The organism is Streptomyces sp. NPDC059850, from assembly GCF_042731515.1.
Lineage (GTDB): Bacteria > Actinomycetota > Actinomycetes > Streptomycetales > Streptomycetaceae > Streptomyces.
In genome coordinates this window covers 1-40952 of record NZ_JBHWJI010000076.1, presented here as the reverse complement: position 1 = coordinate 40952, position 40952 = coordinate 1, and the positions used below count along the sequence as shown (strand labels likewise).

Sequence of the window (40952 nt, the reverse complement as noted above, 5' to 3'; positions counted from 1 at the left end):
TGGACAACGGCTGATCCCACCCCGCGGGGAGCCGGTCCGCACACGGGGGCGGACCGGCTCCCGGCGTACGCGGCGCGCGCCGAGACCGCCGTCGGCCCCATGCTCCCGCGCGTCGGTCATCGATTCGCGGGGAATGCCACACGCCTACCGCAACCGATCGTGACAAGCGCCGCGAGTGCGAGGACGATCATGCCCGCAGGCAGAGCGGGCGCGCCCACACCACCGACGACTACGGCCCCCAAGGCGCCGCCAGCGAAGATCGCCAAGTTGAATGACGTCGTCAGCATCGCGTTCGCCACGTCGGCGTTCTCGCCCCCGGCCACGCCCATGGCCGTCTGCAGCTGCGTCGCCGCGCCACCGAACGCGATGCCCCACAGGACGATCGCGAGGAGCCCGAGCACCGTGGACTGCTGCGGAGCGATGAAGATCGCCCCGGCGACGACGAACAGCGTCACGCTCGCCAGCGTGAGTGTGCGAAGTGCGCGGTCGATGAATACGCCGGTGATCCAGATACCCCCGAGCGCGGCGACGCCGAAGACGAGGAGCGCGGCGTCGGGCCGGAGCGCCAGGTGCATCTGCCGCAGGTAGGGGGCGATGTAGGTGTAGAGCAGGTTGTGCGCGAGCATCCAGGTGAACACGGTGCCGAGGATGGCCGCGACACCGGGAAGGCCGAGCACTCGGGCGAGCGGTATGCGTGTCTGCGTCGACTGCCCCGCGGCGTCGGGTACGAGGAACTTCGCGCAGATCATGACGATGACACTGAGCAGTGACATCGCGGCGAAGGACCAGCGCCAGCCGACCGTCGAGCCGAGCCAGGAGCCGAGGGGCGTGCCGATGGAGAGCGCGACCGGTGTCCCGGTCATGGCGATGGCGAGGGCGCGCCCCGCGTGCTCCGGTGCGGCGATCCGCCGGGCATATCCGGCGAGCATGCCCCACAGCAGGCCGGAGAAGGCACCCCCGACGAACCGGGCGACAAGGGCGATGGCGAGCGATGGCGATACGGCGGTGACGGCGTTCGCCAGGAGGAATCCGAGCAGGCCGATGAGGAGAAGCGGCTTCCGCCGTGTCCCGCGCGTCAGCATGATCGCCGGTATCGCCGCGAGGACCGTTCCGATCGCGTAGGCACTCACGAGCTGACCGGCCCCGCCCTCGGAGACCCCGAGCCCGGTGGCGAGTTGCGGGAGCAGTCCCGCAGGCAGGGTCTCGGTCATGATCACGATGAATCCGGTGCACGCCATCACCAGCAGCGCGGGCACGGGAAGGGGTTGATGCGCTTGCGCGTGGGTCGGCGCAGGGCACGTTGTGGTCATCGGGGCGCACTCCTTCGCGAATTTCGGATTGATCGATCCGATATTGACGACGGGCTGCGGCGGCTGTCAAACTGGATCAGTCAATCCGGATTGAAGGAGGTTCCTTGTGCCCCCCGTCGGCCGCCCCCGCACCTTCGACCTGGAGGCCGTCCTGGAGGCCGCGATGTTGCTGTTCTGGGAACAGGGCTACGAAGCGACGTCGCTGGCGCAGCTCCGCGAGGCCACAGGGCTGTCCTCCGCGAGCCTGTACGGCGCATTCGGGTCGAAGGAGGGCCTGTTCGAGCAGGCCGTCCAGCACTACATCGCCGGGCCGGGCAGTGTCACCGATGTCGTCGCCGACGAGGCGGTCGGCCCCCGTGAGGCGATCGCCCGGCTCCTGCACGGCTCGATCGACATGCAGACCGACACCTCCCACCCTCGCGGATGCCTCGTCGCTCTCTCGGGGACGGTCCAAGCGCCGGGGGCGGGGGAGGCGGGGGCGCGAAAGGTCGTAGCGGCGCGCCGTGCGGCGGACCGGGCGCGCATCAGGGAGTGCGTGGTGCGCGGCGTCGGCTCGGGGGAACTGCCCGAGGACACCCAGGTGGACGGTGTTACGTCAATGATCCACGGGTTCCTGCTCGGCATCTCGACGCAGGTGTGCGACGGCGTACCGGCCCGGGACCTCCACGACGCGGCCGATGCGGTGCTCGCGGGCTGGGGTTGACGCCTCAGGTGGTGGTCAGTCGGTCGAAGTGGCCTGCCTTGGCGGCGCGTATGAAGGCGCCGAAGGTGGTGGAGCGGGTGGCGAGGATGGTGTTGGGCGCGTCGCTCTCGCGGAGTTGGAGGGTGCCGGTGCGGTCGTTGCGGACGTAGACGCAGTTGGCCGCGTTGCCGCTGTACGACGACTTCCGCCAGGTGTTGGGGGACACGGAGGTTCCTTCGCTAGAGGCCCTGTGCGATCCGGTAAATCATGTCGCGCGACTCCGTCGGGGTGAGCGCGAGGGTCGCCATGCGGTCCAGTGTGCTGCGGTACCTGGCGAGTTGGGGCTGGGTGTCCAGGAACTCGGAGCCATGGTCCGTGTCGAGTTCGACGGTGTCCATATGCGGGACCTCTCCGCTGAGGTGCACGATCGCCTGGCCGGAACTGGGGAAGGCGCCTGAGCCGAAGGGGATCACCCGTACTGTGATGTGTTCCTGCTCGCTCAAGGAGAGCAGGTGTTCAAGCTGTGCGCGGGCGACATCGGTTCCGCCGAAATCCATGCGCAGAGCGGCCTCGTGGATGATCGCGTCCAGTGGGGTCGGTTGCTCACCGTAGAGAATCGCCTGCCGTTTGATCCGGTAGGACACCCGGTGCTCGACCTCGGGTGGGGAAAGCGGCGGTTCGACGGCGTTGATGATGACGCGAGCGTGATCCCTGGTCTGTAGGAGGCCCGGCAGGTGGATGACGCAGGCGATCCGCATCGCCTGGGCATGGTGCTCCAGCTCGGCCATGTCGAGCATGCTCGGCGGCAGGATGTCGCGGTACTCGTCCCACCAGCCCCGCGTCCGGCCGCCCGTCATCGCCGCGAGGGCTTCGATCAGGGCCGGGTCCGTGCAGCCGTACGCGCGGGCCGTCGCCCGTACGCGGTCCGCGCTGACGGCGTAGGCGCCGGACTCGATGCTGCTGACGCGTGACTGCGACGAACCGAGGAGCGCGCCCGCCTGCGTGGCGTTGAGGTCGGCCCGTTCGCGCAGCCGACGCAGCTCGGCGCCGAGTCGTCGTTGCCGGATGGTCGGCGGAAGCTTGATCCGGGCCATCGCGCGTTCCCCTCGCTCACATGGCTGCGCCGTCACCCACACGAGGGGTGTTATGACGTATCCCATCGATTCTATCGGCCGCATCATAGCGGGGACCTATGGTGTAACTCATGCGCCAGGTCAGGGCGTTGTTCCGTTCAACTCCTCCTCGTGACAGGAGATATCGATGGCCACCGTATCCCCACAGAATCACTCTCCGAGCCGTTCGATTTCGACGGTGAAGTGCGCTCCCTCGTCCTCGACACCGCACCCCGACTCTTCGCCGTCGTCCAGGAGTTCGCCCTGGAAGACGGCTGGCGGGACGCCGAGGTCGCGGCGTGGGGGCTCGCGTACGAGGACGGGCGGGTGGACGTGATCAGCGCCGACGGGACGCGGAGGTTCAGCCTGCCCTCGGCTGAGCGGGCCACCTGGCACTACGGGCGGATGGACGGCGTCACCGCGCGGCTGGTGTGGCTCACGCCGTCGCGCGCGGCCACGTTCGATCGGGCCGAGGCGGCCTGACCCGCTAGTCGCGGGGGAGCAGGGTGCCCAGCGGGCCGAGGTCCAGGTTGAGGTCTTCCATCGTCAGGCCGTGCTGGTCGCACAGCTCCGTCATCCGCTCGTCCAGGTGCATCAGCGTCGTGCCGATGCGGTCGATCTGGTCCTCGGTGAGGCCGCCGTCGTCGATGCGGCGCAGGGCCTGGCGTTCCATCAGCTGGCGGAGGAGTTCGACCACCGTCAGGACGAGGGCGACCAGGTCGCGGCCCATCGCCTCGGTGTCGAGGTCGACGCGGGTGTCGGTCACAGCGGGCCGCCGTCGGTCCAGGGGGCGGGGACGCGTTCGTTGACGGAGGAGAGCAGGGCGTGCAGGGAGAGCCGGATGAGGGGGACCTCGGCGATGGCGATGACGAGGTCGCCGCTGACGACGACCCCGGTGGCGAGCACCCGGTCGAGGAGATCGACGAGGGGGACGCCGATGGGGCCGTGGGCCTCGGCGGGGACGGTGCCCCAGGCGGCGGTGGTCATGGGGCGGTCCCGGTGTCGGTGAAGGAGTACGGAGCCCACGGGCCGGACAGTTCGATCTCGACGGCGGGCTCGTCACCGCGCAGCGACGTCAGGGCGGCGCGGAGTTCGCGGGCGCGGGCGGTGTCGAGGAGGTAGGCCGCGTTGAGGATGTGAGTGCGGTGGGGGCCGGTGACCTCGGGGCCGTGGGGGCGTAGGCGCCGGGCGGCCACGGCGAGGCTCTGGACGGCGGCGTCCACGCGCTCGGCGGCCTGGAGGGCGGCGCTCTGGCGCTGTTCGCGGCCCTGGTGGCGGTTGCGTACGCGGTCGAGGTAGGCGCGGCCGGTGCGTGGGGCGGGGTCCGGGGTGGGGGTTACGGGCGCGGTCGGCGCGTAGACCTTGACGCCCCATTCGGCGCGGCCCGCGAGCCGGTCGAGGGCGGCGAGGAACGCGGTCTGTTGCGACCGCAGCGCCTCGCGGACCCGGGCGTCGCCACGGTAGAGGGTGGCGAGGGGGAGGGGGACGGTCGCGGTGACGGACGCGACGGCCGTGATCACCTCGTGGTGGGCGCGGGCGCACCGTTCGAGTTCGGCGCGGTCGGACAGCCGCCGCCGCAGGGCCTCTTCGGCGTAGTCGGAGGCCGATACGTCCTGGACGACAGCGGTGAGCGGACCTGCGGGCAGCGTACGGACGGGGCTGCCCGGGTCGAGCCCGGCCAGCCCCGTCGGCGCGGGACCGCCGTGGGGGCGGCAGACGGCGTAGGTGTAGGTGAGGACGGTCATCGGCGGTTCCCCCGCTCGCCGGACGCAGGGGCGGTCAAGCGCCGTCGCTTCCCGGGGCGGGTGCCGGGGGCTGCCGTGTGGGTGCCCGCGCCCGGGCCCGCTGCGGTCAGGTCTCCCGCGACGGCAGGCGCCTCGTACGGGCGGCGTACGGCATACGCACGGGCGGTCATGCGCCGTCGCCTCCCGCCGGGGTCGCGGCGGTCAGTTCGCCGGACTCGACGGCCTCCAGCCGCTCCCGCAGCAGCGCGTTTTCTTCCGCGAGGGCGTCCCGTCTCGCTCGGGAGGACAGCGCCGGGTCGGTCTCCCACCAGTCGATACCGGCCTTGCGGGCGGTGTCCACGGACGCGACGAACAACCGCAGCCGGATGGTGAGGAGTTCGATGTCCAGGAGGTCGATCTTGATGTCCCCGGCGATGACGATGCCCTTGTCGAGGACGCGTTCCAGGATCTCGGCGAGGTCGGACGTCGGCGGGCCGGTGGTCGGGGGTGGGGTGCGGAGGAGGTCGTGGTCAGTCACGGCGGGCTCCCCGTTCCAGCAGGTCCAGCAGGCGGTCTTCTTCGCGGTCGAAGTCGTCGGGGGTGATCGCCCCGGACTCCAGGGCCTCGTTCAGGGCGGCGAGCCGGGCGCGGATGACGGACGGGTGGCACATCTCCCGCTCCGCCGCGTCCCGCAGGCAGTCCGCGACCCACACCACACCCCGCACCGGCGCCAGCGGGAGGAGCGCGATCTCGCTCAGCACGCCCATGCGGGCTCCACGAAGCTGTAGCAGGGCAGCGGGCCGGTCAGCCGCAGTTCGACGTGGCCGCCGTGTTCGGCGGCGAGGCGGTCGACGGTGCTGCGGAAGCGGCCCATCTCGGCGCGGGCGAGGAGGAAGGACGCGTTGAGCACGCACCCCGGCACCTCCGGCCCGGCCACCCGCTCGTCCGCCACCTCCGACAGCGCGGCCAGCACCGCGGCGGCGGTGGCCGTGGCGCGGCGGGTCAGCCCGCGGGCCACGGCCTCGCCGAGCCGGAGGCTGGTCTCGTAGCCCGGGTTGCGGCGGGCGGCCGTGCGCAGGCGGGCGACCTCGGGGTCTTCCTGTACGAGTGACCGCAGATCGCCCTGCGCGGGGACGGCCTTGAGGTTCATCTCGACGCGGCCGTCGACCCGTTGGAGGGCGGCGAGGCAGTCGCCGTGGGAGGACTCCAGCTGGCGCCGCACCACCTCCTCATCCGGCGCGACCATGCCGAAGCGCATGGGCAGGACCGGGCCGTCGGCCGCGAGGGCGAGCGCCAGTTCCTGGTGGGCGAGGAGGTCGCGCCGTTTGGCGCGCAGGCCCGCCGGGGCGTCGCTGACGACAGCGGCCAGCTCACCGGCGCGCAGCGTACGCAGCGGCGCGGGGTGGGCGCCGACGCCGGTGCGGTCGGGTGGCAGGACGCGGCGGGCGTGGACGACGCCGTAGACGTACACGCTGCGGGGCGCGGCGGCGGTCTCGGCCATGGTCAGTCCTCCTCGGCGCGGCGGCGCGTGCGGGCGGGCGCGGCGCCGCTGGTGCGGCGGGGGCGCGGGCGGGGCTCCGCTTCCGGTTCGTCGTCCTCATCGCCGCCGACCGCCCGCTTGACCTTGTCCTCCACGGCGCCGACCGCCTTCTTGACCTTCCGCTTGCCGAGGCCCTGCGCTACGGCGCCCGCCCCGCCCCCGCCGAACAGCTCGGGGACGGTGCGGCTGGTGCGGTCGTGTTCGAGGTCGACGCGATTGCAGGCCTCCGCGAAGCGCAGATACGTGTCCACGCTCGCGACCACGACCCGGGCGTCGATCTTCAGGATCTCGATGCCGACCAGGGAGACCCTGATGAACACGTCGATCACCATGCCGCGGTCGAGGATCAGCTCCATGACGTCGTACAGGGTGCCCGCCCGCGGAACGCAGACGACCTCTTCGGTGTAGGTGGTGGGAGCCATGGCGGAGAGGTCCTTTCAGCAGTCGTCGGCCGCACCGCGCCGGTAGCGGCGGACCCTCCGGTACTCGCGCAGCTCGCCCCGCTCGTCGAGATCCACCTCGTACGTGGCCAGCAGGCTCGTCGTATCGGGGATGCGGGCGACCTCCAGCACGTCCACGCTCACCCGCCAGCCGTCCTCGGTCCGGCGCACCGCCGAGACCCCCTCGGTGGGGTGGGTGATCAGCGCGGCGAGCCGTTCGCAGGCGTGCCCGGCCGCCTGCTCGGGGCCGGACCCGGGCTCGCGCTCCCGCTCCCGCGTCCTGCCACGGCTGGTCTCGGCGCCGGACGCGCGCCGCTCTCGCTCTGCCATGTGCATCAGTCTGTTCACAGCCCGTGCCCGCCCGCGCGCTGAGCTGGGCCGGACGTGGGCAGTGTGGTTCCCGTGCATCCGGGCCCTGCGGCACTCCCGCTTGTCGTACCGTGAGCTGGGCACCCTTGGAGGCAGAGGACACATGACCACGCAGCCGGTCCACGATGGCGGAGCGCTGATCCCCAGACCCGAGAAGACCTTCCCGGCACTGCGTGCCGCTCTGGCGCAGGTCGCGCCCTCCCGCTTGGCGGAGATGACCTCTGAGCGGGACACGGTGTTCACCATGGCCACGCAGTCCAACAGCTTCGGGCCGATCGCCATGTTCCAGGTCAAGTGGGCCACGGTGATCGAGGTCGAGCGGTTTCCCGACGTGGCCCGGCGTCTGCACGCCGCCGAGCACACCGCTCAGACGCTCGGCAAGGAAGATCCGAAGTGGCAGGCCGCCATGGATGAGATCCGGGAGATCATGCAGGCTGCGCGCGGATAGGTGGTTCGCGCCCCGCCCCCTTCGCGCGTACGCGGCGTGCCCGCCGTCTGCGGCGAATTCCGGACCATCGCCAGGTGCCCCGCCCTCGTGGTGTGCGGTGGACGCAGTGCCGCGGGCTCATAACCGTCCGACGGACCGCAACGGATCGGCTGCCGTCGGCCCGGCGCCCGCCGATCCGCACCCGGCGCCGTATGACCGTACGACCGGACAAACCGCGCCCGGCGGAGGATGTCGGCGCGGGGCCGTACTCTGGAAGACCCCCGGCCCGTGTGACGTGTCGGGTGGTTCGCGTTGTCCGCCTCCGGGATGGAATTGCCCTTTATGAGCCTCACCGGTCTGCTCGACGCCGTCGTACGGGACCCCGCGCTCGCCGAGGCGGTGCGCGGTGCCGCCGATGGAAACCGCCCTCATGTGGATCTGGTCGGCCCGCCCGCCGCCCGGCCCTTCGCCGTCGCCGCGCTGGCGCGCTCCGCCGGGCGGCCCGTGCTCGCGGTGACCGCCACCGGCCGGGAGGCGGAGGATCTGGCGGCCGCGCTGCGGTCGCTGCTGCCGCCGGACGGGGTGGTGGAGTATCCGTCGTGGGAGACGCTGCCGCATGAGCGGCTGTCGCCCCGGTCGGACACGGTGGGCCGCAGGCTCGCCGTGCTGCGCAGGCTCGCGCACCCGAGCCCGGACGATCCGGCCGCGGGGCCGGTGTCGGTCGTGGTGGCGCCGGTGCGTTCGGTGCTGCAGCCGCAGGTCAAGGGGCTCGGCGAGCTGGAGCCGGTGAGTCTGCGGGCTGGCGGGAGCGCCGATCTGGGGGAGGTCGTGGACGGGCTCGCGGCCGCCGCGTACTCCCGGGTGGAGCTGGTCGAGAAGCGCGGCGAGTTCGCCGTGCGCGGCGGCATCCTGGATGTCTTCCCGCCGACGGAGGAGCATCCGCTGCGGATCGAGTTCTGGGGCGACGATGTCGAGGAGATCCGTTACTTCAAGGTCGCGGACCAGCGGTCCCTGGAGGTCGCGGAGCACGGGCTGTGGGCCCCGCCCTGCCGTGAGCTGCTGCTGACCGACGACGTACGGGAGCGGGCCGCCGCCCTCGCGGAGGCGCACCCGGAGCTGGGCGAGCTGCTGGGCAAGATCGCCGAGGGGATCGCGGTCGAGGGCATGGAGTCCCTGGCCCCGGTGCTGGTCGACGACATGGAGCTGCTGCTGGACGTGATGCCCGGGGGCAGCATGGCGATGGTGTGCGACCCGGAGCGGGTGCGCACCCGGGCGGCGGACCTGGTGGCCACGTCGCAGGAGTTCCTGCAGGCTTCGTGGGCGGCCACGGCGGGCGGCGGGGAGGCGCCGATCGACGTGGGCGCGGCCTCGCTGTGGGGTCTTGCGGACGTCCGGGACCGGGCGCGCGAGCTGGGCATGATGTGGTGGTCGGTGAGCCCCTTCGCGGCCGACGAATCCCTTGACCAGGACACCCTGAAGCTCGGCATGCACGCCCCCGAGTCGTACCGGGGCGACACCGCCCGCGCGCTGGCCGACACCAAGGGCTGGCTCGCCGAGGGGTGGCGCGCGGTGTACGTCACCGAGGCGCACGGCCCGGCGACCCGGACCGTCGAGGTGCTGAGCGGTGAGGGGATCGCGGCGCGGCTCGACGCGGACCTCGCCGAGATCAAGCCGTCCGTGGTGCATGTGGCATGCGGCTCCATCGACTTCGGCTTCGTCGACCCGGGCCTCAAGCTGGCCGTCCTCACCGAGACCGATCTGTCCGGGCAGAAGGCGGCGGGCAAGGAGGGCGCGCGGATGCCCGCGCGCCGCCGTAAGACGATCGACCCGCTCACCCTGGAGGCGGGCGACTTCATCGTCCACGAGCAGCACGGCGTCGGCCGCTACATCGAGATGGTGCAGCGCACCGTGCAGGGCGCGACCCGCGAGTATCTGGTGGTCGAGTACGCCCCGGCCAAGCGCGGCCAGCCCGGCGACCGGCTCTACATCCCGACCGACCAGCTGGAGCAGATCACCAAGTACGTGGGCGGCGAGGCCCCCACGCTGCACCGGCTCGGCGGCGCCGACTGGACGAAGACCAAGGCGCGCGCCAAGAAGGCCGTCAAGGAGATCGCGGCCGACCTGATCAAGCTGTACTCGGCCCGGATGGCCGCCCCCGGCCACGCCTTCGGCGCCGATACGCCCTGGCAGCGCGAGCTGGAGGACGCGTTCCCGTACGCGGAGACGCCCGACCAGCTCACCACCATCGGCGAGGTCAAGGAGGACATGGAGAAGTCGGTCCCGATGGACCGGCTGATCTGCGGCGACGTCGGCTACGGCAAGACCGAGATCGCGGTGCGCGCCGCGTTCAAGGCGGTCCAGGACGGCAAGCAGGTCGCGGTCCTGGTGCCGACCACGCTCCTCGTCCAGCAGCACATGGGCACCTTCACCGAGCGGTACGGGCAGTTCCCGGTCGTGGTCAAGGCGCTGTCCCGGTTCCAGACCGACACCGAGGCGAAGGCCGTCCTGGAGGGGCTGCGGGAGGGCTCGGTCGACGTCGTCATCGGCACCCACCGGCTGTTCTCCTCCGAGACCAAGTTCAAGAACCTGGGCCTGGTCATCGTGGACGAGGAGCAGCGCTTCGGCGTGGAGCACAAGGAGCAGCTGAAGAAGCTCCGGGCCAACGTGGACGTGCTGACCATGTCCGCCACCCCCATCCCGCGCACCCTGGAGATGGCGGTCACCGGCATCCGCGAGATGTCCACGATCACCACCCCGCCGGAGGAGCGCCACCCGGTGCTGACCTTCGTCGGGCCGTACGAGCAGAAGCAGATCGGCGCGGCCATCCGCCGTGAGCTGCTGCGCGAGGGCCAGGTCTTCTACATCCACAACCGGGTCGAGTCCATCGACCGGGCCACCGCCCGGCTCCGCGAGATCGTCCCCGAGGCGCGCATCGCCACCGCCCACGGCCAGATGTCGGAGGGCGCGCTGGAACAGGTCGTGGTCGACTTCTGGGAGAAGAAGTTCGACGTCCTGGTCTCCACGACGATCGTGGAGTCGGGCATCGACATCTCCAACGCCAACACCCTCATCGTCGAGCGCGGCGACAACTTCGGCCTCTCCCAGCTGCACCAGCTGCGCGGCAGGGTCGGCCGGGGCCGCGAGCGCGGCTACGCGTACTTCCTCTACCCGCCGGAGAAGCCGCTCACCGAGACCGCCCACGAGCGGCTGGCCACCATCGCCCAGCACACCGAGATGGGCGCGGGCATGTACGTGGCGATGAAGGACCTGGAGATCCGCGGCGCGGGCAACCTGCTCGGCGGCGAGCAGTCCGGGCACATCGCGGGCGTCGGCTTCGACCTGTACGTACGGATGGTCGGCGAGGCCGTCGCCGACTACCGGGCCACGCTGGAGGCGGACGGCGGCGAGGTGGAGGAAGCGCCGCTGGAGGTCAAGATCGAGCTTCCGGTCGACGCGCACGTCCCGCACGACTACGCACCGGGCGAGCGGCTGCGGCTCCAGGCGTACCGGGCCATCGCCTCGGCCAACGGCGAGGACGACATCCGCGCCGTCCGCGAGGAGCTGACCGACCGCTACGGGCCGCTGCCCGAGCCGGTGGAAAACCTCCTCCTGGTCGCGGGCCTGCGGCTGCTGGCCCGCTCCTGCGGCGTCGCCGACATCACGCTCCAGGGCTCCAACATCCGCTTCGGTCCTGTGGAGCTGCGGGAGTCGCAGGAGCTGCGGCTGAAGCGGCTCCATCCGCGAGCGATCCTCAAGCCCGCCACCCAGCAGGTCCTGGTCCCCCGCCCCGCGACGGCCCGCATCGGCGGAAAGCCGGTGGTCGGGCGGGATCTGCTGGCGTGGACGGGCGAGTTCCTGACGACGATTCTGGGGTCGTGACGGGGGTGTTCCCAGGGGCGTGACGGGGTCGTCGGCTGTCCTCAGGCGATGCGGATCTGCTGGTCGTCGACTTCGAGGACGAGGGTCAGCCGGGCACCCAGCGCCTGTGCGTAGGCGCGCATGGCGGCGAGATCCACGGCCTTTCCCTGCTCCAGCTGGGAGACCCGGGCCTGGCTGATACCGAGCTGGGTGGCGGCCTGCTGCTGGGTGAGGCCGCGCTCCCTGCGGAGCTGCCGCAGGTGGTGCCCCAGGAGGTGCGCCTCCTGGGCCAGGCGCGCCGCCTCCTTGCGCGTTGCCCACTCCGCCTCGTCGACCTCGGGATGTGCCTCGCGGCGAGCCTGCTCGGCTCGCCGCTTGACCTCGCTCCATGAGGTGAAGCCAGTCATTCCGCCTCCTTCTCCTTGTGGTCGAGGTACTGCTGATACCGCTTCTCGGCGAGCGGTACGGCCTCGTCATACCAGCGGCGCCAGTGTCCGGCTTTGTCGCCCGCGACGAGAAGGATGCCTTCGCGCTCGGGGTCGAAGACGAAGAGGATGCGGATCTCGGTCCGCCCTGCCGAGCCGGGGCGTAACTCCTTGAGGTTGTGCAACCGGCTGCCGTGGATCACGTCGGCCATGGGACGACCGAGGCCGGGGCCTACCTCCGCGAGGAGTTCCACGGCCTGTTCCACCGCGTCGGCCGAATGCGGATCGTTCACGCAGAGGGCGAGGAACCATTCGGCCACCTCGTCATGGATGTTGATTGACCACGTCACGAGCGAGTATAAGCATTCGCTTGTAGAAGCGCAGGGGGCTCTTGGGCGGTATGTCACCCGAACGTGGCTCATGCGCGGAACAGGGCCGGACGCCACGCGACACCCCCGTGGTCGCGCGGCGTCCGTCCCCGGATCGGAGGAGGCCGAGGCGGCCGCGGCGTGGTGGGCCCGGCGGGCCGGGCCGGATCGCGGAGCCGTGTGCTGGAGGGGAATCCGCGGGTACGGCTCTGAGGGGAGGCGGGGTGGGTTCCGGAGCGGCCGCCGGGCTCAAGGAGGACAGTAGGCGCGGGCGGCCGGGGCGGCGAGGAACGAAGTGCACAGTGACACCCCTGTTCGGTTGTCGTTCGAACGGTGACCCGTGAGGCGACCCGTGAGCGGTCGGCTCAGAGGTCGCCCAACGCCCGCATCGCCAGCCACAGTTCATGCTTCGCGCTTGGCGCGCTCAGCAGCGACCGCCCGAGCGCGTCCTCGGCCCTGACCAGCCGCTTCCGGGTCCCGGGCAGGGAGATCCCGAGGGCGGAGGCGGTCGCGGGCAGCCGGGCGTCGGCGCGCAGCCAGGCCCGTACCGTCTCGGGACCGGCCGTCAGCTTCGCCTGCTCCAGCGGCCGCAGCTGGGCCCGCGCCCAGACCGCGGCGGTGGGCGCGGACAGCAGCCCGTCGAGGGTGGCCGGGTGCCCGGCCGGGGCCGTGCCGCGCGGCGCCTGGTGCAGCCGCAGCGCGAGCCAGGCGGCCGACTGGGCGGCCAGGCTGTGGCTGACGTCCACGCCGAGCAGCCCGTCGAGGTGGCGCATCCGCGCCGCCAGCGTATTGCGGTGGATCTTGAGATGGCGGCTGGCCGCGCTGCCGAAGCTGAGCCACGAGCCGAGGGTGCCGAGCAGCTCGGCCGGGCCGGGGTCGGCGCGGCGGGTCGGCGCGTACTCCAGGCATGGCCCCAGCAGCTCGCCCGCCCAGGCGTGCCCCTCCGGGCTGGCCAGCACCGTCACATCACTGTGCCCGCCGAAACCGGCGGACCGCTGCGGGGCGTTACGGGCCACCGCCAAGGCGTGGAACGCCTGTTCGTAGCCGACCGGGGTGTCCCGCAGCGGGATCTCCGCGCTCACCCCGACCCGGCACTCCGGCTCCTGCCGGATGATCAGCCGGTCCAGCGGCTCGCCGTCCGCCCCAACCACCCCATCTCGCTGGGACGGGACCAGCGCGATGAGGTGGTTGGGGCGCACCGGACACGGCACGACCCACGCCCGGCCGCGCCCCACATCATGGATCCGCTCCGCGATCTCGCCCCGCCGGTCGATCGGGCACTCGATCACATACACCTGGACCACGGCGGGCAGCGCCGGGCGCAGCGCGGCGGCGATGCGCTGCGCCGCGGGCAGGCTGCCGACCATGAGCAGATGCAGCACCGCCTCCCGGCTGTGCGCCTCGGCCGACTCGACGCGGCGCCGCGCCCGTTCGGCCTCCTCGACGCGCCAGCACAGGCCGAGGGTGCGCGACGCGTCGGCGAGCAGCACCTCGCAGCGCGGCGCGGTGGGCGCGACGATCGCCAGGTACGGCGCCGGGCCCCGGGACTCCGCCGACCCGAGCGACACCAGGTGCACCGGGCGCGCCTCGCCCCCGCCGAGCACCCCGGACGGCGCGCCTCGGCGGTGCAGCGCGATGGCCGCCTCGGCGGCCAGCCGCCGCAGCGACGCGGGCGGCGGCGGGTCGTCCGCGGTGGCCAGCACGGAGCCGTCGGCGCCGACGAGCAGGGCGGGGCCCCCGGTGCGCCGGGTCAGCCACCCGAGCATGGCCCGTACCGCCCCGCGCCGGGCGGAGAGCCGGGCGAGGGCGAGTACGTCGTCGGCGCGTTCGGCTCGCGCGTCGGAGGGCGAAGCTGGCATGAACCGCACCTTAGTGCCCCTGGTCCGCCCCCGGTGAGGCCCCTTTCGCCACCCCTTAGGGTCTTTGGCGTGACCGCCGTCATCGCTGCCATGATCACCGCCGTCGTCGGTGTCCTCGGCACGCTCTTCGCGCCCCTGCTGCACCAGCGGTTGACGGCGCGTCAGCGCGCGGAGGAGGTCCGTACGGAGGACCGCCGCCGCCGTTTCGAGGAGCGCCGGGCCGCCTACACCGCCATGAACCGCGCCTCCCGGCAGTTCCACACCCTCCTCAAGGACGCGCTGCACCGCATCCGGGACGGCGTCTACACGGACGACGACCGCGACCGGCTGGAGGAGGCCCGGCGCGACTACCGGGACCGCTACGCCGAGGCCCAGATGATCGTCCCCGAACGGGTCCTCACCGCGTCCCGCGACCTGAACACGGTCCTCGCCGGAATCGACGCGATGGCCAAGCGCATCGACCGGAGGCTGCCGAGGGAGGGGGAGACCCCCGGGGCCGCCCTGCTCCAACTGAAGGACGCCGAACCCCGGCTGTCGGCGATGCGGCGCGTCATGCGGGAGGACCTGGGACTCACGGACTGAGACCCGCGCCCGGCCGGACGTCATCACGTACCTGGAGCGCATCCAGCCTGGCGCGGGCCCGGGCGGCGCGGCTCAGCGGCCCACCGCGTAGCCCTGGGCGCCGCGTGGGTTGGCTCCGGCCAGCAGGACGCCCGTCTCCGGGTCGCGGGCCACCGCGCACAGCCGTCCCTCCGACCACGGCCCGCCCACCACCACGTCGTGGCCGCGCCGCCGCAGTTCCGCCACCGCGGGTTCGCCGATCCGCGACTCCACGACCACCCGGCCCGCCGTCATCGCGCGGGGGTGGAAGGAGCCGGGGAAGCTCTCCTGGTGCCAGTTGGGGGCGTCGATCGCGCCCTGGAGGTCGAGCCCGTTGCGTACGGCCGCGCCGCCGCGCAGCGCGACGTTCACGAAGAAGTGCAGCGCCCACTGGTCCTGCTGGTCGCCGCCCGGGGTGCCGAAGGCGAGGACCGGGGTGTCGCCGCGCAGCGCGAGCGACGGGCTGAGGGTGGTGCGGGGGCGGCGGCCGGGGGTCAGGGAGTTGGGCAGGCCGGGGTCCAGCCAGGCCATCTGGAGCCGGGTGCCGAGCGGGAAGCCGAGCGCGGGGACGACGGGGTTGGACTGCAGCCAGCCGCCGCTGGGGGTGGCGGCGACCATGTTGCCCCAGCGGTCGACGATGTCGAGGTGGCAGGTGTCGCCCCGGGTGATGCCATCGCCGCCGACCGTCGGCTCCCCGCTCCCGGGCGCGGCGACCGGCCCGGTGGTCCCGGACGCCGCGCGGGCGGCGGCTGCTAGGGCCTGCTGGCTCAGCCGGGGCGCGCGGCCGCCGAGGTGCCCAGGGCGCAGCTCGTACGAGGCGTGCTCGCGCACCAGCGCGCGCCGCGCGTCGTTGTACGGGCGGGAGAGCAGATCGGTGAGCGGTACGTCCGCGTCGGCGTCTCCGTACCAGGCCTCCCGGTCGGCCATGGCCAGCTTGCTGCCCTCGATGAGGGCGTGCAGCTGGTCGGGCCCACCCAGATCCTCCGCGTCCAGACCCTCCGGCAGCAGGGCGAGTTGCTGGAGGAAGACCGGCCCCTGGCTCCAGGGCCCAGCCTTGCAGACCGTCCAGCCGTTCCAGGTGTACCGGACGGGGTCCTCGTACGTGGCCTCGAACCCGGCCAGGTCGTCGCCGGTGAGCGTGCCCGCGTGGCGTTCCCCGGAGGAGTCCATGGCGGGGCGGGCCGCGGCGGCGGCCAGTTCCTCGGCGATGAAGCCCTCGCGCCACACCCGGCGGGCCGCCTCGATCTGTGCCTCCCGCCCCGGTCCTGCCGCCTCCGCCTCGGCGACGAGCCGCCACCAGGTGGCGGCGAGGGCGGGGTTGGTGAGCAGCCGCCCGGCGGCGGGCGACCGGCCGCCCGGCAGATACAGCTCGGCGGAGGCCGTCCACTCCGTCTCGAACAGCTCCCGTACGGTCTCGACCGTCTCGCCGACCCGCTCCACGGCGGGGTGGCCGTGCTCGGCGTACCCGATCGCGTACCGCAGCACGTCGGCGAGGCGCCGCGTCCCGTGGTCGCGCAGCAGCAGCATCCAGGCGTCGAACGCGCCGGGGACGGCCGCGGCCAGCGGGCCGGTGCCGGGCACCAGGTCGAGGCCGAGCCCGGTGTAGTGGTCGATGGTGGCCCCGGCGGGCGCCGGGCCCTGCCCGCACAGCACGGTGGGCGGGGAGCCCGCCGGGGCGAGGATGACCGGCACCTCACCGGCGGGCCCGTTCAGGTGCGGCTCGACGACGTGCAGGACGAACCCGGCGGCGACGGCCGCGTCGAAGGCGTTGCCGCCGTCCTCCAGGACGGCCATGGCGGACTGCGACGCCAGCCAGTGCGTGGACGACACCATGCCGTACGTGCCCTGGAGGGTGGGCCGGGTGGTGAACATGCAGCTCCCTGAGGGTGGGCGGCCGAGGTGCGGCCAGCATCGCCCACGACCCGCACACGGGTCCATGGCGCGATGACCCGCCGCGCGGATGTGCCCCAGGCCCGCGTAGGCCAGCGGGCCCGGCACCGCGCGGGGCACCCCGGCTGCGGCGAGCGCGGCAGTGCGCGCCAGCCTGGCCTGATCGGCGCGGTCGTGCGCGCCGGGCAGCCGCTCGATGGGGAGGCGGGTCCCGTGGGGGCGGTGCCGCACGCGGGGGTGCCGGGCAGCGTGGCGTACAGCGCCCGCTCCGGGGGATCGGCGCCCTCGGCCAGGTCGGCGATGCGGTGGGGCTCCCGGTCGTACGACCAGGTGGAGCGGCCGGTGTCGCGGTGGTGCGCGTCCATCAGCGGCTCGGGCCCCGGCCCGACCCGCAGCGGCGGGGCGGCCGCAGGTGCCCGCCCCCCGGGGCGGATTTCGCCGCAGGCAGAGCGGAGGTGGCTGACGGGCGGGCGGGGCGCTTCTACGCTGAGGGGATGAGCAGCCACGAGCCGAAGCCTGCGCGCGTCATCCCCCTGCGGCCCGTCCCCGCGGACCGGGAACCCCTCTGGCGCGACGTCGTCGGGGACGTGCTGCGGCGGGAGCGGCTGGCGCAGCGGCGCACGCTCAAGGACGTCGCCGAGGCGGCGCGGATCTCGATGCCGTACCTCTCCGAGCTGGAGCGGGGCCGCAAGGAGGCTTCGTCGGAAGTCCTCGCGGCCGCCGCCCGCGCCCTCGGTCTTGGGCTGGCCGATCTGCTCGCGCTGGCCCAGCGCGACATCATCCGGCTGACGGGGGCGCGGGCGGTCAGGAGCGCCGCTTCCGCCCCGCAGGCGCGGCTGACGTCACATCAGGGCGAAGCCCGGCTGCGGCTCGCCGCCTAGCCTGAGAAGAAGCTCAGGCCCAGCGCTTCACGAAGTCGATCGCCGCGGCGTCGACCTCCTTGGGGTGCGAGGCGCTCAGGAAGTGCTGGCCGCCGTCGATGATGTCGAGGCGCGCCTCGGGGGAGTGGGTGAACAGCCCGATCTCCTCCTGGGCGTTCGCCACGGAGTACACCTGGTCCGCGGTGCCGTGCAGCCACAGCACGGGGCAGCGGACCTCGTCGAGCCTGCCGTGGAGCCCGTCGCGGTCGCGCAGGTTCACCGTGCTGAGGCGCAGCCGGTGGCGCCCGGCGTCACCGGCGTAGTTCGCGCGGTAGGCGGCGATCCACAGCTCGCGCTCCTCGGCCGAGATGCCGCCGAGGGCCGCGTCGAACACGTCGTCCACGAACTGGTCCGGCACGACCCAGTCCTCGTCGACCGGCTCGGCGAAGGCGTCGACGATCGGCGTGTTGAAGGCGACGCCGTCCCAGCACCCCAGGTCGCGGCTGCGCTGGCTCTCGTAGTCCATCGATGTGCCCAGCGCCATGACGCCCTTCACGACGTCCGGGGCGAGCAGCGCCATGCGGACCGCCACCCAGCCGCCCTGCGAGGTCCCCAGCACGAAGGCCTCGCGGATCCCGAGGGCTTCGAGGACCTGGAGGTTCGCGATCGCGCTGTCCCAGAAGGTGAAGTGCGGGTACGTGGCCCTCGTGCGGCCGTGCCCGTACGGCTCCAGGGCGAGCAGGTTGACCGCGGACCCGAGCGCCGGGTCGGCGAACTGCGGCCGGTACAGGTCGGCCGAGGTGGTGTACGAGTTGATGAGGACCAGCGTCGGGAGCGCGGGGTCGTACGGCTTGGCGAAGGTGTATCCGACGGTCGATCCGCCCAGGTGGGGTATCTCGACGGTCTGCTCAATCTTGCTCATCAATAGCTCCTCGGAAAATGCTTTCAGCATCGATGAATCAGTTCATTACGCGGTGCCGGGGCGCTTTGACCCGCAATACGATCAACAACGCGGAGGCTAGCAACACGGCGCCGGAGACGGTGAATACGGTGATGATGCCGCCCATGCCGAACATCACCCCGCCTGCGGCAGCCCCGCCCGCGATAGCGGACTGCACGCCGACCACCACGAGCCCGCCCGCGCTTTCCGCCTGGTCGGGCACCATGCGTGTGGCCCAGTTCGACCATGCCACCGACACGCCGCCAAAGGCCAGGCCCCACAGGACCACCAGCGCCACGTACCCGGCGCGCCCGGCGGGAAGGAGAGCCACGCCCAGTGCCGCGACGCCCATCAGTGCCGGTGTCATGACCAACGTCAGGCGCAGGCTGATTTCCAGAAGCCATCCGGAAACCAGCGTGCCCACGAGGTTCGCCACTCCGAAGACGAACAACAGCAGCGCCAGCGCGTCGGCGTCGACTTTCACCATGTTTTCCAGAGCGGGCCGGATATAGGTGAACAGCGCGTAGTGGCCAATGTGTACGAGCAGCATCCCCACAATGCCCACCCCGAAGCCCGGGCGTCGCAGCACCTCCCACAACGTGCTCAGCCGTGCCGAGGCCTGGGGCGCCATCCGGGGCAGCGCGAAGAACTGGAACACCAGCGTCACCACCCCGAGCGCGGCCGCCGCCAGGAACGTGCTGCGCCAACCGGCCAGGTCGCCGAGGTAGCTGCCCAGCGGCACCGCCACGATGGTCGCCACCGCGATGCCGCTGAAGATGATCGACACCGCACGCGGCACCAGCGCCGCGGGCACCAGGCGCGTCAGGCTCGCCGTCAACAGCCCGGAAATCATCGCCGCCGCCGCGGTGACCGTCACCGCCTGCCCCGCCAGGGCTTTCGATACTCCGAGGTCGGCGGCCATCGGAGTCAGCAGGCTGGTCGGCAGATATTCCGCTGTCAGCAACCCGAACACACCGACCGCCAGCGAGAACACCGCCGCCCACGACGATGAGACCAGTTCGGGGGGTATCAGTTTCTCATCGGCCGCTTCGCCGGGGTCGGCATCGCGCACGGTGGCGCACGTATCGCTGCTCAACTGTTTACTGCTCCTGAGTCGCATGAGAGGTTCAAGTCAAGGCTGCACGCGAAATTCAGGATGAGCTATGACGGGAAGTCCGCGATATTTGACCGAGAGTCCGGGCGGAGGGGGTGCGGGGCAGTTCGCCCTGTCGTCCGACCTCATCAGCGAGCTGCTGACCAGCATGCGGCTGCGCGGTGTTCGGTATCGCCGCGTCCATGTCGGCCCGCGGTTCGGCCTCACCTTCGACGCCAAGCCCGGACGTGCCTCTTTCCACTTCCTCGCCGTCGGCTCCGCCGTCCTGCGCACCGGGGACGGGACGGTCCATGAACTCTCGGCCGGAAACGCCGTATTCATGCCCCACGGCCAGTCCCATCAGCTGCTCTCCGGCCCGGATGGACCGAATGGACCGGATATACCGGTCCGGGGCATCGACAGTTTCGATGGGGTTCCGCTGGGCGACGCGGTGTGTGACGTGGATACCTGCCCGAGTGCCGGCCCGGCTCCCAGCGCGGTTTTCTTCAGCGGCTCCATGGAGTTCGACCTCGGCGGAATGCAGGGCCTCGGTCAGCTGATGCCCGACGTCATGCTGGTCGATGCCGAGGGGAAGCGTTACCCCGGGCTCATGCCGATCCTCACGTCCATGAGGCGCGAAGTCTGCTCCGCGCGCGTGGGCTTCGCCGGGATCCTCGCCCGGCTGGCCGAAGTGGCGGCGGCCATGATCGTGCGGGGCTGGATCGAATGCGGCTGCGACAACAGCTCCGGACTCGTGGCCGCGTTGCGCGACCCCCGCCTGGCCTGCGCCATCCTGGCCCTGCACCGGCAGCCCGGGCATCACTGGACGGTGGCGGAGCTGGCGGCGGAATGCAATGTCTCCCGGTCCGTCTTCGCGGACCGGTTCCACACCACGATCGGCATGCCGCCGCTCCGTTACGCCACGGAGCTGCGGATGCTCCTGGCCAGCCAGTGGCTGGCCCAGGACACCTTGCCGGTCCAGTCCGTGGCGCAACGCCTCGGCTACACCTCCCAGGCCTCGTTCACCCGTGCCTTCAAACGCGTCACCGGCCAGCCGCCCGGCGCCAGCAGAGACGCCGCACGTTCGAAGGCCACGGCCGGCTGATACGTCAGGCGGCGCGGGTGAGCCGCCTCGACAGCACCTCGTCGGCCAGTCCGTACGCCACCGCCTCCCGCGCCGTGAACACCTTGTCGCGGTCCATGTCCGCGCGCAGCGTCGCCACGTCATGCGGGGTGTGGCGGGACAGCACCTCCTCGACCTGGGAGCGGATGCGCAGCATCTCCTTGGCCTGGAGGCTGAGGTCCGACACCGTGCCGCGCGTCCCGCCGGTCGCGGGCTGGCCGAGCAGCACCCGGGAGTGTTCGAGGACGAACCGCCGCCCGGGATCGCCCCCGGCCAGCAGCACCGCCGCGGTCGAGGCCGCCTGGCCGACGCAGAACGTCGAGATGGGCGCGGTCACGAAGGTCATCGTGTCGTAGATCGCCATGAGCGAGGTGTACGAGCCGCCCGGGGAGTTGAGGTAGATCGCGATCTCCTGCTCGGGGCTGGAGGACTCCAGGTGGAGCAGTTGCGCGATGACGACGTTGGCGACGCCGTCGTCGATCTCCGTGCCCAGGAAGATGATGCGCTCCGACAGCAGCCTGCTGTAGATGTCGTACGCGCGCTCGCCCTGCGTGGTGCGTTCGACCACGGTCGGAATCGTGTACTGGCTCATGTCTCAGATCCCCATCCGTCGTCGCGGGGCGCCCGGCCGCACGTCGCTCAGCGACTCCACGATGTGGTCGACCATCCCGTATTCCTTGGCCTGTTCGGGGGTGAAGAAGCGGTCCCGGTCGCCGTCGCGGGAGATCGTCTCCCGGGTCTGGCCGGTGTGCTCGGCGATGATGCGCTCGATGGCCTGCTTGGTGAACTCCAGGTTCTCGGCCTGGATCTCGATGTCGGCGGTCGTCCCGCCGATGCCCGCCGACGGCTGGTGCATCATGATCCGCGCGTTGGGCAGCGCGGACCGCTTGCCCGCCGTCCCGACCGTGAGCAGGAACTGCCCCATGCTCGCCGCGAAGCCCATGGCGAGGGTCGCGACGTCGTTGGGGATGAGCCGCATCGTGTCGTAGATCGCCAGTCCGGCCGTCACCGAGCCGCCGGGGCTGTTGATGTAGAGGCTGATGTCGGTCCGCGGGTCCTCCGCCGACAGCAGGAGCAGCTGGGCGCAGACCCGGTTCGCGGAGACCTCGTCGACCTGCGTGCCGAGGAAGACGATCCGCTGGGTGAGGAGCTGCGCGGCCAGGTGGTCGTCGAAGCGTGAGGGCGGCGTATCGCCGTCCTCGGCGCGCGGGCCGTCGAGGGACAGGGGTGCTCGCATCGGGCCTCCCAGGGGTGACCGTGGTGACCCGCGGCGGACTTCGCCGCGGTCACTTCACTGTCGGCCCCGGGGCGCCGCCGGGGGAGGTTTCTCTGCCCGCGGCAGATCCGCCGTCAGCAGACCGTCAGCAGACCGTCAGCAGACGTCGCGGACGTACGCGTCGTCGTCCGGGGTGGATACGTCCACGTCGCGGCGTACGACGGACAGTCGGTCGGCGAAGCCGTCGCAGGCCTTCGCCATCCCCTTGTCCTCGTACTCGACGACGACCACCCGGTCCCGGTACGGCTTCGCGAACGCCTCGCACTCGTCGTAGCGGCCGCACTCCTCCACGACCGCGAAGTCCAGCCCGGTCCGCGCGCGGCGCGGGGCGAGCGGACCGGTGTTCTTCTGCGCGATCGCGAGCCCCAGCTCGTGGGCGCGCCGCGAGAGCAGGGAGACGTACGCCGTGGCCTGGTCGGCGGTCAGCAGGCCGGGCCAGCGGGTGAAGGTGTCGAGGTTGTCGGGCTCGACGGCGTCGTACCCCTTGTCGGCGCACTCCTCGAACCACGCCCCGACCCTCTCGGCCGCCTCCTCGCGCTTCGCCGCCGTGGTGATGTCGAGCACCGACTCCCCGTCCCAGTCGGGGTCCTCCACGACCTCGCCCCTGGTGTCGTGCAGCAGCAGCCGGGACGGCCACTTCTCGCCCGGCTGGGTCTGGAAGGCGTTGACGTAACAGACGTTGTAGACGCCGGGCGCAGGTGTGTCCGCACGGTCGCGGGCCACGATCTCGACGCCCTGGGGTGGTTCGTAGGCGCCACCGATCTGGTAGTCCCAGTCGGCGCCCTTGGGCGGCAGCTTCACCTCGGGCGTCGCCCTTTCGGCGGAGGAACCGCATGCGGGAAGCGCCGCGATGGCGAGGACGGCGAGGGCTAACGCGACGGTGGTGCGGAGCATGGGCACGATTCTCTCAAGCCCGAACATTCCCGATACGCCGGGCCGTTCACCCCCGCTGGGCCACCACCCGCGCCTTGCCCCGGAAGACCTGCTCCGTATGCCAGTCGACGTTCTCCGCCGCGACCGGTTCGCTGCCGCCTTGCGGCCCGATGAGCGAACGGTCCACCAGGTCGAGCACCTGCGTCCGGGCCGCCTCACCGCGGCCGGTGAACTCCCGGGAGACGATGACGCGTCGGCCGCCGTCCAGGCCCAGCACCCCCCGGTCGAACAGCTTGTGGTGCAGGGAGCACAGGCACAGCGCGTTGGACAGGTCGTCCGCGCCCCGGAAGGCCCACCACCGTACGTGCGCGGCCTCCAGCCCCACCGGCACCCGCCCGACCGCCCCGTCGAACCCGCAGAACGCGCACCGGTACTCGTACGCCACCAGCACCTCCCGCCGCAGCTCGGCCGCGCGCCGCCGGTCGCGCACGGTCACGGTCGCCCGTACCGCGCCCTCCGCCTCCAGATCGAGCCCGACGGCGGTGGCGATGTCGGCGTGGAGCGAGGGCGGGAAGTGGGTGTCCAGGAGGACGTGCGCCAGCCGCCCCAGCAACTCCGGCTCCGCCGACAGCGCGGACCGCAACCCCGGCACCAGCCGCCCCTCCGCGCCGCTGGCCCGCAACACCCCTACTCCCGGGCCCGGGCTGGAGCCGCCGTCGTCCGTACGCACCTCCCACACCCCGTCATTGGTGAGGTGGTGGAACGGATACGACGGTGAGGTGTCGTTGGGCGGCCCGTAGTCCCGCAGCAGGTCCTTCAGGTCCCGCTCGACGTCCGAGTAGCGGAGCGCCTGGCCGGGGCCCTGCCGGAACCGCCCCAGGGCGTACAGCATCAGCAGCGGCTTGTGCGGTGCGCGCGCCCCCTTGCTGCTCCACTGCCGCAGATTGCCGACCCGTTCGATCCAGTCCATGCGACGGACGGTACTTCGGCTGCGCGAGGTGACCGCTCAGCGGCCCCAGATCTGCCGGTACGCCTGGCGGTAGCCCTCGGAGTCCCAGGACAGGGCGCCGCCGCTGTTGGCGGCGGTGGCGATGTGGACGGGGGCGACGTAGCCGCTGGCGGGCCGGTCCGCGAACGCGCGGTTGAACTCGTCGACGATCTGCCAGCCCTGCTCGGACAGCGGCTCGGGCACGGTGGCGGCCTGGTACTGCTTGGAGTTGATGCGCTCGAAGGCCGACGGGTCGCCGTCACCGGCGCCGATGGCGGACGGGGCGCCCGCGCCGTCCTTGCCCGCGGCGCGCAGGGCGGGGGCGGTGTGGCCGAAGTACAGGTCGTTGATGGCGGCGGAGTACGTCCACTTGTCGCCGAAGCGGGACAGCAGCGACCGGACCGCCCCGATGGCGCGGCGGTTGGCGTCGGGGATGGGGATGTTCTGGTAGCTCAGCAGCTTGACGTCGGAGCAGGTGGCCAGCTCCTTCTTGATCAGGTCCGACTTGCGCTTCGCGAAGGGCAGCGTGGCGTCGGTGAACAGCACGACCCCCGCGCGGCCGTCCGACCGGGCGATCATCCAGTCGGCGCTGATCTTCGCGACGTCCTCGACCCGGGAGGTGATGTTGCTGAAGAGTTCCGGCTGCTCGCTGGGGCCGGGGGCGTCCGTGGCGTGCCAGCCGATCAGCGGAATGCCCGCCGCCTTGGCCGCCTTGGCCTCGTTCGCGGCGATCTCGGGGTCGAAGCCGCCGATGACGATGCCGTCCGGCTTGAGGTCGAGGGCCCTCTTGAACGCGGACCGGATGCCGCTCGGCGTGCCCTGGCCGTTGATGGTGCGGGCCTTCCAGCCGAGGATCTTGGCGGACTCCTGGACGCCCTGGGCGACTCCGGCGACGCCGGGGTTGGTGAGGGTCTGCGCGATGAACACGACGCTCTTGCCGCGCCGGGCGGTCGGCCCGGTGGTGGGGCCCTTCCACGGGGCGTCGACGTCCTCCGCCTTCGCGACCGCCCGCTTGGCCTTGGCGAGGACGGCGGGGCAGCCGGGCTCGGCGGGGCGCGGGTGCGTGGCGGCGGTGCCGGATCCGGGTTCGCAGCCGGTGGTGGCCACGGCCAGGAACGCGGCGGCTGTCAGGACCGACTTGCGGGTGGCGTGCACGGGTCTCCTCGCGGGGCACAGGAAGGTTCGGGGCCGGGGGTGGGAGGAGACAGGTTACGGGTGGCGGCACCCCGCCGGGCAGCCCCCGGGAGCGAGCGGAAAGCGACGGCGCAATGGCCTAAACCTGACAACCGTGGATCTTCGGTAACCGTTGTCGGCGGATGTCTTGCAAGCGTGCGCACAGACGGTAGTGTTCACGGCCGGTCGGACGTGTGGCGCGATCTAGTCGCTCTGGTCGCTCGCTTACGAGGGCGCTGGACGTCACCGGCGCCACGCTCCCCGGTCGTCGGCGGTCGGCAACAACGACACCTCGGTCACCGCTCATGAGCACATCGGCACATCGAAGGAGGCCCGGGTGTCGGTGGACACAGAGGACCCGCCACGCGATCCGGACCCGTCCGGGCCGTCCGGGCCGTCCGGGCGCGCCCCACGGGTTCCCCGATTCCGTCGCGGCGCGTACGCGCTCCTGCGCGGGGACGCCCTCGACCGGTGGCCGTTCCGGCGCAAGCTCAACGTCCTGGTGATCGTGCCCGTCGTGGTCGTCGGCGTGCTGCTGGGCGTCGGCGCGTACGGGCAGGTGCGGCAGGCCCTGGACGCCGACCGGACCGCGCAACTCGTGCGCGACAGCGAGCAGGTCACGCGGCTGATCAACGACATCCAGGCCGAGCACCGGCAGGCGCTGCTGCTGGCCGTGGAGCAGGAGGCGGCCCGGCCCGGCGCGGAGCTGCCGTCCACCATCGACTACCGCCGCACGCAGCGGGTCACCGACGAGCAGGCCACCGCCGTGCGTTCCGCGTTCGGCGCGGGGCTCGCGCGGGATGAGGGGCGGGCCCTGGACTACATCCGCGGCCTCGGCGTACTGCGCGACAAGGTCGAGCGGGGCTCGGTCCCCGCCGCCGGTATCGACCCCGCGTACGCCAACGCGGTCGGCTACCTGATCGACGGCATCGGGCTCGACCGCTTCTCCGGCTCCTCCTCGTCCTCGGTGGTCGAGCTGCTCGACACGGTGCTGCGCGCCGACGCCGCCCACGCCGCCTTCGAGAGCGGCGTGTTCTCGGCCCAGACCCGGGACGCCAACGCGCTCACCGAGTACACCCGCGCGGCCGGTGCCCACCGCATCTTCCAGGAGCAGACGGAACGGTTCGGCAGGATCGCCGACCCGGACCAGGTCCTGCGCCTGGACGGCATCGAGCGCAGCGCCGAGGAGAACGGTTTCACCGCCAAGTTCGCGGAGCTGCAGATCGACCCGGGCTCCCTCCAGGGCCAGTCGCCGCAGCAGCTGCGTACGTCGATCGCCGCGGGCACCCGGCAGGCCGAGGACCGCCTCGACGTCACCCGCTCCCTGACCGGGCAGATCGCCGCCCACGCCGACAGCCTCTCCCGGGACGCCCTGCACAAGGCGGTGGCCCTGCTCGGCCTCGCCGTCCTCGGGTTCGCCGCCTGGCTCGGCTTCTCCTTCATGGTCCGCCGCTCGGTCGTACGCCCCCTCGCGGCCCTGACCGGCGCCGCGCACCAGGTCGTCTCGGTGGCGGGCGAGGAACTGGCCCGCGTGGAGGACGACGAGTCCCCCGACAGCGCGCCGCTGCGGCCGAGGCCCATCCCCGTACCTGTGCGCGACGAGATCGGCGACCTGGCCGAGGCGTTCAACCAGGTCCAGGTCACCGCCGCGGCGCTGCTGGAACGGCAGGTGCTCAGCCGCCGCAACGTCGGCGAGATGTTCGGCAACGTCGGCCGCCGCGTCAGCAACCTCACCACGCGCCAGCTCACCCTGATCGACGCCGTCGAACGCGAGGAGACCGCCCCGGACGTCCTGGAACGGCTCTACCGCATCGACCACATCGCCGTACGCCTCCAGCGCAACGCCGACAGCCTGATGCTGCTCGCCGGAATCCGGGAAGCCGAGCTGGACGCCCAGCCGACCGCCCTCGCCAACGTCATCCGGGCGAGCCTCGGACGTATCGAGGGCTTCCAGCGGGTGTCGCTGCGCTCCGAAACCGAGGTCACGGTCGCGCCCGACATCATCGGCGACCTGACGCTGATGGTCGCCGAACTGCTGGAGAACGCGGTCGCGTTCTCCCCGTCCGACACCCCCGTCGAGGTCGTCGTCCGGCCCGGCACCGACATCACGGCGGACGGCGGCGCGCTCATCGAGGTCATCGACCACGGGCTGGGCATGGGCGCGGAACGCCTCGAAGAGGAGAACGCCCGGCTCATCCGCCGCGAACGGCTCGACCTCGTCCCCACCAAGGTGCTCGGCCTGTTCGTCGTCGGCAGCCTCGCCCGGCGCTGGGGCGTCCGGGTCACCCTCGGCCGTACGCCGGGCGGCGGGGTCACCGCGACGGTGTGGATTCCGGACGCGCTGCTGATGGCGGCGAGCCCCGTGGACCCCTCCGGGCCGCCCCCGGTCACGGAGCTGGCCCGTACCCCGGCGGGATCCGCGCCGGTCGCGCCGGTCCGGGCCACGCCGCTGCCCGTACGGACGCCTGCTACGACGTCCCCGCTGGCGCCCGAACAGGGCTCGGCGGAGCCCGCGGAGCCCGGCGGACTGCCCCGGCGGATCCCGAACCGCAAGGGCGCGGAGCGAACGCCCCAGGAGACCCCGGCGGACGCTTCCGCCGCACAGGAATCACCCAGCACACCGGAACCGTCCACCGACCAGCGCTCGTCGTCCCCCACGTCCACGTCCACGTCCACTTCCACGTCCACATCCCGCCCGCTGCGACGGCGAGTACGGGGCGCGACGCTAGACAAGACGACCCCCTCGGGCTCGGCCGACCGGGGCAACGGGGAGGCCCGCGCCCCCGTCGACGCCGATGCCGTCCGGTCGGAACTCGACGAGTTCGAGGCCGCCGTACGCAGGGCACAGCAGGACAGTGCCACCGCCCCGACCGAACCCACGCCATTGCCGCATCAACAACCCCGGAAGGAGTCGGGCAGTGACCACGCCGACAGGTAAGAGCGGTCCCGCTGGGCAGGAACCCACCGATCTGCGAGCAGCCGCGGCCGACTTCACCTGGCTGCTCGACCGGTTCGCCACCCACACCGCCGGTGTCGTCGACGCCATCGCCGTGTCCTCCGACGGCCTGCTGATCGCCGTATCCGAGCTGCGCGAACAGGCCGACTCCGAGCGGCTCGCCGCGATCGTCTCCGGCGTCACGAGCCTGGCCGCCGGAGCCTCCGGCAACTACGGCCTGGGCGGCCTCAACAAGGTCATCATCGACCTGGAGGGCGGCCATGTGCTGGTCTCGGCCATCGGCTGCGGCGCGGTCCTCGGCGTGGTGACGTCGAAGGAGGCGAAGCTGGGCAACATCGCCTACGAGATGACCCTCTTCGCCAACCGGGCCGGGGCCGCGCTCACCCCCCAGCTCGTACTGGAGCTGAAGAAGAGCGCTGGCACCCCCTCCATCATCTGACGCGTTGCGGGCATGCAGAAGGGGGGCGTGTGATGGCCACAGATGAACCAGAGCCGCACGAGCCGGACGGCGCGGCCATGAACCCGAGCCCGGACCCGGATCCCGCCCCCCGCGCCTCCGCGATCCGGCCGTTCCTGCTGACCGCGGGCCGGGTCGCGGGCGGCGGCGGCACCGCGCCCCCGCTCCCGGTCGAGGCCCAGGTCGTGGCGACGTCGGACGGGCTCTCCGCCCTGCGCACGCTCACCTTCGAACACCACGACCTCGTCGCCGCCTGCCGGCGTCCGCAGTCGGTGGCGGAACTGTCCGCCCGCCTCCGGCTGCACCTCAACGTGGTCCGGGTCCTGGCGGAGGACCTGTGCACCGCCGGACACCTGGCGGTCCACGTGCCGGACGCCAGGACAGTCCAGGACATCTCCGTACTGCGAAGGGTTATCGATGGTCTCCGTGCCGTCCCCGACTCACGGGGCACACTCCGCGACAGCAGCTGAGCCCGAACGACCTCCGCTGCCGGTCAAGCTGGTCATCGCGGGCGGCTTCGGAGTCGGCAAGACCACGGCCGTGGGCGCCATCTCCGAGATCCGCCCGCTGACCACGGAGGCCGCCATCACGGAGGTCGCGGCGGGCGTGGACGACCTCACCCACACCCCCGGCAAGACCACCACCACGGTCGCCATGGACTTCGGCGTCATCACCATCGACCCGACCCTCAAGCTCTACCTGTTCGGCACGCCGGGCCAGGACCGGTTCGGCTTCATGTGGGACGACGTGGTCGAAGGCGCCCTCGGCGGCCTCGTCATCGTGGACACCCGCCGCCTGGACGACTGCTACGCGGCCGTCGACTACTTCGAGCACAAGGACATCCCCTTCGCCGTCGCGGTCAACGCCTTCGACGGCGAGGTCGAGCACGACCTGGACGAGGTCCGCTGGGCCCTGGACGTCTCCGAGCACATCCCCCTCACCGTCTTCGACGCCCGCGAGACGGGCTCGGTACGCGACGCCCTCCTCGTCGTCCTCGAAGTCGCCCTGGCCAGAGCCAAATCCGCCGAACCAGCCTGACTCTCGCCGTCACTCCCGCCCGCGGCCGCTGGCGACGACCACGATGCCGCCGGTGGCGGCGAGGGTCATCAGGACCAGGCCGAAGAGGGTCGCCCCGCCGGTCAGCCCTACGGCGTCGCTGAGGTAGCCCGCCGATACCGGCAGCAGACCGGCCGGAACGTACCCGCCCACATTGAGCGCCGCGTTGGCCTCCGCCAACCGCTGCGGCGGGATGGTGGAGTTGAGCAGGGAGAGGCCACCGAGCTGGCCCATGCCCTGGCCAGCCCCGGCCAGCAGGGCGGACGCGATGAGCGCGGGGATCCATGAGGTGCGGACGGCGGAGATGAGCGCGATCATGCTCAGGACGGTGCTAACCGCTCCGGCGGTCAGAATGGTGCGCCGGGGCAGCTTCTGGACCGCGAACTGCACCCCGGTCGCGGCGAGGAACATCGCGAACGCCATGCCTCCGGCGACGATCCGGCTGGTCGTACCGAGTAGACCGGCCAGCAGTGACGGGCCGAGTGAGAGCACGAAGGATGTCGCGGTGATGCCGGGCGCGAACACCGCGATGCCCAGGGTGAGCTGCGGACCGGCGCCGTGCGGTACGCCGGGAACGCGCACCCACTTCCCCTTCGCCGGGGGCGCCGCAGGACGCCGTACGGGCATGCGCAGGACGGCGAGGACCGCGGTGATCAGCAGCGCGGCCTCGACGACGAAGACCGTGACGGTCGGCGCGGGAAGGGTCTCGGAGAGAACACCGGCGAGGAACGGCCCCAGCCCGGCGCCGAAGACCATGGCGCAGGACGCCAGCAGGGCCGCGAGCCGCCTGCGGTCCGGCCCGGCCACGTCCGTCACGGCCGCCATGCCCGCCGAGACGATGGCACCGACCGCGATGCCGGTGAACAGCCGGGCGACGATCAGCGCGGCCACGGTGTGTGCCGTGGCGAAGATCAGGCAGGCCGTCACGGCGAGGGCGAGTGCGGGCAGGAGGACGGGCTTGCGCCCGAGTCGGTCGGACAGGACGCCGGAGACGAGCAAAGAGCCCAGCAGTCCGACGATGTAGAAAGCGAAGACCACCGTCAGGGTGCCCTGGGAGAACCCGATGTCCCGCTGCCACAGCACATACAGCGGCGTCGCGGCGTTGGACAGCACGAAGACGGCGGTCACCGGCCATGCGGCGAGCCACACCCACCAGGTGGGCGCCGCCGTCGGGGCGCTCGTGTCCGGACGCTCCTCCACGGGCACCGTTCGACTTTCCGGCATGGTTGGCCGCTCCCTCCAGCGCAGTACGAGTTAAGTCGAACATAGCATCCAGTACGATTGGACTCGTACAATCGATTCGAAGCGCTGTGGGGAGCCGCGTATGTCGTCGACGGTGGGTCCGCCGCCTGTCATCAAGGTGCTGCCGGAACCCGCGGGCCTGCCCGAGCCGCTGCCGGAGCCCGCGGTCGAAGACCTGCGCCTGGAAACGGTGCTGGGTGCACTGAGTGACCCGCTGCGGCTGCTCATCGTGCGCAAACTCCTGCTGGAGTCGGAGCGGTTCGACCACCCCTGCGGCTGGTTCGGGATCGACCGGCCCAAGTCCTCCCTCACTCACCACTTCAAGGCCCTGCGGGAGGCGGGCGTCACCAGACAGCGGCAGTACGGCCTGGAGCGCCGCAGCCACGTACGCGTCGCCGACCTCAACGCCCGTTTCCCCGGACTCCTGGACCTGGTGGCGGCATGGACACCGGACGCCCCGTGACCCCCTGAAGGGTCGTAAAACACCTGCTCACGGCGAGGAACGCCGCTAGGGTCCGGTGCCATGCGACTGACCGTTCTCGGCGGCTGCGGGGCCTGGCCCACCGCGGACCAGGCATGCAGCGGCTACCTCGTGGAGCACGCGGGATTCCGCCTGCTGATCGACCCCGGCTACGCCACGCTGCCGCGCCTCCTCCAGCACGGCACCGTCGACGCGGTCGATGCCGTGCTGATCAGCCACGGCCACCCCGACCACTGCGCCGACCTCAATCCCCTGTTACGCGCCCGGGGCCTGAGCGACGACCCGCCGCCGCCCCTGCCCGTCCACGCCCCGCACGGAGCGGTCGACGCCGTGCTCGCCCTCGACAAGCCGAGCATGCTCGCCGGGGCGTACCGCCTCCACGAGTTCACGCCCGGCGACCGGTTCGACATCGGCCCCTACACCACCGACACCTGGCTCCTGCCGCACTTCGTCCCCAACGCGGGCATCCGGCTCAGCACGCCCGGCGCCGTACTCGCCTACACCGGCGACACCGGCCCCAGCCCCGACATCCCGCGCCTCGCCCAGGGCGCCGACCTGTTCCTGTCGGAGGCCACGTACGTCCACCAGGTCCCGACCGGCGACGCCCCGTACCTGCTGACGGCCCGCCTGGCCGGTCAGTACGCCCACCAGGCAGGCGCCGCCCGCCTCATGCTCACCCACCTCTGGCCGGGCACACCCCCCGAAGCCGCGCAGGCAGCGGCGGCAGAAACCTTCGCCCCCTCCATCACCATCGCCACCCCCGGCCTCGTCACCCGCCTGTAGCCGCGACACTCCTGTTCACGTCGAGCGCGCCGAACACACTCAGATCACCGGGTAGTGACCTTGCGGACGGTGGTGTCGTCGGGATCCAGCCGTCGCCCGTCCGCGGACAGCACTTCCAGTGCGCGGAGGCGATGTTCCTGTTGGCGGTCGACCAACTCTGAGTGCGGTTCGCCGGGGGCGAAAAAGTTCTGTTCGCCCCACTGCCGCAGCGCCACGATGACGGGGAAGAGCGCCTTGCCCTTGGGAGTCAGTACGTACTCGCGGTAGGCGCTGCCGTCCGAGGCGGGGACGGATTCCAGGACACCGCCGGCGACCAGGGTGCGCAGACGCGCGGTGAGGATGTTCTTCGCCACTCCGAGGCTGCGCTGGAACTCCCCGAAGCGCCGGCTCCCGTCGAAGGCGTCCCGCACGATCAGCAGGGACCACCAGTCGCCAATCGCGTCCACCGACCGGGCGACGGGACATTCGCTGTCGTCGAAGCGCGTCCTGGTCACCATGGCGTCCCTCACTTTCACGATGGTTGCAACATGCTACCAGCAAGGCTACCTTCTGGAGTGCTGGTAGCAAGATGAAACCAAGTACCCGAAGGGGGCCTGATGCCCAACAGCGGTGAGGCGGTGACACGACGGACCGAGGCCCGGGGTGAGGAAGGTTCCGCGTTCGTCCTGTCCCGTGGCGTCGTCGTGCTGTTCGCCATTGCCTGCGGGGCCGCAGTGGCCAACGTCTACTTCTCCCAGCCGCTCCTAGTGACCATGGGCCAGGACCTCGCCATGAGCCCGGCACTTGTCGGCAGCGTGGTCACTCTCACGCATGTCGGATACGGGTTGGGGCTCTTCTTCCTCGTGCCGCTGGGCGACGTGGCGGACCGCAGACGGCTCATCGTGGCCCAGTTGCTGCTCCTGGTGGTGGCGCTGACCGTGGTGGCTGCGGCCCACTCGGCGACGATCCTGCTCGCGGGCATGGCCGCGACGGGGCTTCTCGCGGTCGTCACGCAGACGTTGGTGGCCTTCGCGGCATCACTGGCTCCTCCGGCCGGGCGCGGACGAGTCGTCGGCCTGGTCACCAGCGGCGTGGTCATCGGAATCCTGCTCGCCCGCACCGCATCCGGCCTCTTGGCCGATCTCGCGGGCTGGCGCACCGTCTACCTCGCCTCGGCGTCGCTCACCGCTCTGCTCGCCCTGGTCCTGTACCGAGTGCTGCCACGCCGCAGTGACGCTCCGCCGACAACCCTGCGCTACGGACAGCTCCTGCGCTCCACGGTCACCCTGTTCGCGCGGGAACGACTGCTGCGGCTCCGGGCCCTGTTCGGTCTGCTGATCTTCGCGGCCTTCAGCACCCTGTGGAGCAGCGTCGCGCTGCCGCTCAGTGAGGCGCCGTACTTCCTGTCCCACAGCGCGATCGGGGCGCTGGGGTTGATCGGTGTGGCCGGTGCCCTGGCCGCGACCGTGGCGGGCCGCCTGAACGACCGTGGCCTTTCCCGGCGGACCACCGGCATCGCCCTGGCGCTGCTCACCGCCTCGTGGCTGCCCTTGGCCTTCACCCGCAGCTCGCTCTGGGCCCTGGTCGTCGGGGTGGTCCTTCTCGACCTCGCCGTGCAGGCGGTCCACGTCACCAACCAGACCCTGATCTACGCGCTGCACCCGGACGCGGGCAGTCGGCTGATCGGCGGTTACATGGTCTTCTATTCGATCGGCAGCGCCACCGGCGCCATCGCCGCGACCTCCCTGTACACGGTGGCCGGCTGGGGCGCCGTATGCGTGCTGGGAGCCGCGTTCAGCTGCCTCGGGCTCGCGCTGTGGGCGTTCGCACGGCACGGCGCCCCGGCCCCCGCTGACGCCACACGTCCAGGAGGCCGACACCCCCTAGCGGAGGAGCCCCCGGACGCCGTCAGCACGGGGGCGCCTCGACGCCGACCTCAGTACCGCTGTCGGCCGCCCGGGTAGCCCGGGTAGCGGACCGCTTTTCGGTACTCCGGCGCGTCGACGGAGGCGGATTCCCCGTCGAGGGCGTAGCACTACGCGGCGTGCAACTGCTCCGCTTCTACCCCCGTCAGCACCAGCGAGCCCAGGTGAATGGGCCCGGGACGCAGCACATGAACGGGCAGTTCAAGACGGCCATCCTCGCTCCGCCGCAGCCCCGCCCCGGCGCGGGCCGGACCTGCCAGCCCTCTTCCGCCCCGCTCATCGGAGTGCCCCGCTCTCGTCCTCATCGGCCCGGGGAGTCGCCTGCCGCGACTCTCCGCGACCCGGAACGCGTCCCGTAGCGCCTCGACCAGCCGGTTCGCGAGGAACCGAGGCTCTCCGGCTTCGCCTTGGGGTTGCCGAGCAGCGCGTCGGCGTGATCGAGGAGTTCGGCGCCCATGCGGAGCTGTACGGCTTCCATCTCGTCCGCGAGCCGGGACAATAGCCCTTGACGTCCTCGCCGGGCACCAGGTAACAAGGCTTTCCAGCTACCCATTCCACGGCAGCAGACGCGGGTGCGTACTCACCGGACGACCACCATCCCATGTGGAGCGCACAGCAACTCCACGCGCGGGCGACCCGCATGGGGGATACGGTTCAGTACGTTGACACTCCTCAGCAGCGTTGACCACGCTCCCGGGTCGTTCGCGCGGTCGCGGGGGGGGGCTTGTGCTGCCAACTGTGCTGCGCAGTAACGGCGCTGCATTCCCGCCCCGGGCTACCCCCATCATGGGTAGGTATGCGGTTGACCGCCCTCACTGTTTCAGAATGCCGGCGGAGCGAGCGGAGACCAGCCACAGCGGGAACTCGCCGAGCAACTGATCGTAGATGGTGGCGTCAGATAGGGCCTTGGGCGACGACCCGGCGGCGAAGAACCCTGCGTTATCGACAACCCGCCGACCCGGCACCGGCATATCGTCCAGCTTGCGCAAGAAGCGGAATTCGTCGTCGCCGAACCCGACGAACTGCCAGAAGATCGGCAGCTTCGCAGCCGTGCACAGCACATGCTCCGCAGCGGCCTTGGACGTGGGGGAACCGTCGGTCTGGAAGACGACGAACGCCGGATCTTCGGCTCCAGACGACTGGTAGTGGTGTGCGTCGACTGGGTCGCGCCACACGGCCCCTGGGACGACCAGCTCGCGTTCGTCTTCGACGGAGGCACGCTCCCGGCCGATCAGGCCCGCCGCCTCCACCCCCGCGATCACGAACTCTCGGCCTGCGAGTTCGTGGCCCCGGACGACGCCCTGACGATGCTCCCGCCCCGGACCCGCCGACGAGCCGCCCAGGCGCTCCGCGCCCTGGCCGAGCGGCGGTCCGCGTATCTGGAGAGCGGCGAACGCCCCGCTCCCTGACGGAGGGACCCGCGCTCCCCGGCCCAGGCCGGCGTGGGGCGTGGCGGTAGGGTGCGGGCGAGGGTGTCGATGGGATAAGTGGGGCCGATGCGGTTCAGGTCATGGAGTAAAAGGGCCCGCCTCATCTCCGGGGTGTGCGTCGCGGCGGGAATCGCGGCCGCGGTCGCCTCGTATTTCCTGTTCTTTTCGAAGGTTTCCGTGGAGCCCGGCCCCTTTGCCGATAATCCACGGTGCTCGGATGTCATTTCCCGGGCGCCCGAAACCGTTCTCTCGAAATCCCGGGACGACGTCACCGGGGACGGCGTCGCCGCCTGGGGAGACGGTTCGATCGTGCTGCGCTGCGGCGTCACACCGCTGGCCCCGACGACCAACCTGTGCGTGACGGTCAACGGCGTCGACTGGGTGCTGGACGAGGAGCGGGCGAAGAAGGACGGGGTGCAGGTCCTCACGACTTACGGCCGCGACCCCGCGATCGAGGTGACCGTCGAGGGCGACGGATCCAAGGCTGGAGACGCGTTGGTCGACGTGAATCGCGCGGTTCGCAGCATTCCTCAGAAGTCGAAATGCCTCGCATTGGGCGACACGCTCGGGTGAGTTGGGGCGCGGTCGGGGAGGGCCCGGCCTCTTTGTGCGGTGGGCGAGTGGTGGGCCGGAGGTCCTAGGTCGGGCTTACCTCTCCAGGCCGTTACGCCGCCGTGGCATCCTGCCTACTGTCCATGCCATGGATACGGCAGGGACGCTGGACGAGGCGCTTGAGCGACTGCACAACTCGGGGCCCGAGCGGCTGGGGCGGCTCACGAATCACGCGCCGATGGCCGTCGAGGCCCTCGCTGCTCGCGGACAGGCGCATTCGGTGCACCGATGGCTCGACCTGTACGCACCCAAGCTTGAGGAGTTCCCGTCCCGTGTCGAGCCGGTCACGGACAGCAGTTGGTTATCCGCGCTTGGCGATCCGCGCCGGGCGGCCGACTGGATCGGCTACTTCGAGCGCGAGGTCGCAGAGCATCCGTGGCGCGAAGTGCTGACTCAGTGGTGGCCCCGTCTTCTGCCCGGCATGTACGGCGGCTCGACGCATCCGGTGATCCGGGTGGGCCACGCCGTGCGCATGCTCCTGTCCGGTGAGATCACCGAACCTCGTCTGGCTGAGCTTGCTCACGGTCTCGGCTACTGGGCTGCGCGCCACCGACCCGTCGCGGTTCTTGCCCCGCTGCCCGGCGCCGACAGCGCAGCCGACGCTCTCGACACCGTAGCGCCGATCGCCATGCAGGACGGTGGCTTCTCCGTCCGGCTCGACCGCGTCAGGGACCTGCCGGTGTGGGCGGCCGCAGTAACGGAACCGAGCGATGCATACTGCCACCTCGCTGAACTGGTGCGGGCGGCAACCCACCGGTATGCCACCCACGGCCATGGCGAGGAAACGATGCTGGTGCACGCGGCCACGGCTCCCAACGCCGTCCTGCGCACCCTGCCCGCGCTCCCGCAAGCCCTGTGGCTATCGAGCCTGCGGGCAGCCTGGACTGCCTCCGCGGCGGTGACCGCGATGTACGCACCGGCCACGTCGGTTGCGTACGCCCCACCCGGTACCTTCACCCCTGAAGAGGTCTTTGAACGGGCCTTGGCGCACGGCGATGAACACGTCATCAAGCTGACCGACACCGCCCTCGATGTCGGCGATGAACCGGCGCTCGCTGCGGCTCTGCGTTCCATGGAGCTGAGCGCCCCGTTGAGATGAAGCGCATCCACCTCCGCACCGCGTGCGGGGGTGCGAGCCCACTTCCGCCTCGACGAGGAAGTGCACCAGGTCGTGCGGGATCTACGGATGCCCGCCGGGCCCGTCGCGCGGGGCGAGCGCGGCCGCACGCGCACGTACAGAAAATAGCGCGACCCGACCGGAAGGACACCGTCATGACGACGACCACCCCCACCCCCACCCCCATCGACCTGTTCGCCTCAGCGCTGCGCTTCCACCCCGACGGCGATGTCCGCGCCGCCGAGCGGCAGATGAGGGGCAGTGACCCCGACGGCGCCTGGCAGGTCGCCACCTTTCACGTCGAGACCGACGCCGACGTCCACGCCGACCACTGGGAGATGCACCCGGAGGCCGACGAGGCGGTGTGCTGCCTGACGGGCGGGGTCCGCCTCGCCTTCCGCCCCACCGCGCCGGGCGGCTCCGAGGAGGTGGTGCGGCTGGCGGCGGGCACCGCCGTGGTCGTGCCCCGTGGGCGCTGGCACCGTCTGGAACTCGACGCCCCGAGCGACCTGATGTCGATCACCCTGCGCCACGGCACCCGCCTCGAAAAGCGCTGACGTCACATCGCGGAGTCCAGCCGTTCCCGCTGCTCGGCGCTCAGCTCCAGCGACACCCCCGCGACCGCCTCGTCCAGCTGCTCCACCGTGCTGACGCCGACGATCGGCGTGGCGGCCGGGTTGCCGCCGGTCAGCCACGCCAGCACCACCTGATTGCGGTTCGTGCCGGTCTCGGCGGCGATCTGGTCGAGCGCGGCGAGGCGGCGGGCGGTGCCGGGGTGGTCGTACTCCTCCGGAAGTGGCCGTTCCGGGCGGGTGTAGCGGCCGCTCAGCAGCGGTGTGTACGCCCACAGCGCGACATCCGGGTGATGCTCCAGGTAGTGCAGCACCTCGTCACCGACCACACCGAACCGGTGCGACACGAGGGGCCGCGTGGCCGGGCGCGGCCGCAGGTACGTGTGGTGCTGCTGCACCGCCGTGAAGCCCGCCCCGCCGTGGTCCCGCGCGATCCGCCGGGCCCGTTCGAGCTGCCAGACCGGGTAGTTGGAGCAGCCGAGGCGGCCGACCGTCCCCGCGGCGACCAGTTCGCCGAACGCGGCGACCGTCTCTTCCAGCGGAGTGGCCTCGTCCGGCTTGTGCGCCCAGTACAGCTCGACGTGGTCCGTACCGAGGCGCCGCAGACTGCCCTCGATCCCGCGCTTGATCACCTCGGCCGCGAGCCCTTCGGCCGTCTCCGGGAAGCGCCCGGCCTCGGTCGGCTCGCAGCCCACCTTGGTGCTGATCCGCACCCGGTCACGCACCCCAGGCCGACGCGCCAGCCACCGCCCGAGCACGGTCTCGCTCTGCCCGCCGAAGCCGCTGGGGTCGGCCCAGAACGCGTAACAGTTGGCGGTGTCGATCCACACGCCCCCGGCGTCCACGTACCGGTCCAGGATCTCGAACGACCGACGCTCGTCCTGCGCGGTGCCGAACAGCATGGCGCCCAGCGCCAGTTGAGGATTCATGTCCGTCACGGTAGGCGGACGCGGACCGGCGGTACGCTCCAATCTTGTGGCGATTTCCCAGACCAATTTCGCGTGGGCGACGCTGCTGGAGATCGGCTCTCCGGAGCCTGGTCGGCCGCATCGCCTGCGCGATCACCTCGTCCGCGCGCTGCGCACCGCGATCCGCGACGGCAGGCTGACGGAGGGCGCCGCCGTGCCGCCGAGCCGGGCGCTCGCCGAGGAACTCGGCTGCTCCCGCTGGGCCGTGACGGAGGCGTACGGGCAGCTCATCGCCGAGGGCTACCTCACCGCCCGGGTGGGTTCCGCGACGCGCGTCTCATGGTCACCGGACACCACACCCCCGTACCCTCGCGCGCACCCCGCACCGGCGCCGCCACCGGTCCGGTACGACCTCGCGCCCGGCCTGCCCGACCTGCGGGCGTTCCCGCGCCGCCGCTGGGCGGACGCCGTCCGCGCGGTCACCGGCTCGGCCGTCCACTACGACCTCGGCCTGCCCGACCCCGCCGGGCACCCGGGTGTGCGTACCACCGTCGCGCAGTACCTGCGGCGCTCGCGCGGCGCGGACGCGCGGGCCGAGACCGTCACCGTGTGCGCCGGGGTCACCGACGGCCTGCTCCGTACGTGCCGCGCGCTGCGCGCCGAGGGGATCGCCGACCTGGCCGTGGAACACCCGGGCTGGGGGCGGCTGCGCGACGCCGCCACGAGCGCGGGTCTGCGGCCGCACCCGGTGCCCGTGGACCACGACGGCCTCCGCGTCGACGACCTCGTCCGCACCCCGGCCCGGGCCGTCATCGTCGGCGCGGCCCACCAGTTCCCCACCGGCACGGTGCTGTCCCCGGCCCGCCGGGCCCGCCTCGTGCGCTGGGCCCGCGACGTGAACGGCTACGTCATCGAGGACGACTACGACGCCGAGTTCCGCTACGACCACCACCCGGTCGCCGTCATGCAGGGAATGGACCCGCGCCGCGTCTTCCTCCTCGGCTCGGTCAGCAAGACGCTGTCCCCTGCCCTGGGCCTGGGCTGGCTGGTCGCCCCCGCCGCGCTGACCCAGGCCCTCGCGGCGGCGAACCCCGTAGCCGCCGCACCCCCCGTACTGGACCAGCTCGCCCTCGCGACCTTCATCGACCGAGGCTGGTACGACGCCCACCTCCGCGCGGCCCGACGCCGCTTCCGCACCCGCCGCGACCTGCTGATCCGCACGCTCGGCGCCCAGCTACCGGAGGCCCGCGCCGCGGGCACGGCCGCCGGGCTGCACATCCTGCTGCACCTGCCGGACGACACCGACACCCACGCCACGGTCCGCGCCGCGGCCACCGCCGGGCTGCGCCTGGCGGACCTCGACGACTACCGCGTACAGCATTCCGCCGACCGCGCCCTGGTCCTCGGCTACGGCAACATCACCGACCCCGAAATCCCCCCGGCCGTCGCGCTCCTGCGCGGCGCGCTGGCGACGCGTACGCCCAAGGCGGAGAGACCCGCTTAGATATCCGAGTACGGTGGCATGATGCGGACGATCACGATCAGTTGATCCCGTGGTGCCACCAGGAAGAAGAACCAGCCGCCCGCCGCATCCATGCGGCGCATTCCTCCTGGCCGAGGGCCGTTGCCCAAGTCGCGGACGTCGACCCCCATACCGGCCAGCTCGACCAGCTGCCCCGCGAGACGCTCCACTTCGGCCACGACCTGAGCGGGGATGCCGCCTGTCACGTGCGCGTGATCGGGGTCGTACTCCCAGCGCCAGTCGGCGCTCACCGCAGTGGGAGGCCGAGCGCGGCGTGCGCGTCGTCCAGGATCTTGCCGATGGCGGACGCCGCACGTCGGGCCTGGGCCGCGTCACCGGCCTCCGCGGCGTCCTCCCAGCGACGGAACTCCTTCGCGACACTGGGCTGCCGCTGGATATGCACGTAAACGGCCCACTGGGCGATGAACCGCTGGAGGGGGGCCAGGTCGGACGCCTGACGGGACTGGTCGGCGGCCTGATCCAGTTCCCGGGTGAAGGCGGGCAGGGCGGCGGGTGCGATCTGCGCGACGGCCTGGCGGAGGGCCGTGACGGTGGCAGGCGGCTGAGGGATGAGTGGCTGCCCGGCGGCGGAGGTGGTCATTGTTGCTCCCATGGGCGAGATTCTGATCCCTGGGAGCAGCGTATCGAGTGCGGGCCCGATCACATCGCCCGAACGAGTGAGGGCGCGGCGGTTCAGCCCTCGGCGGGGCCGTGTCGGTGGGACAGGGCCCGGGCGGCCATACCGTAGCGATGGCCCCCGGACGCGGCCGCGTCCGGGGCTGGCCGCACCCGGCGTCCACGGCCAGCCCACTGTCCTGCCCCGAGGCAGGAGGGACCGTCGCACAGCCGCAGCGCTGCTCACCGGATCCGATCCGGTGGGGCGCCCGGGGGGGGGGGCCCCGCCTCCCGCCACGCGGGGGGGAACCAACCCCACTGGGCCCGGCGGTGGGGCGGGGTCCCCCCCCGCCAACAAAGCGAGGGG

At 71.9% G+C, this 40952-nt stretch carries 46 protein-coding genes and 2 pseudogenes; 19 read left to right on the top strand and 29 right to left on the bottom strand.

Annotation, left to right across the window (positions count from 1 at the left end):
- Positions 1 to 116: 116 nt before the first annotated feature.
- Positions 117 to 1310 (bottom strand): MFS transporter, encoded by a 1194-nt coding sequence (locus ACFV9T_RS38370; RefSeq protein WP_385447348.1) that lies wholly within the window; start codon positions 1308 to 1310, stop codon positions 117 to 119.
- A 106-nt stretch (positions 1311 to 1416) separates the two neighbouring features.
- Between ACFV9T_RS38370 and ACFV9T_RS38365 the strand changes: the two genes are divergently transcribed.
- A complete protein-coding gene (locus tag ACFV9T_RS38365; RefSeq protein ID WP_385447346.1) occupies positions 1417 to 2013 on the top strand; it encodes a TetR/AcrR family transcriptional regulator in 597 nt (198 codons plus the stop codon).
- Between the two features lie 4 nt (positions 2014 to 2017).
- Here the strand turns inward: ACFV9T_RS38365 and ACFV9T_RS38360 are convergent, their stop codons facing one another.
- On the bottom strand, positions 2018 to 2218 hold the full coding sequence (locus ACFV9T_RS38360) for a DUF397 domain-containing protein (RefSeq protein ID WP_385447344.1): 201 nt from the start codon (positions 2216 to 2218) through the stop codon (positions 2018 to 2020).
- 13 nt (positions 2219 to 2231) lie between these two features.
- Positions 2232 to 3086 (bottom strand): helix-turn-helix domain-containing protein, encoded by an 855-nt coding sequence (locus ACFV9T_RS38355; RefSeq protein ID WP_385447342.1) that lies wholly within the window; start codon positions 3084 to 3086, stop codon positions 2232 to 2234.
- Between the two features lie 150 nt (positions 3087 to 3236).
- On the opposite strand from ACFV9T_RS38355, the gene ACFV9T_RS38350 reads away from it, so the two are divergent.
- Positions 3237 to 3587 (top strand): hypothetical protein, encoded by a 351-nt coding sequence (locus ACFV9T_RS38350; protein WP_385447341.1) that lies wholly within the window; start codon positions 3237 to 3239, stop codon positions 3585 to 3587.
- Between the two features lie 4 nt (positions 3588 to 3591).
- On the opposite strand, the gene ACFV9T_RS38345 is transcribed toward ACFV9T_RS38350, so the two are convergent.
- The 8 genes from ACFV9T_RS38345 to gvpO all read right to left on the bottom strand — a co-directional run bounded on the left by ACFV9T_RS38345 (position 3592) and on the right by gvpO (position 7138).
- Positions 3592 to 3870, bottom strand: a complete 279-nt coding sequence (locus ACFV9T_RS38345; protein ID WP_385447339.1) for a gas vesicle protein K — start codon at positions 3868 to 3870, stop codon at positions 3592 to 3594.
- The gene (locus ACFV9T_RS38340) at positions 3867 to 4091 is read right to left on the bottom strand and encodes a gas vesicle protein (RefSeq protein WP_055548419.1); all 225 of its coding nucleotides are present in this window, start codon (positions 4089 to 4091) and stop codon (positions 3867 to 3869) included. Before ACFV9T_RS38340 ends, ACFV9T_RS38345 begins: the two co-directional genes overlap by 4 nt.
- Positions 4088 to 4849: a GvpL/GvpF family gas vesicle protein gene (locus ACFV9T_RS38335; RefSeq protein WP_385447337.1), complete on the bottom strand. Its 762-nt coding sequence runs from the start codon at positions 4847 to 4849 to the stop codon at positions 4088 to 4090. Before ACFV9T_RS38335 ends, ACFV9T_RS38340 begins: the two co-directional genes overlap by 4 nt.
- Before the next feature lie 166 nt (positions 4850 to 5015).
- On the bottom strand, positions 5016 to 5366 hold the full coding sequence (locus ACFV9T_RS38330) for a gas vesicle protein (RefSeq protein ID WP_385447335.1): 351 nt from the start codon (positions 5364 to 5366) through the stop codon (positions 5016 to 5018).
- Positions 5359 to 5595 carry a gas vesicle protein GvpG gene (locus tag ACFV9T_RS38325; RefSeq protein WP_385447334.1) on the bottom strand — a complete coding sequence of 79 codons (237 nt, stop codon included), beginning with the start codon at positions 5593 to 5595 and terminating at the stop codon, positions 5359 to 5361. The genes ACFV9T_RS38330 and ACFV9T_RS38325 overlap by 8 nt, the downstream gene beginning before the upstream one ends.
- Entirely contained in the window at positions 5583 to 6329 is a 747-nt protein-coding gene (locus ACFV9T_RS38320; RefSeq protein ID WP_385447332.1) for a GvpL/GvpF family gas vesicle protein, read from the bottom strand. Before ACFV9T_RS38320 ends, ACFV9T_RS38325 begins: the two co-directional genes overlap by 13 nt.
- 2 nt (positions 6330 to 6331) lie before the next feature.
- Positions 6332 to 6790 carry a gas vesicle protein GvpJ gene (gvpJ, locus tag ACFV9T_RS38315; RefSeq protein WP_385447331.1) on the bottom strand — a complete coding sequence of 153 codons (459 nt, stop codon included), beginning with the start codon at positions 6788 to 6790 and terminating at the stop codon, positions 6332 to 6334.
- 15 nt (positions 6791 to 6805) lie between these two features.
- A complete protein-coding gene (gvpO, locus tag ACFV9T_RS38310) occupies positions 6806 to 7138 on the bottom strand; it encodes a gas vesicle protein GvpO (protein WP_385447329.1) in 333 nt (110 codons plus the stop codon).
- A 142-nt stretch (positions 7139 to 7280) separates the two neighbouring features.
- On the opposite strand from gvpO, the gene ACFV9T_RS38305 reads away from it, so the two are divergent.
- Both ACFV9T_RS38305 and mfd read left to right on the top strand, forming a co-directional pair.
- Positions 7281 to 7625 carry a hypothetical protein gene (locus ACFV9T_RS38305; RefSeq protein ID WP_385447327.1) on the top strand — a complete coding sequence of 115 codons (345 nt, stop codon included), beginning with the start codon at positions 7281 to 7283 and terminating at the stop codon, positions 7623 to 7625.
- A gap of 321 nt (positions 7626 to 7946) precedes the next feature.
- Positions 7947 to 11483 (top strand): transcription-repair coupling factor, encoded by a 3537-nt coding sequence (mfd, locus tag ACFV9T_RS38300; protein WP_385447325.1) that lies wholly within the window; start codon positions 7947 to 7949, stop codon positions 11481 to 11483.
- Positions 11484 to 11524: 41 nt separating this feature from the next.
- Here the strand turns inward: mfd and ACFV9T_RS38295 are convergent, their stop codons facing one another.
- From ACFV9T_RS38295 to ACFV9T_RS38285, 3 genes are all read right to left on the bottom strand, one after another.
- Positions 11525 to 11869 carry a helix-turn-helix domain-containing protein gene (locus tag ACFV9T_RS38295; protein ID WP_385447323.1) on the bottom strand — a complete coding sequence of 115 codons (345 nt, stop codon included), beginning with the start codon at positions 11867 to 11869 and terminating at the stop codon, positions 11525 to 11527.
- On the bottom strand, positions 11866 to 12237 hold the full coding sequence (locus ACFV9T_RS38290) for a type II toxin-antitoxin system RelE/ParE family toxin (protein ID WP_184503560.1): 372 nt from the start codon (positions 12235 to 12237) through the stop codon (positions 11866 to 11868). The genes ACFV9T_RS38295 and ACFV9T_RS38290 overlap by 4 nt, the downstream gene beginning before the upstream one ends.
- 383 nt (positions 12238 to 12620) lie before the next feature.
- The gene (locus tag ACFV9T_RS38285; RefSeq protein ID WP_385447321.1) at positions 12621 to 14114 is read right to left on the bottom strand and encodes a helix-turn-helix domain-containing protein; all 1494 of its coding nucleotides are present in this window, start codon (positions 14112 to 14114) and stop codon (positions 12621 to 12623) included.
- 69 nt (positions 14115 to 14183) lie between these two features.
- Here ACFV9T_RS38285 and ACFV9T_RS38280 point away from each other — a divergent pair, with 69 nt between their 5' ends.
- Complete coding sequence (locus ACFV9T_RS38280; protein ID WP_385447319.1) at positions 14184 to 14696, top strand: hypothetical protein; 513 nt, start codon at positions 14184 to 14186, stop codon at positions 14694 to 14696.
- A gap of 72 nt (positions 14697 to 14768) precedes the next feature.
- Here the strand turns inward: ACFV9T_RS38280 and ACFV9T_RS38275 are convergent, their stop codons facing one another.
- Positions 14769 to 16586 carry a gamma-glutamyltransferase family protein gene (locus tag ACFV9T_RS38275; protein ID WP_385447318.1) on the bottom strand — a complete coding sequence of 606 codons (1818 nt, stop codon included), beginning with the start codon at positions 16584 to 16586 and terminating at the stop codon, positions 14769 to 14771.
- A 512-nt stretch (positions 16587 to 17098) separates the two neighbouring features.
- Between ACFV9T_RS38275 and ACFV9T_RS38270 the strand changes: the two genes are divergently transcribed.
- A complete protein-coding gene (locus ACFV9T_RS38270; protein ID WP_385447317.1) occupies positions 17099 to 17485 on the top strand; it encodes a helix-turn-helix domain-containing protein in 387 nt (128 codons plus the stop codon).
- A gap of 13 nt (positions 17486 to 17498) precedes the next feature.
- Here the strand turns inward: ACFV9T_RS38270 and ACFV9T_RS38265 are convergent, their stop codons facing one another.
- Together ACFV9T_RS38265 and ACFV9T_RS38260 are read right to left on the bottom strand one after the other, a co-directional pair.
- Positions 17499 to 18386 (bottom strand): alpha/beta fold hydrolase, encoded by an 888-nt coding sequence (locus ACFV9T_RS38265; protein ID WP_385447316.1) that lies wholly within the window; start codon positions 18384 to 18386, stop codon positions 17499 to 17501.
- Positions 18387 to 18423: 37 nt separating this feature from the next.
- Positions 18424 to 19500 (bottom strand): MFS transporter, encoded by a 1077-nt coding sequence (locus tag ACFV9T_RS38260; RefSeq protein ID WP_385447314.1) that lies wholly within the window; start codon positions 19498 to 19500, stop codon positions 18424 to 18426.
- A gap of 88 nt (positions 19501 to 19588) precedes the next feature.
- Between ACFV9T_RS38260 and ACFV9T_RS38255 the strand changes: the two genes are divergently transcribed.
- Entirely contained in the window at positions 19589 to 20602 is a 1014-nt protein-coding gene (locus ACFV9T_RS38255; protein ID WP_385447312.1) for an AraC family transcriptional regulator, read from the top strand.
- A gap of 4 nt (positions 20603 to 20606) precedes the next feature.
- On the opposite strand, the gene ACFV9T_RS38250 is transcribed toward ACFV9T_RS38255, so the two are convergent.
- From ACFV9T_RS38250 to ACFV9T_RS38230, 5 genes are all read right to left on the bottom strand, one after another.
- The gene (locus ACFV9T_RS38250; RefSeq protein ID WP_385447310.1) at positions 20607 to 21212 is read right to left on the bottom strand and encodes a ClpP family protease; all 606 of its coding nucleotides are present in this window, start codon (positions 21210 to 21212) and stop codon (positions 20607 to 20609) included.
- Between the two features lie 3 nt (positions 21213 to 21215).
- Positions 21216 to 21857 carry a ClpP family protease gene (locus tag ACFV9T_RS38245; RefSeq protein ID WP_385447308.1) on the bottom strand — a complete coding sequence of 214 codons (642 nt, stop codon included), beginning with the start codon at positions 21855 to 21857 and terminating at the stop codon, positions 21216 to 21218.
- A gap of 135 nt (positions 21858 to 21992) precedes the next feature.
- Entirely contained in the window at positions 21993 to 22790 is a 798-nt protein-coding gene (locus ACFV9T_RS38240; protein ID WP_385447306.1) for an endo alpha-1,4 polygalactosaminidase, read from the bottom strand.
- A 46-nt stretch (positions 22791 to 22836) separates the two neighbouring features.
- Positions 22837 to 23739 (bottom strand): phosphorothioated DNA-binding restriction endonuclease, encoded by a 903-nt coding sequence (locus ACFV9T_RS38235; protein ID WP_385447304.1) that lies wholly within the window; start codon positions 23737 to 23739, stop codon positions 22837 to 22839.
- Positions 23740 to 23775: 36 nt separating this feature from the next.
- Positions 23776 to 24912, bottom strand: a complete 1137-nt coding sequence (locus ACFV9T_RS38230; protein WP_385447302.1) for a substrate-binding domain-containing protein — start codon at positions 24910 to 24912, stop codon at positions 23776 to 23778.
- A gap of 355 nt (positions 24913 to 25267) precedes the next feature.
- Between ACFV9T_RS38230 and ACFV9T_RS38225 the strand changes: the two genes are divergently transcribed.
- Genes ACFV9T_RS38225 through ACFV9T_RS38210 form a run of 4 tightly spaced genes read left to right on the top strand, consistent with a single transcriptional unit; the run spans position 25268 to position 29381 of the window.
- Positions 25268 to 27868, top strand: a complete 2601-nt coding sequence (locus ACFV9T_RS38225) for an ATP-binding protein (RefSeq protein ID WP_385447301.1) — start codon at positions 25268 to 25270, stop codon at positions 27866 to 27868.
- Complete coding sequence (locus ACFV9T_RS38220) at positions 27849 to 28325, top strand: roadblock/LC7 domain-containing protein (protein ID WP_385447300.1); 477 nt, start codon at positions 27849 to 27851, stop codon at positions 28323 to 28325. The genes ACFV9T_RS38225 and ACFV9T_RS38220 overlap by 20 nt, the downstream gene beginning before the upstream one ends.
- Positions 28326 to 28357: 32 nt before the next feature.
- Positions 28358 to 28813: a DUF742 domain-containing protein gene (locus ACFV9T_RS38215; RefSeq protein ID WP_385447298.1), complete on the top strand. Its 456-nt coding sequence runs from the start codon at positions 28358 to 28360 to the stop codon at positions 28811 to 28813.
- The gene (locus tag ACFV9T_RS38210; protein WP_385447296.1) at positions 28761 to 29381 is read left to right on the top strand and encodes an ATP/GTP-binding protein; all 621 of its coding nucleotides are present in this window, start codon (positions 28761 to 28763) and stop codon (positions 29379 to 29381) included. Before ACFV9T_RS38215 ends, ACFV9T_RS38210 begins: the two co-directional genes overlap by 53 nt.
- A 9-nt stretch (positions 29382 to 29390) precedes the next feature.
- On the opposite strand, the gene ACFV9T_RS38205 is transcribed toward ACFV9T_RS38210, so the two are convergent.
- Positions 29391 to 30623, bottom strand: a complete 1233-nt coding sequence (locus tag ACFV9T_RS38205; protein WP_385447295.1) for an MFS transporter — start codon at positions 30621 to 30623, stop codon at positions 29391 to 29393.
- A 100-nt stretch (positions 30624 to 30723) separates the two neighbouring features.
- On the opposite strand from ACFV9T_RS38205, the gene ACFV9T_RS38200 reads away from it, so the two are divergent.
- Together ACFV9T_RS38200 and ACFV9T_RS38195 are read left to right on the top strand one after the other, a co-directional pair.
- Positions 30724 to 31104, top strand: coding sequence for an ArsR/SmtB family transcription factor (locus ACFV9T_RS38200; protein WP_385447293.1), 381 nt, complete (start codon positions 30724 to 30726; stop codon positions 31102 to 31104).
- A gap of 60 nt (positions 31105 to 31164) precedes the next feature.
- Positions 31165 to 31905: an MBL fold metallo-hydrolase gene (locus ACFV9T_RS38195; protein ID WP_385447292.1), complete on the top strand. Its 741-nt coding sequence runs from the start codon at positions 31165 to 31167 to the stop codon at positions 31903 to 31905.
- Positions 31906 to 31949: 44 nt separating this feature from the next.
- Here the strand turns inward: ACFV9T_RS38195 and ACFV9T_RS38190 are convergent, their stop codons facing one another.
- Positions 31950 to 32402 carry a winged helix-turn-helix transcriptional regulator gene (locus ACFV9T_RS38190; RefSeq protein WP_385447290.1) on the bottom strand — a complete coding sequence of 151 codons (453 nt, stop codon included), beginning with the start codon at positions 32400 to 32402 and terminating at the stop codon, positions 31950 to 31952.
- A gap of 99 nt (positions 32403 to 32501) precedes the next feature.
- Here ACFV9T_RS38190 and ACFV9T_RS38185 point away from each other — a divergent pair, with 99 nt between their 5' ends.
- The gene (locus ACFV9T_RS38185; RefSeq protein WP_385447288.1) at positions 32502 to 33848 is read left to right on the top strand and encodes an MFS transporter; all 1347 of its coding nucleotides are present in this window, start codon (positions 32502 to 32504) and stop codon (positions 33846 to 33848) included.
- Positions 33849 to 34120: 272 nt separating this feature from the next.
- Here the strand turns inward: ACFV9T_RS38185 and ACFV9T_RS38180 are convergent.
- Both ACFV9T_RS38180 and ACFV9T_RS38175 read right to left on the bottom strand, forming a co-directional pair.
- Positions 34121 to 34423 (bottom strand): annotated as a pseudogene (locus tag ACFV9T_RS38180) (hypothetical protein); the annotation flags it as partial.
- A 198-nt stretch (positions 34424 to 34621) separates the two neighbouring features.
- A pseudogene (locus ACFV9T_RS38175) lies at positions 34622 to 34957 on the bottom strand (VWA domain-containing protein); the annotation flags it as partial.
- Between ACFV9T_RS38175 and ACFV9T_RS38170 the strand changes: the two are divergent.
- The 4 genes from ACFV9T_RS38170 to ACFV9T_RS38155 all read left to right on the top strand — a co-directional run bounded on the left by ACFV9T_RS38170 (position 34958) and on the right by ACFV9T_RS38155 (position 37525).
- Positions 34958 to 35218, top strand: coding sequence for a hypothetical protein (locus ACFV9T_RS38170; protein ID WP_385447286.1), 261 nt, complete (start codon positions 34958 to 34960; stop codon positions 35216 to 35218).
- A 132-nt stretch (positions 35219 to 35350) separates the two neighbouring features.
- Positions 35351 to 35812 (top strand): DUF3515 domain-containing protein, encoded by a 462-nt coding sequence (locus tag ACFV9T_RS38165; RefSeq protein WP_385447284.1) that lies wholly within the window; start codon positions 35351 to 35353, stop codon positions 35810 to 35812.
- A gap of 127 nt (positions 35813 to 35939) precedes the next feature.
- A complete protein-coding gene (locus ACFV9T_RS38160; protein WP_385447282.1) occupies positions 35940 to 36950 on the top strand; it encodes a questin oxidase family protein in 1011 nt (336 codons plus the stop codon).
- A 173-nt stretch (positions 36951 to 37123) separates the two neighbouring features.
- Positions 37124 to 37525 carry a cupin gene (locus tag ACFV9T_RS38155; RefSeq protein ID WP_385447280.1) on the top strand — a complete coding sequence of 134 codons (402 nt, stop codon included), beginning with the start codon at positions 37124 to 37126 and terminating at the stop codon, positions 37523 to 37525.
- A gap of 2 nt (positions 37526 to 37527) precedes the next feature.
- Here ACFV9T_RS38155 and ACFV9T_RS38150 read toward each other — a convergent pair whose 3' ends face one another.
- Entirely contained in the window at positions 37528 to 38469 is a 942-nt protein-coding gene (locus ACFV9T_RS38150) for an aldo/keto reductase (RefSeq protein ID WP_385447278.1), read from the bottom strand.
- 46 nt (positions 38470 to 38515) lie between these two features.
- Here ACFV9T_RS38150 and ACFV9T_RS38145 point away from each other — a divergent pair, with 46 nt between their 5' ends.
- On the top strand, positions 38516 to 39952 hold the full coding sequence (locus ACFV9T_RS38145; protein WP_385447276.1) for a PLP-dependent aminotransferase family protein: 1437 nt from the start codon (positions 38516 to 38518) through the stop codon (positions 39950 to 39952).
- Here the strand turns inward: ACFV9T_RS38145 and ACFV9T_RS38140 are convergent.
- Entirely contained in the window at positions 39949 to 40221 is a 273-nt protein-coding gene (locus ACFV9T_RS38140) for a hypothetical protein (protein WP_385447274.1), read from the bottom strand. The two genes, ACFV9T_RS38145 and ACFV9T_RS38140, sit on opposite strands and share 4 nt — an antisense overlap.
- The gene (locus tag ACFV9T_RS38135; RefSeq protein ID WP_385447350.1) at positions 40218 to 40571 is read right to left on the bottom strand and encodes a DUF6247 family protein; all 354 of its coding nucleotides are present in this window, start codon (positions 40569 to 40571) and stop codon (positions 40218 to 40220) included. The genes ACFV9T_RS38140 and ACFV9T_RS38135 overlap by 4 nt, the downstream gene beginning before the upstream one ends.
- Between the last annotated feature and the right edge of the window lie 381 nt (positions 40572 to 40952).

What these genes read in the sequence shown, in the direction of transcription:
- ACFV9T_RS38370 (WP_385447348.1), bottom strand. Translation starts at nt 1,310, where the DNA reads ATGACCACAACGTGCCCTGCGCCGACCCACGCGCAAGCGCATCAACCC.
- ACFV9T_RS38355 (WP_385447342.1), bottom strand. Translation starts at nt 3,086, where the DNA reads ATGGCCCGGATCAAGCTTCCGCCGACCATCCGGCAACGACGACTCGGC.
- ACFV9T_RS38340 (WP_055548419.1), bottom strand. Translation starts at nt 4,091, where the DNA reads ATGACCACCGCCGCCTGGGGCACCGTCCCCGCCGAGGCCCACGGCCCC.
- ACFV9T_RS38335 (WP_385447337.1), bottom strand. Translation starts at nt 4,849, where the DNA reads ATGACCGTCCTCACCTACACCTACGCCGTCTGCCGCCCCCACGGCGGT.
- ACFV9T_RS38325 (WP_385447334.1), bottom strand. Translation starts at nt 5,595, where the DNA reads ATGGGCGTGCTGAGCGAGATCGCGCTCCTCCCGCTGGCGCCGGTGCGG.
- ACFV9T_RS38320 (WP_385447332.1), bottom strand. Translation starts at nt 6,329, where the DNA reads ATGGCCGAGACCGCCGCCGCGCCCCGCAGCGTGTACGTCTACGGCGTC.
- gvpJ (WP_385447331.1), bottom strand. Translation starts at nt 6,790, where the DNA reads ATGGCTCCCACCACCTACACCGAAGAGGTCGTCTGCGTTCCGCGGGCG.
- gvpO (WP_385447329.1), bottom strand. Translation starts at nt 7,138, where the DNA reads ATGGCAGAGCGAGAGCGGCGCGCGTCCGGCGCCGAGACCAGCCGTGGC.
- ACFV9T_RS38305 (WP_385447327.1), top strand. Translation starts at nt 7,281, where the DNA reads ATGACCACGCAGCCGGTCCACGATGGCGGAGCGCTGATCCCCAGACCC.
- mfd (WP_385447325.1), top strand. Translation starts at nt 7,947, where the DNA reads ATGAGCCTCACCGGTCTGCTCGACGCCGTCGTACGGGACCCCGCGCTC.
- ACFV9T_RS38295 (WP_385447323.1), bottom strand. Translation starts at nt 11,869, where the DNA reads ATGACTGGCTTCACCTCATGGAGCGAGGTCAAGCGGCGAGCCGAGCAG.
- ACFV9T_RS38285 (WP_385447321.1), bottom strand. Translation starts at nt 14,114, where the DNA reads ATGCCAGCTTCGCCCTCCGACGCGCGAGCCGAACGCGCCGACGACGTA.
- ACFV9T_RS38275 (WP_385447318.1), bottom strand. Translation starts at nt 16,586, where the DNA reads ATGTTCACCACCCGGCCCACCCTCCAGGGCACGTACGGCATGGTGTCG.
- ACFV9T_RS38270 (WP_385447317.1), top strand. Translation starts at nt 17,099, where the DNA reads ATGAGCAGCCACGAGCCGAAGCCTGCGCGCGTCATCCCCCTGCGGCCC.
- ACFV9T_RS38265 (WP_385447316.1), bottom strand. Translation starts at nt 18,386, where the DNA reads ATGAGCAAGATTGAGCAGACCGTCGAGATACCCCACCTGGGCGGATCG.
- ACFV9T_RS38250 (WP_385447310.1), bottom strand. Translation starts at nt 21,212, where the DNA reads ATGAGCCAGTACACGATTCCGACCGTGGTCGAACGCACCACGCAGGGC.
- ACFV9T_RS38245 (WP_385447308.1), bottom strand. Translation starts at nt 21,857, where the DNA reads ATGCGAGCACCCCTGTCCCTCGACGGCCCGCGCGCCGAGGACGGCGAT.
- ACFV9T_RS38240 (WP_385447306.1), bottom strand. Translation starts at nt 22,790, where the DNA reads ATGCTCCGCACCACCGTCGCGTTAGCCCTCGCCGTCCTCGCCATCGCG.
- ACFV9T_RS38235 (WP_385447304.1), bottom strand. Translation starts at nt 23,739, where the DNA reads ATGGACTGGATCGAACGGGTCGGCAATCTGCGGCAGTGGAGCAGCAAG.
- ACFV9T_RS38215 (WP_385447298.1), top strand. Translation starts at nt 28,358, where the DNA reads ATGGCCACAGATGAACCAGAGCCGCACGAGCCGGACGGCGCGGCCATG.
- ACFV9T_RS38210 (WP_385447296.1), top strand. Translation starts at nt 28,761, where the DNA reads ATGGTCTCCGTGCCGTCCCCGACTCACGGGGCACACTCCGCGACAGCA.
- ACFV9T_RS38205 (WP_385447295.1), bottom strand. Translation starts at nt 30,623, where the DNA reads ATGCCGGAAAGTCGAACGGTGCCCGTGGAGGAGCGTCCGGACACGAGC.
- ACFV9T_RS38200 (WP_385447293.1), top strand. Translation starts at nt 30,724, where the DNA reads ATGTCGTCGACGGTGGGTCCGCCGCCTGTCATCAAGGTGCTGCCGGAA.
- ACFV9T_RS38195 (WP_385447292.1), top strand. Translation starts at nt 31,165, where the DNA reads ATGCGACTGACCGTTCTCGGCGGCTGCGGGGCCTGGCCCACCGCGGAC.
- ACFV9T_RS38190 (WP_385447290.1), bottom strand. Translation starts at nt 32,402, where the DNA reads ATGGTGACCAGGACGCGCTTCGACGACAGCGAATGTCCCGTCGCCCGG.
- ACFV9T_RS38185 (WP_385447288.1), top strand. Translation starts at nt 32,502, where the DNA reads ATGCCCAACAGCGGTGAGGCGGTGACACGACGGACCGAGGCCCGGGGT.
- ACFV9T_RS38160 (WP_385447282.1), top strand. Translation starts at nt 35,940, where the DNA reads ATGGATACGGCAGGGACGCTGGACGAGGCGCTTGAGCGACTGCACAAC.
- ACFV9T_RS38155 (WP_385447280.1), top strand. Translation starts at nt 37,124, where the DNA reads ATGACGACGACCACCCCCACCCCCACCCCCATCGACCTGTTCGCCTCA.
- ACFV9T_RS38150 (WP_385447278.1), bottom strand. Translation starts at nt 38,469, where the DNA reads ATGAATCCTCAACTGGCGCTGGGCGCCATGCTGTTCGGCACCGCGCAG.
- ACFV9T_RS38135 (WP_385447350.1), bottom strand. Translation starts at nt 40,571, where the DNA reads ATGACCACCTCCGCCGCCGGGCAGCCACTCATCCCTCAGCCGCCTGCC.